We start from the raw sequence: 57,671 nt of genomic DNA, 5'->3' as shown, positions 1-57,671 counted from the left end.
AAAAACTTATTCCAATTCGCTAATTCCTGAAATACTTGTCGGTATTTTGGTGAATCAAAACGCTCAGTGCCATTAATCAACCCTAATCGTCCATCTTCGCCCTTCCAGTAATTAGGGCCTATATTTTGAAAGCCCATCGTACTGGCTTCCCATTTATCATTCGTGCCTATTGCTAAAGGCACATACTGACCACTGTTTTTAATCATATTCAACACATGATTAAACTCAGCCGTTGTTTTAGGTACACTTAAATCGAGTTTTTTAAATGCATCTTTATTGTAGAAAAAACCATGGATTACAGAGGCCATAGGCAAACAGAAGGTCTGTGCACCTGAATCAGTTTGCCAAGGGCTTAATGCAAAGCTCGGGAAGTTCTCCATCCCAGCCATTTCTGTAATATCGCTAAGGTGCCCCTGCGTAAACAGCTTTAACGAACCATCAAATGGACGACAGGCAATCAAGTCGCCAGCATTACCATTGGCAAGATTGGTATTCAAATCATCAAGAAATGAGGTCAACCCTTCTGGTGAGCGATAGGTGATTTTAATATTCGGGTAATGCTTATTAAATGCTGGAATTATTTTATCTTTCCAAATCGCATCATCTTGTCGCCAAGAATCAACCAATACAGTACCTTTTAATGAGGAATCATACTGTTGTGCAGTTACCGATAGTGGTGAAAGACCAGCTAACGCGATACCACTAATAACAAAACTGCGACATAAGGTTGATTGAACCTTTGTATAAAAAGGGGAAGCCATTCTCTGTTTCATATTTATACCTTAAATCGTTCAATCAATTGACGTTGTTCTGCAGCTAGTTTAGATAGCGACTCACTACTGTTTGCAGACTCACGCGCTTCTGACTCTGCGTTGTAAGCAACACTCGCAATCCCATTAATATGCTCAGCAACATCTTGACTCACTGAAATTTGCTCTTCGGTTGCATGAGCAACTTGCTCTGCCATTTCAAGAATAACGCGCATACGATCAGCTATCGTTTGTAGTGTTTCATCTGTCAAACGTGTTTGTTCAACACATTGCTCCGTTTGTTTATGACTTCTCGCCATGACCTTAGTTACCATTTCAGCGCTGTGCTGAAGGTTATCGATCATCTCATTTATTTCTTCTGTTGATTGTTGAGTTCGATTTGCTAAAGCACGGACTTCATCAGCAACGACAGCAAAACCACGCCCTTGCTCACCCGCACGTGCTGCCTCAATCGCCGCGTTAAGTGCCAATAAATTCGTTTGCTCAGCAATGCCGCGGATAACATCTAAGATACTACCTATATTCACCGTAAAGCTTTCTAATTTGCGTGTGATATCAACCGCTTCAGTAATATCAATCGATAGTTGCTCTGTGATGTTTCGACTATTAAATACTAAGTCTCGCCCTTGTTGCGCAGCCTGATTTACTTCATTGACTTCATTCACAGTCAGATCTGATGAACGTGAAATTTCTTTCGCACTGACTTCTAATTCAGAAATAGCAGCGGCTACTTGATCTGTACGTTGTTTTTGATCTTCAACACGGCTCATCGCCTGTTCACTTGTAGCAGCGGTTTTATTTGCCTCTGTTACTAGTTGTAAAGAGCCATCGTTAATTTTGGTGAGAATATCAGCCATACTTTCAGACAGTTGGTCGATTGAGCGAGACAGCGCACCAAATTCACACTGAGATTGGTAATTAGTACGTTGAGTCATATCACCCGCTGTCATCTTACGTAATACCGCATTAATACGTGCTAATGGCGTGTGGATACTTTTTGCCGTAGTAAAGGCAATAATTAAAGCAATAACACCTGAAACCAAACAGGCAATAATAATACTGTACGTCGCTTGGTTGGCTGCAGCATCAGCAGCATTTCGACTATTATATGCATTGCTACTCGCATACTGCATATAATCATTAAGTGCTGTTTGAGTAATAACAACTTGCTGATTAGACTGTTGATTCAAAGCTGACAGTTGACTTTCTAGCTGGTTATTTTCAGCCATAACCGCCAGTAATCCTGTTTTACCCAATGCTAAATCATGGACGCGTTGTAAATTACGCGCATAACGCGCTTTCACATCTTCAGGTACATTAATGCGCTCTAAACCTTGTTTTGCTAATTCAATATCTTTAGCAAGCACTTGGCTTAGTTTTTCAAAGTTAGTATTTTTATTAGCACGACGGACATTTTTTAAGTCACGACTAATACCACTGGTAATAAGTTCAGCTCGATTGCTTAAAGAGCGTTTTACACTCGCACGTTGAAGTAATAAATTCGCAGACCATTGATAAGTATCTTCTAATCGAAGAAACGACAAATTAAGCTCTGTCAATCGGTCATTAACAGCAATCCATTGATTATGCGCATTAATTGTTTTTTGTGATAATTCAAAAAATTTATCAGCTGCAGCAAGTGCCGTTGATAGCTTTAGTCTCGCTTCCTCATCAACAGCATATTGCAATGCTTGTTGTTTTGCAGTGTTAAATTCACGTTGAGCCTGTAATACCGCCTCTTTTCGCTCATTTAATAAGTTCGATGATTGAGTCGTACGGTAATCAACAACTGATAGCTGATTTTCACGTAAGCTCGCGAGTAATTGACTTGCCGATGTAACCATAGGTGTCGACACCTCAGTGACATCAGTAAGGCGATCATGGATTCGACTGGTATTGATATAACTAATACTTCCAACTACGGCAATAAGAATAAACATTATTATAAAGCCGACAATGGTGCGCTGTACTATTGATAATGACATAACATGCTTCTATTTATGATTAAATCACGCCGCAGCTGATTAAATAAGATAAGTATGAATATACTTATTTCGCGGTTCTAAATAAAAAGTTAACAACAGAATCAATATCAAGATCACACTTTATTATTTAAATAGTGATAAAGGTATTTATTATTTTTAATAAAATCCCGTTTAAATTCCAATTTGGTATTAAATGACAGTATTTTTAAATTTAAAAATAACTAATGCGATGTACCTCATATAAATACTTTTAATTTTTAGTTATCTCACTTAATTAAACTTGGCGTATATGCAACAATGTATTTTTATAATTCAAAGATTGATGATAAGAGATAATTTCATGAAACTGTCTATCTATTATTCAGAATCAACCGATCCAAGCTTCAATCAAGCGATTGAAGAAACATTACTGAAACAAGCGAATGGCAACAATATTATTGCTTTTTTATGGCAAAATCAGCGCTCTGTTAATATAGGAAAAGACCAAAATCCTTGGCGTGTATGTAAGCCGAAGCTACTTCGTCGTGAAAATATTAACATTGTCAGGCGTCATACAATTGGCGGTGCTATCTATCAAGATTTAACACACACAAATATTGCGTTAATCGGCCCTACTCATTATTTAACACAATGCTTAATTGAAAAAATATTAATAGGTACATTTGAGCCATTGAAAATAGATATCGCAGTCTCTGACAATCTTGAATGCTTAGTTGAAAATAGAAAAATTTCTAATACTGCGCTATCAGTCTCTGAAGAATATTTATTTTTTCATACTACTTTAAGAGTAAATACCTCTCTTGCTGATATATCAAAGTACATGAACAGTCGTTATTCTATTCTCAATCATCAAAACCTTGAACGATCTTATACCTCTATTAACCAACATATTCGTCCATTAGAACATAATGAATTATGTCATTACATTAGTGACAGTATTCAAAAAACACTAAAGCTTGATGTCGAAAATACGGTTATTGTAAATAACCAGCATCCCGATTGGTTCGAATTTAGTACAAATTTTTATCGTCTGAAAAGTTGGGATTGGAATTACGGTCAATCACCTAGTTTTATTGAATCATTAGAAACTGAATTTTCATGGGGACACGTAGAACTGAAATTGAATGTTGATGCTGGAGTGATCACCAAAGTCTACTATGATGCGCCTACCCAATACCACAATATGATGAATGACCTAAGTCAAGCGGCAATTGGTTATCCATTTAATGCCAAATCTGTTATATCCATTGTCTGTGGCTTATTGCTCACGCATTCAGAAGATTATGATGAGTTGATGGCACTTTCTGAATGGCTACAACAAGAAATTGCATAAGAGTAAAGATGCTAACTTTTAAGGAAAAATTTAGTTTTATGTCTATATATTGAACTAAATCAATTGGACATCAATTACACTATTTTTATCATTAACAACTTCTTGACTTTAGCAGAGGCGGCACCAAATCTAGCCTATCTGCTTTTCCCACAGACTTATACACAGCTTCTGTGGATAATAGGGACTATTTGTTTCTCCTTACGATACGTATTCCATGGGTATTTTTATAACAAGAGTGACTTATACAAATAAAAATTAAACAATAAGAATCATAAGGTTAAATAAAAAAAATGAAATTATTAACTCTAAATAGTTATTAATTTCACTTTATTTATGACATAAAAATACTGTGAATAAATCGTTTTAATTACTCATAATTCAACACAACTTTTGATAAATTTATGCTAAGTAATTTCATCAATATCATTCATAAAAAACCACCAGCTTGTACTGATGGTTTGTGTAAATTAATAGTGAGTCATTTAGCTCTTTTTACGCCTTAAGTAAGTCATCATTCCAAGTAACGTAAGCGATAAAGCACCGATATGGCCGCCACTTCCACCATCATCTTCAGTGATATTACAGTTATTAGCAGAGATACTGTCATTACAGTTCATTTCTGCGTCTGCCTTTTCTTTGGCTAAAAATTCAGGCAATGTGATTACTTGTTCTGGTACAACAGCAACAGACTCATTGATCCAGTCATAATAAGTTCCCACACGGGTATAAAACGTTGGTCGTGTAAGTGATCCACATTGAGGCTCACCTGCTGAACCGCCGCTCACAATACCAATTTGTACCCAGTTGCTATTATTATCTTGGGTTAATAGTGGTCCGCCACTATCGCCAAAACAAGCATCAGGACCGAGCAAATCAGGGCCTTCAAGTTTACGCGCTGGCAATGTACAAAGTTTAGTTGTATTTGATGGGCTATCAATAAAAATACCGGCAGGATCTTGAGACTCAAAACGTTCATAACATTTATCAATTGGGAAACTTGCTAACATTGTTTCTAGCAAGGTATCTGAAGTATCACCTTCATAAGCTAAGCTATTTTCTTCCGCCGTCTCTTCATCTTCTGACGTTGATATTGCTTCTGTTACCCCCCAGCCTTGGACTTTGACATTTTCAGGAAGATTTTTCTCGTTCCACTCTGCCTTTAATTTATCATCAAGCTCCACGGCTAAGCTGGTTGACGCTAGCGTAACTTTACCAACACCATCAAAATCACGGTTTACACGTATAAGCGCGACATCATTATCTAATGCAGTATTAATAATCTCGGTTTCAAGATCAACGCCGTTATCTGTTGAAACTTGAAGTAAAATAAGAGGGTTATAATCAGGATGAACAACAACATGAGTCGCTGAATAAATATCTTTAATATTTGCTGATGCATTATCAACAAGGCCTGTGGTAACGGTTATATCGGATGGTGCTACCACTGCCAAGCCTGATGCTCCAGCTCCTCCGCCACCAACAACGCAGTGAGCTGCAGTGACTAACCAGCGATCATTTAAAACGGTGGCACCACAAAAATGTGATTCATTTGCTTTATTCATACGCAGCGACGCCATGAAATTATCTTCAGTTGCAACCGCGACTTCATCACCACCAATAATATAAGGAACGAGTTTTTGCTGTTCTGTTTGAGCGTAGACAGAACTACTTACCCCTAAAGCAATGCAGACACTCAAAGAATGAGCTAATTTGTTCACCATCATTAAATCCTTTTAAAATACAGCTAATTTAATGATACCGAATACTCTTCATTGCTTGCTTAGAAAGATAAACGAGTTGCGACAGGCTTCTTTTTTCTATGTAACTTGTTCTAACAAACATAGAAAATATTAAATCAAGTCCACAGCAACTCGTTTCAATAGTTATTAGCTACGCTTTCTTCGTAACCAGCCCATTGCCAGTAATGACATCATTAAACCTGCACCAACAGAACCGCCACCACCACCGTTATCGCTATTATCTTTAAGTATTGGTGTTTTCTCTGCAATTACGTTATTAATCCAGTCATCGTAAGCACCTACACGGGTATAGACATCAGGTGAATCAGTTCCACATGGCGGTAGACCAAAACTGGTAATTCCTAATTGAACAGTTTCTCCTGCAGTACTTTGATAATAAAGAGGCCCCCCACTATCTCCAAAACATACCCCCATAAGATCATCCTTCTCAAATGTGCACATCTTTAATGTATCTGCAGGGCTAGAGAACCAATTTTCTCCCGGTGATTGCAAATAACATTGGCTCATTGGTAAATAACTGAGATTTACTTCCATCAAAACATCAGATCCACCTTCATTATTCGTTGCTGTACGCCCCCACCCTTGAGCCAGTAACTTACCATCTTCTTCACTTAACGCAGTTTCAATTTCAAAGGCTTCTTGCTCTGTAGGTAAAGAAACAATCTTCGCCGTGTCTATGTTTCTAGATACAGCTATTAAAGCAATATCGTAAGCAAATTTAGTGTTATTTTTACTATCAAGGCTACCATCCTCATTTTTTAAAGGTTCAGGTAAATAATCTGGATGCACAATAACTTCAACAGCCTGATAAGTATTGTCCGGCTCAAAATCAGAACGCCCTGTTACACCTGCATAAATTTTAATATTTTCTGTAGGTATCGTTTGCAATGAGGCATTTTGCGGGCCCGTTCTTATACAGTGTGCAGCAGTTAATACCCACCGTTCTGCAATTAAAGATCCAGTACAGCCTACTTGTCCAGATTCAATATACACAGTTGATAATTCTTCAGGGTTTGTTTGAACCTCATTACCACCAATAATATACGCACTAATATCACTTTCTGACGCCGTTGCAGAAAGAGGAAAAGACAGTATTCCCGCAATAGCTAGCCCAAACGTTGTCATTTTATTCATACAAGCCTTCTTAATTATTTTCCTTTTAATTAGGCTTATAAAGTAACAAATTATGACCAAACGAGCAGAAGTAAGAAGTAAAAAAGTGACACCATTCATAACCTGAAATAATAATATCTATTACTTAAAGCAGCAATTTTAGCAATCATGCCCATTAAATAAATACGACATCGTAAACATAACTTTGGCTTTGGTTAAAAAGGTTAAAATCTGATTACTTTTTAGTTGTCTCTTGGATAATTTCCTATGATATTTTTCTTCCTTTGGACACTAAACAGTCTGATGTACTATATATTTCGTGATCTCACGCTTGTTTTCTTCCCTTATGATTATTTGATGTGCATAATGTGCCCACAATCACTCTATGGACAATTCCCATGACTATCGAACAAGCTTTAAAAGATCGTAGCGAATCAAAATGTGAACTATGTTCTTCTGAAAATAACCTAGCTGTATACGCAGTTCCAGCGTCTGAAGATAAGAGCGCAGGCTGTAGTGTATACCTTTGTGATACTTGCCGTGGTCAGCTTGAAGCTCCAGAGACAACAGATGAAAACCACTGGCGTTGCCTAAACGACTCTATGTGGAGTCAGGTTCCAGCTGTACAAGTAATGGCTTACCGTCAACTTAAGCGTCTATCTTCAAAAACTGACTGGGCAATGGACCTAGTTGACATGATGTACCTAGAAGATGATGTTAAAGAATGGGCAGATAAAGGCCTTGTTGAAGAAGAACAAGCTTCTGTTCCAACACTTGATGCAAACGGCGCCAAGCTACAAGCTGGTGACAACGTAACAATCATCAAAGACCTTCCAGTTAAAGGTTCTAGCATGGTAATTAAGCGTGGTACTCCGGTACGTAACATCAGCCTAACTGATAACCCTCTTCATATCCAAGGTCGTGCAGACGGCGTTCAAATGGTTATCATTGCGGCATACACTAAGAAATAATTTTTAGTTTCGCTGAACATAGATAAAAGAAAGCCCTTAGCATTCTCATCGTTAAGGGCTTTTTATTATCTCGTTATTTATATCCAACAAAGATCTTTTATTTAGATTTCTTGATAACAACCGTATTGGCTAATTTATCATGCCACCCTTGTTTTCGTTTATCCCAGCCAACGGCAAGTAAGCCTATTCCTAAAGGGATTGCTGATAAATAACGAATAATAAATTGCTTAACCGTCGGTTTATCCCCTGTTGTCGCATCAACAATGATCGATTTTATTGCCATTTTCCCTGGTGTCGCTGATTTGTATAACCAAAAAAGCATCACGCCAATAAATGGCAGACCATAATTAACGAGTAAGCTCGCAGGATCAAAAGTAGCGCTCGACCCAGTCGAGAAGAAATCACCGTATAAACTGTACAATAATGGTGCCGTGACTAATGAAACAACCAATGTATCAACAATCGTCGCGACTACACGTTGCCAAAAGCCCACATAAATTACGTTATTAGTAATGCAATCAGTCATACTTTCCAAACTTTCGATTAACAATAAAGTTAATCATGCGTTTACCTAATGATGAATACGGTGAATATAATAGCTTCAATGCTGAAAAAGACGCTTGATACATTACAGGGCGCATCTTCGATAAACGTTCAAAGCCTTCTTTTCCATGATAATGACCTATCCCACTATGGCCGGAACCACCAAAGGGTAAATCATCTTGCGCCACATGTAACATTACATCATTAATTGTGACGCCACCTGAACGCGTCTGCTGAATAACCTTTTGTTGTATATCTTTATTGTTAGAAAAGAGATATAGAGCCAGTGGCCTATCACCTTTATTTATTGATGATATAACCTGCTCTATCGACTGATAGCCAAGGATGGGTAAAATAGGACCAAAAATCTCACGCTGCATGACTTGCATACTCTCATCCACTCCAATAACAAGGTGGAGTGGGAATTTACGCGAGTTCATATCAGGAGATGAATTGGGGATCAAGTTATAAATATCAGCCCCTTTCGCTTTTGCATCTTCTAAAGTCGTTACTAATCGTTCAAAGGACTGACTATCAATAATTGATGTGTAATCTTGGTGGTTAATATCGACAAAGCGCTTAGCTATAATCTTTTTTGCTTTTGTTACAACTTCTGGTAACAAAGCCTCAGGAACATACAGGTAATCTGGCGCTACACATGTTTGACCACTATTATACGTTTTTCCGCCTAAAATTCGCTCTAATGCCTTATTGAGATCATAATCATCAGCAATAATGGCTGGCGATTTCCCTCCAAGCTCCAAGGTCACTGGTACAAGGTTTTTCGCCGCATTTGCCATTACAGCTTTGCCCGTTGCACTTGAGCCCGTAAAGACTAAATGATCAAACGGTAATGCTGAAAATGCTTTACCTGTGTTGCCTTCTTCTGCAATAAAGCGAACCTTTTCTAACGAAAATGTATCTGTAAATAACTGTTGTAGCAATCGACAGAGCTCTGGGGAGTTTTCAGACATCTTCACCATCACTGAATTACCCGCAGCAATCGCGGCAACCAAAGGCGCAATAGCTAAAAATAAGGGATAGTTCCATGGCACTATAATACCAACAACGCCAACAGGTTGAGGTATCACTCTATTTTTAGCAGGTTGAAACCATATCGAGGTATGACGTTTTTGTACTCTCATCCAACGAGACAGATTTTTTTGTGTATATTTAATACATTCAATGCTGGTAAATATTTCAAGCAATGCTGTTTCTGAAGCCGAACGCTGACCAAAGTCCTGTGCAATCGCATGACAAATAGCATGTTGATTCTGCGTAATTAATAATGAGATCTTATCTAAATCGGTTAATCTTTCTTGTAAATCAGGCATTGGACATTGTAAAAATGCCTGTTTTTGTTGTGTTATATATTGATCTAACTGCTCATTCATCCGTATTACTCTCATCACAGAATCAAATTAAAACAAGGCTAAAATGTTATATGTATTGTAAGCATATCGTAAACACAGATCTTTATACTCTAATTCGTTAGCTTATGGTAATGAATCAATACAATACGTTACATAGATATACGCACCATGCTCTATTTTAGGCTACCCTCAATAACAGAAGGGACGAGTAGAAGGTTTTAGATATGTCACTACCTATTTTATATACACTAAGACAATGCCCTTACGCCATTAGAGCAAGATTGAGCCTGACACTTGCTGAACTTGATTTCGAACAACGTGATATTGATTTAAGGCGAAAGCCTGCCGAAATGTTAGACATAACACAGAAAGGAACGGTACCTTTACTAGTATTAGAAAATGGTGACTATATTGATGAAAGTTTAGAAATCATGATCTGGTCTTTGAACAAAAATGATCCTCATAATTTACTGTTAACTCATGCCCCCCACTTCTTTGCTGAGATGCTTAGCCTTATAGCAAGAAATGATCATAAGTACATATTAGCTTTAGATCACTATAAATCCGATGCTCGCCATTATAATCCAGAAGTAACAATCTATCGTAAACTTTGTGAATCATTTCTATCTGATCTCGAAAGCCGTCTGTCTAATCACAAGTATTTAATGACAGATACATTGAGCTTAGCTGATTACGCCATATTGCCTTTTATACGACAATTTTCGCATGTTGAACGTCAATGGTTTAGACAAGCCGATTATCCAAATATAAAGCAATGGTTAAGCAGTCTTTATCAAGAGCCTATCTTTTCACAAGCAATGAAAAAGTATCCATTATGGGATAATAGTAGAAGCACAGTTACCAATTAATACAATGACTTCACCATGACAAATTAGTGAATTAGTGGTGAATTTTACGAAGCGAATGTCAGCGCTGTGTTAATAACCATACTAACAATAATAGCTTAATAGTTATGAAATATTCCTTATTCAAATTAGCTTAAGGTTAATCAATAACCTGAGTTTTAATAAGGAATTATTATGGTAAACGATAGTCGTCGCTCATTTATAAAAAAGTCTGCCGTTGTTGGCGCAGGGGCTGCAGCAATAAGTACAACCCCAAATGTGTTTGCAAGTATTGAAAAGGCACTTTCAATCCCTGCGAACCGCAAGCACGGTAGTATCAAAGATGTTGAGCATGTCGTTATTTTAATGCAAGAAAACCGCTCCTTTGATCATTACTTTGGCACAATGACAGGTGTTCGAGGCTTTGCAGACCGCTTCCCGTTAAGGCAACCTAATGGGGATTTTGTTTGGAATCAGCATAACTCTAATCCAGACGAAGAAAGTACATTTAAAAAGACATTATTACCTTGGTATTTTAATACCAGCAAAAATATTGGCTACGAATTTTTTGCAGGTACTCCCCATCTTTTTAATAATGCACAATATGCAAATGCACACGGTAAAATGGACCAATGGCTACCGAATAAAACCGATAGAACAATGGGTTATTTTACAGAAAAAGAAGTCCCTTTTCAGTTTGCTCTCGCGAATGCGTTTACCTTATGTGAAGCTTATTATTGCTCAACACAAACAGGTACTAATCCTAACCGTGTCGTCCACTGGTCTGGTACAAATGATCCTCACGCAAAGAAAAATGGGCCTGTTATTAATAATAATCATGAAAACTTTGATAGCCCAGATGAAATCGAAAACGGTTATAAATGGACAACCTATCCTGAGAGGCTTCAACAAGCGGGTATATCGTGGCGTTTAGTGCAGAATATTAACAATAACTACACAGACAACCCCCTTGCTGGTTTTAAAACCTTTAGAGATGCGCATTATAATAATCCATCAGCGCCTTTCTACTTAAATGGTATAGGAACAGAAACTCAAGCTTCTATCGAAACATTCAAAGCACTTTATAACAGTGATGAAGGCTTACCTAAAGTTACTTGGATTGTAACTGAGGATGAATTCTCCGAGCATCCGGGTTGCTCGACGCCAACATTAGGCGCAGCCTATACATCTGAAGTCTTGGATATACTCACTTCAGATCCTAGCGTTTGGGCTAAAACCGTATTCATTGTTAATTTCGATGAGAATGATGGCTTATTTGACCATATGCCACCACCGTCGGTTCCTCACAAAACACCTGATAACAAGGTGTACGGTAAGTCAAATATCAATACCCATAATGAATATTATTATGATACCGATTATTCAAAAACGGAGGAAAATGTCGATAATTTTGTAAATAACGCTTCACATGGATTAGGACCACGAGTGCCTTGTTACGTAATATCGCCATGGAGTATTGGCGGGAATATTAACTCACAGGTGTTTGATCATACTTCTGTGTTGCGCTTCTTAGAAAAAGTAACAGGCGTTGAAGAGCCAAATATCTCGACCTGGCGTCGTGAAATTTGTGGCGACCTCACCTCTTGTTTTGATTTTGAAAAGCGGAGTCACACAATTGATTTTCCACAGGGTAAATCAGAATTTGAAGCCCTTCAGTTAAAAGCGGCAGCAGAAAAAGAGCATCAGAAACATCTGCCTAAACCTGGTCATGAACATGAATATGGATACGATGAGTCAGGAAAAAGAACCAAACCACAAATGAGTTTAATTGGTTTACCCGTGGTTACACAAAATGGTTCTCGCCCATCTTGCCAGCTTCCATATGCGCCTAAAGTAGATATTAAATTTAAATCTGATGCCGTAATGTTTGAGTTCGCTAACCAAGGCAAACAAGGCATCGTATATCAAACCTATAACTACCTTGCCCATAATGAGCCCCAGCAAGACAAATTTCTCGCTCCAGAAAATAGCCCATATGATATGACCATGCCACGTCAATACAGTGTAGCGTCAAAAGGAGCCAATAAGCTTGAACCTGCAGTTTCAGATAAATGGACAATTGGTGATCATAGAGACTTTGATTTAATGACCTTTGGTCCCAATGGCTTCATTCGTCGAGTAAAAGGTTTTACATCTGAGCATAGAGAGATGCCAATTGTTTCAATCGTTCACAGAGAGTCAAGAGCAGGTCATGCTACCCCTCACCTATCGTTTAAAATTGAAAATCGCTCTAAACAAACTCAAATCATTACAATAACAGATAATATTTACGGCAAAGATCCTGTGGAAGTTAAGATAAAGGCGGGGAAAGTAGAACATATCGCTTATAAAACCTGTAAACACTGTTGGTATGATTTATCAATAACAGCAGATAATTGTAAATATTTCTCATTACAAGCAGCAGGACGTATTGAGATGAATCACAAACACAACTTTCAAGCTGTTACAGATCCTGAGATGGGTAACTTTTCTTGCGATAGTGAGCTAAATAGCTTACGGAGTTAATATTTGAAATAGAAACCAGACAAGTTATTGTCTTCATTACCTTGTCTGGTTTTTCTAATTACTGATTACGGCTTAAGAAATATTCATCCTGTAAGATATACATTCGCTTAATATCACAGTACTTACCATTAATGAAAATTTCTTTCACTAGATGGCCTTCCTCTACAAAACCACATTCTTCATACAAGTGGATCGCTTTTTCATTCGCAACCGATACATGCAAATATACTTTATGTAGATTAAGAATCGTAAACGCATAGTTTAGCGCACGATTAATTAAAGTACGCGCATAACCATTACCCTGAAATTCAGGCGCAATAATAATCTGAAATTCCGCTGTACGGTGGATATTGTTAATTTCAACCAGTTCAACAAGACCAATTGACTCTTCATCTTCATTTTCAACAATAAAGCGACGCTCAGTACTATCATGAATGTGTTTACGATATAGCTCTTCAAGCTCTGCAAACGATTCATAAGGCTCTTCAAACCAGTACGCCATAATCGTGCGGTTGTTATTTAATTGATGAATAAAGCGAAGATCAGTTTTCTCTAGTGCACGCAGACGAATAGCATTGCTCATTTATCTATACCCTTGATAGTAATGAAGCAGTAAATACAGAAGACTTACTACTAATACAGAAAAAATACCACTTTACATCACAAAAAAAAAAGAAAACTTGTAACAAGATATTCGACGAAGCATGCCAATGCTTAGTAAGCTAAAACGGTGTCACTATTTCTGTTATTAAATCTAGGAAGCAGCTTACTTTCGATGCGACATGTTTACGTGTTGGATAGAGCGCATAAACATCAATTTCAGGGAAAATGTAATCATCAAATAATAGCGTTAATTCACCTGATTGTAGTTGTGCCTCTATATAAAATTCAGGTACACGGATAATACCCAATCCATTATCAACCAGTGCTAGTGACATTTCCGTACTATTACTCAATACGCGTTGTTGTACTTCGACTAGTGTTTTGTTTCCTGCTTTATCTCGGTATTCCCAGACATTGAATTTTTTCAAATTAGTATAACAAAAGCAGCTATGAGCGGATAATTCCGAAGGATGTTGTGGGTAACCATAGACTTTTAAGTATTGTTTTGATGCCACTGTGCAAATTCTGCTGCTATAAATACGCTTACAAATCAAACTCGAGTCATCTAATTTAGCAGTAGCGCGGATAACTAAATCATAACCGTCGGCAATCACATCAATAGGCTTATCACTCATATCTAGATCGAGCGTAACTTCAGGGTATCGAGATAAATATGTTGTGAAAACATCGGCTAAATACTGTTTACCAAACCAGACAGGGCAACTAACTTTTAACGTTCCTTTTGGCTCAACGGTACTTTGTGTTATTTCCGCAACGGCTTGCTCTGCATCACTAATCAGTTGTACACACTCTTGATAATAAGTCTTCCCTTCAGGAGTTAAAGCAATGCTCCTTGTGGTGCGATTAAGGAGTCGAACCCCTAAGCGACTTTCAAGTTTGGCGATTTCTTTACTTACATAAGAATTAGAGTGTCCAGTAGCTTCGGCAGCGGCACCAAAACCGCCGCACTTCACTACTTGAACAAACACAGTGATACCATCAAATAATCGATTATTAGCCATATGGAATCTATCTAATCACTTTTAGCCTATTAATTACACCTGAACTCTAATATACACTCTGTACAAAGGTTAACAACGGCATGTTGTTAAAAGACTTGTGGATATGGGGATTTAAAAATGAAACTACTTGCTTTTGCGGCATCGAACAGCCAACACTCTATCAACCGTGCATTAGTGACATATGCGGCATCACAAGCTAATACCGATGACGTTGAAATTTTAGATCTTAATGATTTTGAGATGGCGATTTACAGTATCGATCGTGAAAATAACTCAGGCATTCCAGAACAAGCACAAATCTTTTTCGATAAGATTGGCCAAGCGGATGCTATTTTAATTTCATTTGCAGAATATAATGGTTCATATACATCGGCTTATAAGAATGTTTTCGATTGGACCTCACGTATAGATCAAAAGGTATTCCAAAATAAACCAGTGATCATGCTAGCTACTTCTCCGGGTCCTGGTGGCGCTGCGAGTGTATTAAATAGTGCTGTTACGTCTGCACCATATTTTGCCGCCAAGGTGGTAGGATCATTATCTATACCTAGTTTCTATGAAAACTTTGATTTAGAAAAAAACACATTAATTAACGATGATTTAAACCAGCAATTAACAGAACTAATTAATAAATTAGAACGTTAACAGCCTACAAAAATAAAATTAAGTTGATGGTTTTTCATAATCAAATCACTTTACATACGAGAATGGCAACAGTCGCACAACTCACGAATACTCACTCTAATTAGCTTCATGATAAATTATAAGGTTGCTGTATCTAAATATTAAATATAGCAATCTTCTTTTCACTGCCATTATTCAGTTTTCACCATCACACTTGACGCTTTACTCACAAAACTGAACAGCCCTCCTCCTAAATCCTGTTATAGTTTAGATAAACGATTAAAAAGTAGGCAGATTACACGTAAAATATATCTACCGAACAATACATCATAAAAAATAGATCCTTATTAGTATGTCGTAACTTGCTATTTTCTTTATAAAAACATGCTTTTTCGATAATATTGTTCACATTTAAACGTTTAAAACGTGAAATTCGTATAATCTTGTATCATGCTTAAAGAGCAGTAGCGTTAAAGGAGTACGCTTATGAGCACAAGGTTATGCGAAACTGCCAGCCTAGAACTCGAAGTTCAAAGTGCTGTGCAGCAAATCCTAACCACTATGGCATTAAATCCGTCATCTAATAGCCATAGTGCAAAAAAAAATGCGTGTATCTTTCAAAATAAGATCACTTACACGCTCTATCTACTTCTGCAATCATTTCAAGGAGCGTCTCTTAATACCATCAGCAAACAATGCCATTATGGATTTAGTGCCAACTTTCAGAATTTTGATCAAATAAGTCAGGAATTGACTGAGGTTATTCGTCAATCACAACAAGACTTTGCTATTAAAGCGGCGAACAGGCGTGGAACACTGACCCACATCACTCAGAAAGAAACAACTGATTTGGTTAAAAATACATTTAATACTGAATGTGAAATGGTCATGTCTGCTTTATCTATTCAACAAATCACATCACTCATTAACGCATTTACAACACAAGAGGATATAACAAAAAGTCTCGACCTTGTATTTAGTCGAGTTATTGTGAATCAAGATATTGATAAAGGCTTTCAACTATCAAAGCAAGCGACATATAAACTTGTCGAACAAATTTCACACTCGATTACTGGAGAACTATGTCGACTTATTTTAACGCAACATATAAGTCAACTACACCAAGAGGATTTTGAGTTATACTTACAGACGGTCAGAACGCTTGCTGAGCATTTTATCAGCCAATCTTATTTACTCAATGCCCCTTTTCTAATAGATAAGACCGATTTCGATAATTTAGAATAGCTTCAAGTAGCAGGATTATTCCTGCTACTTATCAATGATAAGTATCTTGAACATTACTTAATCACACGTATGATCGAAAAATCCTATTACTCTTATATAAAAGCAATCCTTTCTTATGCCTACATTGTTACGTTTTATAGAAATACACTGGAAAGTTATTACTTTACTAACGCTAATGTTAATTACAGTTTTATCACTATTACCTCAACCCAGCTTACCCCAAGTACCAGGAACAGATAAAACACATCACTTTATCGCTTATAGCGCATTAATTTTTGCTATTGGCCTAAAAATGCCTAAATATTGGTTTTGGTTATTTGTCGGGTGTATTACATGGAGCGGAGTAATTGAATTAATCCAGCCTTATGTTAATCGCTATGGCGAATGGCTAGATTTAGCTGCAAATACCGGAGGATTAATCACAGGCTTTATTCTTTCTCGTATTTGTTACAAGCTATTTTTATCAAAGTAACCATAAGTTTTCACATTAATGATGGCAGTTAATTATCATATATATCTTCCACATAGAACAGAATGAGGTCTGTAAAGTTAACGTCAAACATGCTGGCAATATTTTATTTATTCACATGTTTTTAAACTACTTCTTTCCGATAACGAACAGAGGTAATAAAAATAATGGCATACAATATTGGCAGAGCGGTTTATTACCCTGCCCTAAATCTTTTCAAGATAATCAGAAAATCATGAGTTTCATGATGTGAAAGTTCTAAATTTCCTTATCAAAGACACCTAAGATTAAAGGTGCGATTACCGAACGAAATATAAAAATAGAACACAATGCATATAACGCAATAACCACAAAAAAGGTGGCAGATATAACCACTTACTCGTCTTCGAGTATAATGGAATCGTTCAGCGCACTGCCGATAACAACGTCAACTTTAGTGTTAATAGTTCTGTATTAAACGACATATCAAAAACAACGCATAAAAATGCCCTGTCTGATACTTATCAAGTAATATTAATCAAGGAAAAGGGAAACAGCTTTATTACAATGCAAATATTGGCGTTTTGAGGTAAAAAAGCAGAACAAATTAGTTATTTACACTCATCTAACTTATATACGTGACACCGCACACATAAATGGGCAAAAAAACAACAGTTAGATGTGCAAAATTTATAAGTTTATATGATTTGTACTAAATATAAGATTGCTATTTTTAAAATAAACGCACTAGTAATAAAATAAATTGAATTTAAATCAATAGATTAAGTTAATATTACAGAATACTCTGTAGCAGGTGCAATCTATACCAACACTCAATTATCTTGTATTACAAATAAAATCCTAGCACTATTCACGATCTATTTTGATAATTGGAAATGTGTAACGACTACGTACCTTAAATTGAATAAGACAAATTTTACACGTCCATAGTCTTTACAACATTTTAAAAAATGTATTTTGAATCAACAACAAAACAATTAAAACGCTATACTAAAACAGTTTGGGGAAAAACAATGAATCCTGAAGATAAACAATTTGCCGTTATTGGTCTTGGCAGATTTGGTATGTCACTTTGTCAAGAACTTAGCGAGCGTGGCGCTCAAGTACTTGCTATCGATCTTGATGAAACCTGTGTGCGTAAAGCGGCAGATGTCGCAACTCAAGCTGTTGTTGCTGATTGTTCAAATGAAGCCACCATTTCTGAGCTAAAATTGGACGATTATGATCTTGTTATGGTATCAATTGGTGAAGATGTTAATGCCAGTATTCTTACTACTCTTCTTTTAAAAGAGGCGGGAGTGAAAACAGTTTGGGTTAAAGCAAAGGATACACCTCATAGCAAAATCTTATCTAAAATTGGCGCAGATAAGATCATCCGTCCAGAACGTGATATGGGGATTCGTATAGCTCGCAATATGTTAGATAAACGTATTTTTGAGTTCTCTGAACTAGGAAGTGGTATTTCACTCGCAGAAGTGGTCGTTACAGCAAAAAATATGGGACGTAAAATATATGAACACCCATGTGGTGCTCATAAAGAAACCCAAGTATTAGCACTTAAACGTGGCCCTGAAGTACGTAAAGCTCCTGATCCAAGCACTGAATTACAAGTAGGCGATATTTTAATTATCACAGGACCTGAAAAAATATTAACTGAGACTTTAAGAAAGCTATGAGTTTCATTCCAAACAGGGGCATGTATGTCCCTATCAAAACTGACAACCATAAAAAAAGATGGTCTGAACCTAAGATCATCATTTTTAGTTTTTTAGCCATTTTAATGCCAGCAGCAATCCTGCTCACGTTACCTGCATTTTCAGTTTCAGGGCTTAGTTTTGTCGATGCTCTATTTACTGCAACTTCTGCGATCAGTGTAACGGGCTTAGGTGTAGTAGATACAGGCTCGCATTTTTCCATTAGTGGTAAAGTGTTATTAATGCTACTCATGCAAATTGGCGGTTTAGGACAAATGACATTGTCTGCCGTTTTACTTTACATGTTTGGTTTGCGGTTAAGCTTACGTCAACAAGCATTAACGAAAGAACAATTAGGACAAGATAAATTCACAAATATTCGCCGCCTTGTAAAACACATCATTATCTTTGTGCTTATTTGTGAATTGATCGGTATATTTTTTCTGTCGCTACGCTGGGTACCTGAGATGGGTTGGGAGCAAGGTCTATTCTTTGCAGTATTTCATTCGATTTCAGCCTTTAACAATGCGGGTTTTTCTTTATTTTCAGATGGCTTAACACGCTATGTTGATGATCCTCTTGTTATTATTACGATTTCATCATTATTCATATTAGGCGGTTTAGGTTTTACTGTTATTTCTGATATCAAAAGAAATGCACACCGTGGGTTCCATTTTTTATCTTTGCATTCAAAAATAATGATAATAGCAACACCCATACTATTATTTGTTGGTACCGTAATGATTTGGCTTTTAGAACACCATAATAGCCACACTCTTGGGTCACTTAATGAATCAGGGCAATGGTTAGCAGCCTTTTTCCAATCAGCTACAGCACGTACAGCCGGTTTCAACAGTGTTGATATTGGTAAGTTTACTGAACCAACTATGTTGGTCATGATGCTATTAATGCTTATTGGTGCTGGTTCAACATCTACAGGTGGCGGTATTAAGGTATCAACCTTTGTCGTAGCTATTTTGGCAACATGGTCGTTCTTAAAGCAACGTGATCGTGTAGTGCTATTTAAGCGCACAATTTCAAACCAAACGGTGACAAAATCATTAGCCATCATTGTGGTTAGTGGCATTGTACTTACCATTGCAATGTTTGCCTTAATGATCACGGAAAAAGCCCCATTCTATGAGGTAATGTTTGAAACCATTTCAGCATTTGCGACCGTAGGCGTTACTGCTGGTTTAACAGCAACCTTATCTGAACCCGGTAAATACATCATGATAGTCGTCATGATCATCGGTCGTTTAGGCCCACTAACCTTGGCATACATGTTAGCTCGTCCTAAACCAACCTTGCTGAAATATCCTGAAGATAACGTCGCAGCAGGTTAAAATAAGAAAAACATAAAAAGGCTTGTCACTATGTATCGTGACAAGCCTTTTTTATTGCTTAATCGATTCATTCACTACAATAAATCAATGTTGAATCGTAACACTATCCAATTGTTCTTTAAGATCTTGATCGTATTCATCTAACCAGGCGTAACGTTCACGATACATTTTACGCTTTGGTCGTTTGATATCTTCCATTGCGCGACGCTCTGTATGTAATGGTAATGAATAAAAAGCATCATTGTATTCTTCACCATTATGTTCTTGCCATAATTGATCATAGTTAAGGTTGATCGTTGATGCTTTTTTACCATAGCGCTTAGCAGTGTATACATGTGCACTATTTTTAACCGCATATATATGCTCAATATTCATATCATTAGCAAATAAACGTAAGGTTTCAACCATAAAAGACTTTGGTCGTAAGCCATAAAAAGCTTTCGTAAATAAACGACTAAATCCATTATCGTTAGAACCACCTTGCATACAACCAACATAAATATCATTATCAATAACGGTAAATGCAATAGCGTAATAACGGTGATCATTGCTATCTGTCAGTATTAACGCTAATTCCCCTTCGCGGCGATAAGTGTGGTCAAAACTTAGTTTAACTTGATAGGACTTTTCTTCAATATCAAAGCTATAAAGCTCTAATTCATCAGTATAAATAGTATGTCGAGCTGAATCTGAAAAATGGCTTTCCATCCAGTTATAATGTTTTTTTAAAACCTCAACAATTTGATTTTTAGAAAAACACGTAGCCAAATAGGGTTTTGTAAAGCGCATTAAAAATTCAGGTTGCTGATCAATGACTTCTTTTCGTTGATCATTTAAAAAGAAATGAGCGAGTTCATTATATTGGCGTGAATATACCATCGCTCTAATCGCGTATTTAGCGATAGATAATGTTTTACCGTGATTTTTATGACTGTAAGCGAGCTTTGCAGACTTTAATATACTCATAAGATATCTCTAATCTTGTTTTTCGCAATTGTATACGAAATAAGTATAAAGAATAAGTAATAGAATTATATTTAATAAATTTAATTATCTTCACTAAACAGAAGATGAAAGGTAATATTCATTCATTGAAATAATGAACAGAGAAATCTCATGGAAAAATTAATGCCATACCTTGCTAAATTCGCCTTTACTGTCTCTATGATTATGTTTGTAGTCGGCGGAGGCATGGCACTATATGCGATGTTTTATGGTTAATTAACGTTATAAACGCATACCACCATCAATTTCAAGAATACGCCCAGTGAAGTAGTCATTCTCAATAATATACTTCACTGTATGGGCAATCTCTTCAGGGTTACCAACACGCTCAAAAGGTGCTGATGCCTTCATTTTTTCAAGCACTTCGGGCTTCAATTGGTCAGTTAAAGGAGTATCAATCAAACCGGGAGCAATTGCAGCAACACGAATACCGTATTTTGCTAACTCTTTCGACCAGCCCACAGCCATCGTTGCAACTGCCGCTTTTGACGCCGCGTAGTTAGTTTGGCCTAATGTTCCTGCTCTAGCGACACTTGAAATGTTAATAATAACGCCTTGAGATTCTGTCTTGATCATCTTTTCAGCGGCTTCTCGTCCACACAAAAATGAACCAGTAACATTAACATCCATCACCGTTTGAAATTGGTCTAGCGGCATTTTCGTTAATACGTCATTACTTTCACTAACCAGGAAGCCATCATCAAGAATACCAGCATTGTTAATTAAGACATTAATATGACCGAAATCTTCAATAATATGTGCAAATGCTTGAACAACTTCCTCTTCGCTTGTTACGTCAGCCTCATAGATCATTGCTTTACTGTTTAACATATGACACTGATCTTGCGTTTGACGTAACCCAGCTGAGTTGATATCAATTAAAGCCAATTCAGCGCCCATTTGAGCTAGAGTTACAGCCATCATTTGGCCTAGACCTTGACTAGCACCGGTAATGACAACAACGCTATTCTCAATATTCATTAATTGCTCCTGAATTAAAACAAAAGTTTAACTCTGTTACTTTAACGTATATTTATCCATCACAATATTTCTATTCATAAAATCTAAGTTATTATAAATAATTAGCTAATATTGACCTGATTAATTGGATTCTCATGCTCAGACCAGATAGGTGTAAATATTTGCTCAATTACCTTGTTATCAACATCATTTACAGATGAATAAATCCAGTTAGGCATATAATCTTTATCAATTAAATGCGCTCGGACACCTTCTTTGAACTCACCTAACAAACCACAATTTACTGAAAGACCCAGTTCCATTTTTATACAGTCAAGTAAAGATACATCTTTGTAGCTTTGTATTTGTTTAAAACAAATGTGTGCGGTAATAGGGCTACCTGCATTCATGGCCTTTTTTGCTGTCTCTATCCAGCGGCCCAAACCATCAATGGCATTAATTTGGTCGTAAATAGTGGGTAATGATTGAGCAAAACAAGCCGCCTGAATTTGTGCAAAGTATGGCATCAATTGATTTGCAGGTAACACAGAGTGCGCTTTTTCAGCACCGTTATTTAATATGACCGAGATTGCTTCTGATACCAATGACTGACTTTGCGTATCAGCCAATATTGTTGACCATGGGTAATGCTTTAATTGTTTAACAACATTATCATAAGCACTATTTGCAACAATATGATCAACCATTGCTAAATCACGAGCATCACAAACGTTGACATGTGCACCAGTTAAGCCCAAAAACATACCGATCCCATCAGGAAGCTGGTTTAAAAACCATGTCGCACCAACATCAGGATATAAGCCAATAGTTATTTCCGGCATCGCTAATACTGTATTCGGTAAAGCAACGCGATGGCTTGCGCCAATATATAATCCTAATCCTCCCCCCATAATATACCCATGTCCCCACGCAATAACGGGCTTGTTATAGTGATGGATGAGTAAATTACAACTATATTCAACGGAGAAATATTCCGTTAAAAATGGCTTAGCTACGTGACTTTCAATTTGATCTAACGCTATCTTTGGTGGCTTTTGTTGATGCTTTAAAGCAGGATCATTTTCCATTGCATAATACATACTGCGCACATCCCCACCTGCACAAAAAGCGCGATCACCCACCGATTTAATCATTACAGCAACAATGCTTTCATCTTCACGCCAAAGCTGTAAATACTGGTAAATCGTTTTATGCATATTTAACGTAAGTGCATTAAGCGATGATGGATTATCCAGCTCTAGTACACCAATACTATGTCCATCGGTACAATGGATATAGGAAACATTCACCATTCCTGTCATCACTTACTCCTTTAACTTATTTCCAATCTTCAATGTCATACTATTTAACATCAACTTCAATCGCAATTGCCAATGCTTCTCCTCCACCAACACATACAGCAGCAACACCTTTTAGCGTTTTCGTGCCACTCAACATTTGCGCTTGTTGTCGTAATGCATGGGTTAATGTCACCACGACTCTTGTTCCTGTCGCGCCTATTGGGTGACCTAATGCACAAGCTCCACCGTTAACATTCACTTTTTCAGCATCAATACCTAGCTGCTCTATCGCGGCAATTGTCACCACAGCAAAAGCTTCGTTAATTTCCCACAAGTCCACATCATCAGTAGACCAATTAAGATCATCTAATAATTGGTTAATGGCATGAATAGGTGCAATGGTAAATTCATCGGGGGATCGACTATGACTGGCATAACCTTTAATTGATGCCAGTGGATATAAGCCTTGTCGTCGAACTTGTTCAGCTTCCATTAACACTAAAGCTGCGGCACCGTCACCAATAGCACTTGATGAAGCGGCAGTGATCGTACCTTGTTCACCATGTTGCGAAAATAGAGGAGGAAGGTTTGGTATTTTCTTAATATTCACTTCATTCGGGTGCTGATCTTTTTCAACCGTCACTAATGCTTTTTGACTCTGAGCGGTAATAGGGACGATTTCAGCGTGAAATGCCTGACGACTATCCGCTTTGCGGGCTTTATTAATTGACCTTACAGCCCATTCATCCATGATTTCTCGTGAAATATTATATTTTGTTGCCGTTTGTTGACCATAAACGCCCATTAAGTGCCCATCAAATGCATCTTGCAATCCATCTAGATATAAATGATCAAGTACCGCTTTATGGCCTATTCGCATACCGTTTCGACTGTCTGTGAGTAAATAAGGTGCATTGGTCATACTTTCCATGCCTCCAGCGACAGCCGTTCGAATCGCTCCAGCTTTAATCATATCGCAAGCCAATAAGATTGATTTTAACCCTGAGCCACAAACTTTGTTTATCGTAGTACAGGAAACCGATACAGGAATTTTTGCCATCAAAGCTGCTTGTCTTGCAGGGGCTTGCCCAACACCTGCCGTTAATACACAGCCCATAAAGACTTCATCAATCAATTGTGCAATGTGCTCATACTCTATCTCATTATTATGTTCTAAAGTCGTATCTGTTGGCTGAACACGTTTAACATCTCGTAATGCTGCTTCAATAACAATACTACCAAGCTGAGTGGCGGAAAAATGCCGTAAATCGCCTTGAAAACTCCCAATTGGCGTTCTTTTAGCAGCAACGATCAGAATATCCTTACTCATACCAATCACCTCTTTACGTCAATTTAGAAAACATTGCCTGCAGGAATATTAGGGGATTTCTTGACGCTTTTGTAAGCATAGCACTAACATTTACGTAAACGTTAAGAAACATTTGCTGGGATTTTAATACTCAAAATCACTGCTCTGCTTAACCGATAGGTGAAAAGTTTTTACCTATCTAACGTTGCAGGAGACTCAATGTGATGACTTTCAAAATCAGCGAGCTTGCAAACGAATTTAAAATAACACCACGCAGTATTCGCTTTTATGAAGATATAGGTTTGCTTTCACCTAAACGAGATGGCGTTAATCGTGTCTATGGACGACGAGATAAAATTCGACTCGGTTTAATACTTCGCGGTAAGCGTTTAGGCTTTTCTTTACAAGAAATCGGGGAACTCTTCAGTTTATACGATGACAACAAAAGCCATGCTCAGCTTCTTTCCATGATCAACATCATCGACCAAAAACAACGACAACTGACCCATCAACGCGCCGATATTGATATCACTCTTATTGAACTTGAACGCGCAAAAAAACGCTGTATGCACACCCTAATAAAAACAGAATCATACAAAGACAAGTAATCTGAACAGGTTCCGCAAAGGAGGCTTTACTATGCATAGCCAATACTCACCACTCAACTTTGATTTAGGTGATACTGCCAATATGCTGCGCGAACAGGTTAACTTATATGCTGCTGAACATATTGCTCCTATCGCTAACGAAATAGATCAAGACAATCAATTTCCCCATTACCTCTGGCAATCATTAGGCGAAATGGGCTTACTTGGCGTCACCATTGCTGAACAATACGGTGGGGCTGCTATGGGCTATTTAGAACATGTTATCGTGATGGAAGAGATCAGTCGTGCTTCTGCTTCAATCGGATTGAGCTACGGTGCTCATTCTAACTTGTGTGCAAACCAAATATTCAGAAATGGTAATAATGCTCAGAAGCAACAATACCTACCAGCATTAATCACAGGAGAACACATTGGTGCACTGGCAATGAGCGAAGTGAATGCTGGGTCTGATGTTATGAGCATGCAGTTAAAAGCAGAAGATCACGGTGATCATTTTTTACTCAACGGTAATAAAATGTGGATCACTAATGGACCAGAAGCCAATACGCTTGTGGTCTATGCCCGCACCTCAGCCAACGCAATCACTGCTTTTATTATTGAATCACAATTTGATGGTTTCTCTACTGCGCAAAAGCTCAACAAATTAGGTATGCGTGGTTCAAATACGTGCGAGTTAGTTTTTATTAACTGCAAAGTACCGAAACAAAACGTACTGGGTGACGTCGACCACGGCGCAAAAGTCTTAATGAGTGGATTAGACTTCGAGCGCGTAGTACTTGCTGCCGGCCCACTCGGTATCGCGCAATCATGTTTGGATGTCGTGATCCCTTACATCCATGAACGAAAACAATTTGGCAAAGCGATTGGTGAATTTGAGCTGATCCAAGCCAAAATTGCAGACATGTATACCCAACTCAATGCTGCTCGCAGCTATGTTTACACCGTTGCAAAAGCCTGTGACCGCGGTGAAGTCACCCGTAAAGATGCAGCTGGCGTAATTTTGCTTAGTGCTGAACTAGCCACAAAAATGGCGTTAGAAACCATTCAAATACTCGGTGGTAATGGCTACATCAATGATTACCCTGCCGGACGTTTATTACGAGATGCCAAACTTTATGAAATTGGTGCAGGAACTTCAGAGATAAGACGCATGCTAATTGGACGTGAATTATTCTCAGAATCAGCTCGCTAAGGAGTAAGCCATGGCTCAACTTACCTCAAAAGTAGATACAACCAGCCAATGGTTCAAAAACAATAATGATGAGATGCAATTGTTGGTTGACAACTTAAACACCCAGCTAGAGATAATCCATCAAGGTGGTGGAGAATCGGCATTAGCACATCAAAAAAAACAAGGTAAACAACCAGTAAGACAAAGAATTCATCAGTTACTTGATAAACACAGTCCATGGTTAGAAATAGCCCCTTTTGCCGCACTAAATGTCTATAGCGAAGCCGTGCCTTGTGCGGGCATTATTGCTGGCATCGGCTACATCCACCAGCATGCGTGTATGATCATTGCCAACGATCCTTCAGTTAAGGGTGGAACATATTTCCCACTAACGGTAAAGAAACACCTGAGAGCCCAAGAAATCGCTGAAAAGTGTCATCTTCCCTGTATTTATATTGTTGATTCTGGCGGCGCTAACCTACCCCACCAAGCCGAAGTCTTTGCCGATAAAGATCATTTTGGTCGCATCTTTTTCAATCAAGCTCAAATGTCAGCGAAAGGGATCCCTCAAATTGCCGTAGTTATGGGGTTGTGCACTGCAGGTGGCGCATACATTCCAGCCATGTCTGACGTGTCTATCATGGTAAAAGATCAAGCAACAATCTATTTAGCTGGTCCCCCTTTAGTAAAAGCAGCAACAGGTGAAGAAGTAACAGCACAAGAATTAGGTGGAGCCGATGTTCATTGTAAAAAATCAGGTCTTGCTGATTATTATGCTAATGATGAAGCACATGCATTGAGTCTTGCACGTGATGCTATTGCTAGCTGCAATATACCAAGTGCTAGTATTCATCATGATTCGACTGCTTCTCCACCTAAATACAGCATGGATGACATCTACGGCATTGTGGGTACCAATATCCGTATTCCATTTGATATTAAAGAGCTCATAGCCCGTTTAGTCGACAACTCTGAATTTGACGAATTTAAAGCTATGTATGGCAATACCCTCGTGTGTGGCTTTGGATCCATTGAAGGTCACACTGTTGGTATTGTTGCTAATAATGGCATTCTATTTTCAGAATCGGCACAAAAAGGCGCTCACTTTATTGAGCTATGTTGTAAGCGGAAAATCCCTCTGTTGTTTTTACAAAACATCACCGGATTTATGGTTGGTAAACGGGTTGAAGCAGAAGGTATTGCAAAACACGGCGCAAAAATGGTGATGGCTGTTGCCTGTGCCAATGTGCCCAAATTTACCGTTATCATCGGAGGCTCTTACGGCGCAGGGAATTATGGTATGTGTGGGAGAGCTTATGATCCAACTCTGTTATGGATGTGGCCTAATGCGCGCATATCCGTCATGGGAGGTGAGCAAGCCGCTGAAGTCTTATCACAAATCACTCAGGCTATCCGCCAACGAGGAAATAAACCTTGGACAGAGCAAGACGAACAACAAATCAAACAGCCGATTTTAGCGCTCTATGACAAACAAGGTCATCCCTACTACGCCAGTGCAAGGCTGTGGGATGACGGCATTATTGATCCTAAATCTACACGTGATGTATTAGCTCAGGCGCTTTCAATTACTCAGCATGTCCCTATAAAAGAAACCCGATTTGGTATTTTCCGCATGTAACTTTTTAGGTCATATTATGAAAACACAACCAAATATCTTAGTGTCGGTTTCACCTAATAATATCGCGACCATTACTTTAAACCGTGTCGATAAATCGAATGCTTTTAATGCTGAAATCATCGGTGATCTGCTCACCGCCCTTAATCAACTTAAAATAAACAAAGAGATACGCGGCCTACTACTTGAAGCCAATGGTAAACATTTTTCATCGGGTGCTGATCTGCATTGGATGAAAAACATGGCTTTAGAAACAGAGCAAAATAATCAACAAGATGCAGCTCAACTTGCTGAACTTCTCAATCAACTCAACCACTTTCCAGCTCCCACCATTGCCATCGTTCAAGGTGCTGCTTTTGGGGGGGCATTAGGGTTAATTTGCTGCTGTGATATTGCTATTGCAAGTATCAACGCTAAATTCTGTTTAAGTGAAGTAAGGTTAGGGTTAGTGCCAGCGACAATTGCCCCGTATGTTTGTCGTGCAATTGGGATCCGCCAAGCAAAACGTTTTATGTTAACCGCAGAGTTAATCACGGTAGAACAAGCACTCGAACTTGGTTTAATTCATCTTATTTGTGATGATATACAACAAGAAAAACAGGTAATAATTCAGCAAATCTTAACCAATAGCCCAGCAGCGCTTGCAACAGTCAAAACCTTATGTCGTCAATGTGAAGTCGAAATCATTGATCAACGTTTAATTCGTTATACCAGTGAATTAATCGCCCGAGTTCGATGTTCACCACAAGCACAAGAAGGCATACAAGCTTTTTTCGATAAAGTCCCACCAAGTTGGAGTAAAGCCAATGACATTAACGAATAAGCTTCAATTATCGCTACCCGATGCTATTACCGTTTTTGAGGTTGGGCCCCGTGATGGATTACAAAACGAACCTCATCTTTCAACATTAGGTGATAAAGCAACAGCGCTTAAAATAGCGCTGATTAATGAATTGAGTCAGACAGGCTTAACGCATATCGAATCAGGTGCGTTTGTTTCGCCAAAAATGATCCCAGCGATGGCTGATTCGGATAGTGTATTTTCGCACATTCAACGCCATCCCAATATTTTCTACTCAGCTCTGACTCCTAATTTACAAGGCCTAGAAGCGGCCATTAACGTTAATGCCAATGAAGTCGCTATCTTTACTTCTTGCTCTGAAACCTTCACGCAAAACAATATACACGCCAGTATTGATGAAAGCCTTCGACGATTTGAATCTGTTATTGCGATAGCCCATCAACACTTAATACCTGTACGTGCGTATTTATCCTGTGTGATAGATTGTCCGTACGAAGGAAAAACACCACCACAACAAGTCGCAGAAATTGCAAAAGCTCTCATCGACATGGGCTGCTATCAAGTGTCACTGGGAGACACAATAGGAACAGGAACGCCATTACGCGTTGCTACCCTGTTGGAATGTGTAAATCAGCAACTTCAATCAAAAGCCATCGCCGTCCATTTCCATGATAGTTATGGGCAAGCAATCGCGAATATTTATCAAGCAATGCAAATGGGTATTACGACAATAGACAGTAGTATTGCGGGATTAGGTGGTTGCCCATATGCACCAGGAGCAAGTGGTAATGTAGCAACAGAAGATGTTCTTTATTTATGCCAAGGACTTAACATCAAAACCGGCATAGATTTAGAAAAATTCACACTGGTTAGTCAAACATTTTGCCAACAATTGGGGATACGACCACAGTCAAAAGTTGCTTTAGCTATGGCGCATCGCCCATAAACTTTATTCAGCGTCTCTACGAACTCGTTCTTCAGATTCAAGCTCGTTCACAGCGTCCCACAACTGTTGTTCACGGATACGTTGACGCTCTAAATTAGCATTAATACCATCGACAATCTGTTTATCTAATGGGCCTAAATAGTGATCAGCACAATCATGAAAGATACTCCGAAATTCTTCCATCGTTGGTAGTCGGTTATTATGCTCTTCAAAGTTATCAAAAATATCATGAACTTTTACTGACATATCCCGTTTAATGCTTTCTATCTCTGAACTATCCATACATCCCTCGAGCGCACTTAGTTTCATATAATTCAATAACAGAAATATCTAAAACTGTCATTAAGTTCTAGAACATACCATTAATATTTACACTACATGTCACAAAAGCTTTGTGATAATAAGCCACAATATTCAAAAGCGATTGATAAATACTGTGTATCAATAATATCCTAGCTATGAGGACGTAAGCATAAAAATCATTTTCAGTATAGTGTGATTACACATCATTCAGATGATGATTTAGTGATGAAAATATAACAACTGAGATAATTAGCTTTGTTAGCATAAAATCATAACAATTTAAGTGTCTCTATTCTCAGTAAAAATAACATCTGTATTTTGATGTTTATTTAGAACTATAGTGACGAATTCGAAAAGGAAGTTTGAACAAATTGAAACCATTAGTCTCATTTAAAACTCGCTATAAACAGCTTTGTTTACCGTTTTTTTTATTCTCAATAATACCCAGTATTAGCCAAGCTGAACCCGTTAGCGACACGAGTACTGATCCCAACAATCAATCAAGCATGGCAGATTGGGTTGATGACTCACACCAATCACTTACCAACACCGTCCATGATATTGGCGAGTACCTTGACGAAAGTTTAGCGAAAGACGATGACGAAAGTGCACTTACCAACCGAAGCTATTTACGTATTCGTAATCGTTTAGCCTACTCTTACCGTGGCAAACTTGATAATGACTTCAAAGTTTATTTCAAACTTGACCTGCCCCATGTAAAAAGAGACTGGAAACTAATCATTGATTCCGAGCCCGGCGACTTCGATAGTCTTGAAAACAAGCAACGTGGTATTGCCACAGGCAACAAAACCACATCAGGCGATACTGTGGGTGCATTTCGTCTTCAAGATGCCCACTTTGGCAACTGGAATTCAGATTTTGATATTGGTATTAAATTAAAGCTTCCACTTGATCCTTTCACAAAAATGCGACTTACACGCGTTGATCCTATTAGTGAAAACTGGACAACCCGACTTGAACAACAAGTCTTTTATTATCACTCAAAAGGGTTAGGTTATCTGAGTGAGCTCAGTGGCTATTACGCGATAAACCCTGAGCATTCGAAAATATTCAAAACCACAACCAGCGCGCAGTACTTGAAAGAAGACGATAAATGGGAACTTCTCCAGCAATTTGAATTATTCCATCGTTATGATGATAAGAATTTATTCGAATATTCAACAGGGATCAGTGCTGATACTGGAGAAAATAAAGAAATCACAAACTATTGGATATCTGCAACATGGAATAAACGTATTTACAAACACTGGCTATATCTAGGTGTTCGTCCGCAGCTAGAATTCCCTCGTGAATACAACTATCACGCTAACCCTGGGGTCATGATTGAGCTTGAAATGTTCTTCTCTAAAAACAGAAAAATTGATCGTTTAGGCCGTTATATTCCTAAACCAACTCACCCATAGGCACAAAAGTAATTATGGTATGGCTATAACGATGATGCGAAATACCGCCTCATCGTTACCATCAAACCATGAACAACGACACAAAATCTGATCACTGCACTTCACTCTCATCAATAACTGGAATAATTTAACAACTAGGCAACAATTTCGCTTAGGAGTACATTATGTTTCATTTAAAGAAAGTGATCTTCTCTGTATTGTTCCATTTCTATCAGTTTTTCAGACTTAGTTTTCCGCTATGGCTAATGATTTCATCACTTGGTGTCAGTCTTGGCTTAATATTACTTCTTTCTGGTGATAATCATTTTCAACAAGGGATTAGTACCATAACCAGTTTCAGTCTCATCACTATCTATCTGATAATACTAAAATACTTCTATTCAAAATTATTAAATTGGAGTGATACTCGCTCTTCTAAAGAGATAGTTGTATCGCTTAAGCAATAATGCATTTAGTTCATCGCTTAAAATACTCACAATTTCAACCACTATGGCATTGGTTACGGTTTGATTAAGGGTATTGCTATAATATACTCATAACGAATTATAATGGTTTTGCTTGTCGCTTTTGTAATCACAGCAAGATTGAATATATAACTGAGTATATTATGAATAAATATTTACCCTTTATTGGCTTAACTTTATTGATTTCAGGTTGTGCGACACAGACTGTACCGCAATCAGAACCACAAGTGATCACAAAAATCGTAAAACAAAATACGGCGCCAGTAGAAAAAAAAGGATATGACGATGGTTGTAAAAATGCGATGGAAGCGCAGTTTTTACCATCCAAAGAAATAGTAAATAGCTACGATACCGTAAATAGAGCAGCTTACCTAAAAGGCTGGGAAAAAGGTTATAAACAGTGTGTTATTGGTTTAGGTCCAGTCAGAATCAATAGTTCTATGCCAGCGGGTCAAACAAAATAATATTGACAATCAGGGGCTATATTTAATTAGCCCCTATCTTAGCTGTGTTAAATCAATCACGACATAACATTTGCTTGTTCTTCTATTCGCTGAACTAAGCCTACTGGCAGTTTTAATGCTTGGGCTAATGCGTCAAGATAAGCACGCTCTAAGAAATGATCGACATCAATAGCCAATAATGTAACTAAATAAACTTCAGAAGCTTGCTCTAAGCCACTAACTTGCGCCGCAATGACTTGGGGATCTAACGGTGCATTTAGCCAACGAACAATCACAGTTTCAACATCATGGCTGATCCCATTTTCAATCATCCATTGTGCTATCGCTGTTTTTTCTTGCTCGTCAATATGACCATCAGCTTTTGCTGCAAAAATCATAGCTTGAACTAACAAGTCTTGGTTTGTTCTTAATTGGGTATTTGGGGAAATCGCTTGCTGTGAGTCCATTGCCGTATTAGAAGCATGTGATGACTCTTGCGACCATTTCTTATAAGCCTGATAAGCGACCGTGCCAATCACAGCAGTACCACCAACTAAGGCAGCTTTACCACCATATTTTTTGGCTAATTTACGACTTTTCTTATTGCCTAATAATGCACCAACAACCCCACCGGCTGTCGCTCCTTTTAATAAATCAGAGGTACTTGAACTAGATGTGGTTTTTCCCTTATCCATATAATTACTAGCTTGATTTATTAGCTGATCGAATAAACCTTTCATCGTCATTCTCCATAAAAAGGGCATATATTAATACTATGGAAAAACAGATTAATTAAATAGCTTTAAAGCGTAAATCAATGTAAATTAGCCACTTTATTCACATAGACAATTGAATAATAACAACCAATAGATACCATTAATAATATTATTATGTATCTATTAAGCATAAAAAAACGCTCTAAAATAAGAGCGTTAATATAAATTCAATCTGGTTCAATAAATAGATTAAACGGTATAAAGAACTTTAATCACATGCCAACCAAACTTAGTCTTTACAGGTTCTGGAATTAATCCGCGTAAGTTATTATTTTTCTTTTTTAACGCTTCACTGGTACTGATTGCTTTACCAGAAAAGACCGCTTTATCAAACTGCGGCACCATTGCACCTTTACGGAACTCACCAAGATCTCCCCCTTTTTTACCCGACGGGCACGTTGAGTGTTTCTTAGCAAGATCTTGAAACTTTGCACCCTTTTTAAGCTGTTCTAGAATATCATCAGCCAATTCTTTGTGTTTCACTAAAATATGAAGTGCGTGTGCGCTAGAAGCCATCGTGGGTTACCTATTTCATTACTTTTTATTGCGCAATTTTGCGATAAATGCCGTAAACTAGCAAGCTATTCACTAAATTTGAATAAAATTTAAAAACACCATTCATGCAATACTTATTCTACTATAACGGGATCATAATTTTCGAATAAAAGCTTAAAAATTTAACGACTTATGAGCATTACACACGTTATCATAGTCGTCTCATTCACTTTCCATTCATGGTTGTTACGTTACAATTATAAATATGAAAATACGTCATAGATATTTATATATAGTCGGGCTTCTCGGATCGTTGACTTTCTGTGCATTAGCAACGCCGATAACCCACGATGAAGAGCATCACGATGATGTAATGACAGCTGTCGAGAAAGGATTAATCAAGCCTTATTCAGCCCTTCAACATAAAGTCTCTCAACAGTTATCAGCACGTATAATTAAAGTAGAGCTCAACGAAGACAATGGTGAGTGGATCTATGAACTAAAGCTTATTGATAATCAAAACAATATAATAAAAGTTGAATATCAAGCTCAATCTTTACAAATGTTAAATATCAAAGGACGACATTTAGAAAATGTCATCAGGGCTCCAAAATGAAAATTCTTGTCGTAGAAGACGAAGTAACTTTAGGCGAACAAATTATCGCTGGTTTAGAACAAAGCGGTTGGGTGGCAGAGCTTTCTTGTGATGGTATTGATGCCCTCTATCGTGCAACATCAGAACCTTGGGATGCTATTGTTTTAGATTTGGGTCTTCCTAAACTTGATGGTATTACCGTATTAAAAGGTATTCGTGAAGAAAATGTAAACTGCCCTGTCGTTATTTTAAGTGCACGTAATGAACTCACACAACGTGTCGATGGCTTAAATGCAGGCGCTGATGATTATCTAACCAAACCCTTTCAGATGGTGGAATTAGTCGCTCGTGTTAGAGCGCAACTTCGCCGTTCTACAGGTAATGCCTCTCCTGTTATTCAAGCTGGTAATTTAAGCCTTGATACACGTACTTCCAAGGTGACTTGGGAAGGCCAACTCATTGATCTTACAGCACTTGAATTCAAAGTGTTATCTTATCTTATGCATAACACTGATAAGGTTATTTCACGTACAGAATTAGTGGAACATATCTATAAGCAAGATTTTGATCGTGATTCCAACACAATTGAAGTCTTCATTGGTCGTATACGTCGAAAGATTGGCAATGATGTAATAAAAACAGTTCGCGGTCTTGGATATCGGATTAATGCGAATTAATATGCGGAAAAAAGGCCAGCCAAGTATTCGTAATCGCCTATTAAGCGCTTCTGCAATATGGCTATTAGCGATCACACTCACGGCTGGTTATCTTGTGCCAAGCTTTATTAAAAGCTACCTTATTGACCAAGAAAAAACCCAGCTTTATTTATACCTTGATCAAATTACAGCGCTTGTCGATATTGATGCGCATGGTCGTGTATTTCTTGATGGTCGATTATCAAACCCGCGATTTAACTCCCCTTATAGCGGTTTGTATTGGTCACTCAAACTCAACAAACAACATCTACGTTCACGCTCGTTATGGGACACCACCATTTCAGGGAATAGTGAAGAGGGTTTTGAAGGTCCTAATAAACAATCCTTAATCGTGGTTAAACGTAAATTCCTACTGCCTGATAGTGATTATCCAGTAGAACTATCCGTTGCCGTCAATCAGGATCGATTACTCAAGACCTTGCAACAACTAACGCGAGGTTTATGGTTAATTTTAACCATTATGGCAATTGGTATTCTCACACTTACCACGCTACAAGTCAGCTGGTCACTGTGGCCTCTACGTAAATTGCGTCGAAATTTAAAGCTAGTGCGAGAAGGACATTCTACAGAACTAACTGGATTATATCCTGTTGAAATACAACCGGTTATTGATGATTTAAATGCCTTACTCTTCCACTATCAAGAGCTACTATTACGTGCACGTAATCATTCAGGGAATTTATCTCACGCACTTAAAACACCCATCGCTATTTTGAATAATGAAGTCGCGTTACTCGATGAACCAACAAAAGCCAAGCTAGTACCCGCTCTCCAGCAGTTACAACAGCACATCGATTATCATTTAGGTCGTGCTCGTATGGCTGGCGCTGTGAATATCCTAGCGGCAAAAACCGCCGTTTCTAGTCGAGTGGATGCGATCTCCTTAGCCATGGATAAAGTCTACGCAAATCGAGAGCTGATCTTAGTTAACGAGCTTGATAGCAGTGTGATGGTTGCAGTAGAAAGCCGTGATCTTGATGAAATGATCGGTAACTTAATCGAAAACAGCTATAAATGGGCTAACTCTTTGATTCGCGTCTACCAAGAGTCGAACCAATCAGGTCAAATTACCCTTGTCATTGAAGATGACGGCATTGGTATTGCAGAAGAAAAATGCAAGCAAGTACTTCACCGTGGAGTGCGGTTAGATGAAAATACCCCTGGAACAGGGCTTGGATTAAACATCGTGAATGAACTAGCGCATAGCTATCGTGGTGATTTAATTTTAAGCAAAAGCCAGCGCGGCGGTTTGAAAGCAAGCCTCATTTTACCTAAACCTAGAAACTGAAAAAACCCTGCTAGTTACTAGCAGGGTTAAACACACTCATATCGCAAAATCACAAATTGCCCCACCAAACCATTCAACAAGATTGATGATAGTTATAAATCACGCATTAAGATTTCATAATCTTCTTGCGCCGATTCAATAAGGTGTTCGAGCTCTTTCGCGTCTTGGTTTCTAAGATCTAGTTGCCAATTGACTTTTGATTCAACTCGGCAGACTAATAATGTTTTTGTTCCGGTCCTGCTAAACCATAATTGCGAGAATTCAGCCTCTTGCTCTGCATTATCCTCAAGAATATTAACGCGTAACTTACCCGTTGGGATTACGCTAATATGAGCATGCCGCTGAACTTTACCAAGTAAGGTAAAATCACGTTGTTCCACTAACATCACATCATCCTCCTAGTGTGGCCGTACTCAGAGTCTCTTCAATAATTGCATAATAAACAACCAACTATTAAAGTGTAGATGCTTTACAAAATATGTTTTATGGGAATGCCATATTAATATAACTATCAAATATTCTGTTTTAAACATAGTGTCATCATATGCTTAATAACAAGGATCTACGACTATAGAAACCAAATAGTACACAGTGATATAGTGAATAAAACAGAATAGGAAGTTGATAATAAATGATAGATTTTCGTTCAGATACGGTAACTCGCCCTTCTCCCGCAATGCGTCAAGCGATGTCCCAAGCACTTGTGGGTGACGATGTTTATAGCGACGATCCAACCGTTAATGATTTAGAGCTTTTTGCAGCGAAACGCCATGGATTTGAAGCCGCGCTTTTTTGTAGTTCTGGCACTCAAGCTAATTTACTGGCATTAATGGCACACTGTGAACGTGGAGATGAATATTTATGTGGTCAACAGGCACATAATTATAAATTCGAAGGTGGCGGTGCAGCCGTTTTAGGTTCGATCCAACCTCAACCAATAGAAAATGCCGATGATGGCACACTTCCTTTCGAAAAATTGATAGCAGCAATTAAACCAGACGATCCTCATTTTGCCCGCACAACACTTTTAAGCCTCGAGAACACCATCAATGGTAAAGTGTTACCGCTCTCCTACCTTCAACAAGCGCGTGAATTTGTTGAACAACATAACCTAAAACTTCACCTTGATGGCGCGCGTGTTTATAACGCAGCCACCGCACTCAATGTCGATATTACAGAAATTGTTCAATATTTTGATTCTTTCACCATTTGTTTATCAAAAGGTTTAGGTGCGCCAATTGGGTCACTATTACTGGGTGATAAAGCACTAATAGCCAGAGCCCGTCGCTGGCGTAAGGTTCTTGGTGGCGGCATGCGCCAAGCAGGAATCATTGCCGCTGCGGGTAAAATTGCACTGACTGAAAACACAGGTCGTTTAGTCGATGACCATTCCAATGCTAAATACTTAGCGGAACAATTAAATACAGTGAATGGTTTTGAAGTAAACACGAGTCACGTACAAACAAATATCTTATTTGCAAAAGTCGATAGTAAGATAGATCAAACCCAATTGGCGACCACATTAAAAGCACAAAACATTTTGATCTCAACTGGAAACCCATTGCGATTTGTCACTCATTTAGACATTACAAAAGACGATATTGATATTTTTATCTCTGCATTAAAAGCCGCTGTTTGATCTTTCACCTCCCCCCCACACAACATTACAATGTGATCTTGTGTGGGCTTTTCTTTTTTATCTCTGTTATTGCTGCCATATGGAATCTTTTCACAAATAATAATTACCCTTGTGGTATATATTTTTGCGACACTCAACTTTTACATGATTTTTTGATACCTGCCTCACTTTCTTTAACTTGAACCTTTGCAACCCTCTTCTTGCTCCTTTAATTTGTTTAAATATTAATGATAATCACTTTCATTATCATGTAGTTTTATTTTTGCAGGGAGAGCATCATGGAACAAGCGTTTCATTCAGACCCAATACTGAAAGTACGTGATCTCGAAGTCACCTACATTACAGACAATGGCGACTTTAAAGCCGTAAAATCAGTAAATTTTGATATAGGTAAAAGTGAAATATTCGGCTTAGCGGGTGAGTCGGGATGTGGTAAAAGTACTATCGCTTTTGCTATTAATCGCTTACACAAGCCGCCAGCACTTATCACAAAAGGCAGTATTGAATACAACGGTACAAACCTTATCACATTAACTGAACAACAAATGGGCGTTGTTCGCTGGAAAGACATTGCAATGGTATTCCAAAGTGCAATGAACTCATTAAATCCCGTACTCCCTATTCAAGAGCAATTTGCTGATGTAATGCGCCACCACCTTGGCTACAACAATGAACAAGCAAAAGAACGTGCCGAAAAGCTGTTAGATCTGGTTAATATCCCTCGCGAGCGTTTATCTGAATATCCGCACCAATTTAGTGGTGGTATGCGTCAAAGGCTCGTTATTGCGATAGCGCTATGCCTCAACCCAAAACTCATTGTTATGGACGAACCAACCACGGCGCTTGATGTTGTTGTTCAACGTGAGATTTTGCAGCAAATATATCAACTACGTAAAGAATTCGATTTCTCTGTGTTATTTATTACTCACGATCTTGCGCTTATGAGTCAACTTTGTGATCGCATTGCCGTGATGCGATACGGTGAAATTGTTGAAGTCAATCAAGCACGTGAAATACGTAACAATCCTCAACACCCATACACCCAAAAGTTATGGGCATCATTCCCTAACATTCATGAAGACGCCCCACACGTTTCTATCTCAGCAGAGGAAATATCGTAATGGAACAACCAATTATTGAATTAAATAATGTGGTGAAAGAGTTCACTGCTGGCGGTGGTTTTGGTTCGACTGAAATCTTTCGTGCTCTCGATAATATCAGCTTTAAGCTCTATAAGGGGCGCACTTTAGCGCTCGTTGGCGAATCCGGCTGTGGTAAAAGTACCTGTGCAAAGCTCATTACTAAAGTTCACGGCGTAACGGAAGGTGAAATTTTATTTAAAGGCGATAATGTCGATACTATTCGTAAACGTAAAGATGTATTGAATTATCGCGGTAAAGTCCAAATGGTATTCCAAGACCCTTTTGGATCGTTAAATCCCACTCATACTATTCGCCATCACCTTACTCGCCCACTGTTAATTCATAAACAAGTGAAGGGTAAAGACGCAATAGAGCAGCGTTTAAATGAACTAATGGAATTGGTTGAGTTACCGATTGAAGATCTTGATAAATACCCCCATCAGCTCAGTGGTGGTCAACGTCAACGTGTGAACCTAGCGCGCGCAATTGGTGTGGGTGCTGAAATCATCCTCGCCGATGAACCCACCTCAATGCTTGATGTTTCTATTCGATTAGGTGTGTTGAACCTAATGAAAGAGATGAAAGATAAAATTGGTATTGGCTTTTTATACATTACGCATGACTTAGCTACTGCACATTATATCGCAGAAGAAACCGCTGTAATGTACCGTGGCCGTATTGTTGAATGGGGAGACACTCGCTCTATTTTACGTAGCCCACAGCATCCTTATACTAAATTATTAATCTCTGCAGTGCCCGATCCTGATCTACCCTTTAATAAACTCGTGGATTCAGAACCTGATTATTCACAGAGCGCCGATAAGATCCGTGCAATAAGTTTGAAGTCTGTTTCAGGACATCGCCAAGTTGCTGACAATCACTTTGTAGCAAACTGGGATGAATCAGAAGTCAACGCACTTAAAGAGGAAAAAATCGCATGATGACACTTCACTGCTGGTTAGAATCAGTTAAAGGGTGGTACCAACCCAACCATAACCATGATTTTTCAGAGTTGGTTACTCTCATTCAGCAAACGCCTAGCAGCATGATGGATGAATTAGACAATGAGACTGGCAGTGAAGCTCTAGCCTACTGGCTAGATGCGTGTTTTCGCTTAACTAAATATTATCAACATCAAGGCTATAACGAGCAGGCATTTGGTTACATTCAACTTTCTTATGCCAAACTTCAAGCCGTGGTATGTGATGCCAGTTATAGCGCAGAACTAAAGCGTTGGAGCTTAAAAAAGCTAGATCGAATCATTGTTGCTATGGTGGAGTTTTGCCAACATCAAACCGATCCTCAATGGCAGCAAGAAAGTGTCCAACTCATTAACCTACATGTCGCTTTTATGGAATCACAGCAGCATTTGAATTTAAAATATTCGGCAAAAAATTAAATCCCATCCGGAACCTAAAAACGAGTATATATTCACTTTCCACCTAGAAAAGTGAATATTGCTCTTTTTTTCTTTATCTATCAAAACATTACAGTCAACAATACTTTTTAACCACAAATATTTAAACAAAAAATTATCGTAAAACGATAATTTTTTATTGCTTATCTCTAGTTTAGTCTCTATCCTTGCCTCATCAACTTAAGAGGTAATACATGTCTAATATCCAAAAGCAAAGTAAAAGAGCTCGTTTACTGTTTCAACTATTTTTCGTTTTAACACCTATATTAGTTTGCTATTTTTGGCTAACCATTGATACGCCATATGCCTATTTAACGAACACTGGAATAGTACAAACATCGTATGATGATTTACACAACATTACTCAAGTGCCATTAACACTCACAACAAGACTCATCGCAACGTTAGCTAGCCTCATTTATTGCTCAATTATCATGTATGCTTTAACAAAGTTAATTAAACTCTTCCGTAATTATGAAAATAACAATATCTTTACCTTAGAAAATGCAACTATTTATCAAAAACTTGGCTATAGCATATTTTATTGGGTCGGTGGCTCAATATTCTATCAACCAATTATGACACTCATACTTAGCTTCAATAATCCACCAGGACAGAGAATGATCGCTATTAGTTTTTTGGGTATAGATTTTATCACCATTATTATGGGACTAATCGTATTGATAATTTCATGGGTAATGAAAGAAGCTTATATTCTTGCGGATGAACAAAACTTAACCATTTAAGAGCCGACGATGACAATACGTATTAACTTAGATGTCATGATGGCTAAACGCAAAATGCGATTAAAAGCATTGGCTCAAGCTATGGAGATGACAGAGGCAAACTTATCTATTCTTAAAAACGGTAAAGCGAAGGCAGTACGCTTTTCAACCTTAGATAAGTTATGTGAATTACTTGAATGCCAACCTGGTGATATTCTCGAATTTGAAGAAAATCACAACGATAATTAATCTAAATACAGTAGGCGTTATTTAACGCCTACTTCTGATTTTCACTTCAAAACTTAATGACATGACTTAGTGTCTTGGTTTTACCCACACCGATTTAAAATCAAACCAACCTAATTGATTAGACGACATCCCTTCTAATTCACCGTTACCATCAACACCTAACCACGTATGGAATAAGGGTAATACTTGACCACAATTGACCAATAAATTCTGGATCTCTTCTAATGGAAATTCAGGGGTAATATTCATCCGCCAATTATCAATAAGAGTATCAAGCTGCGTGAATGCTTGAGGTGGCATAGCGCGTTCAATTTGCTCAAAGTTATATAACCATGGCAATATCGCATCGGCTCGATCACTCCCAAGACTCATGCCATTTAACCAGAGATCTATTTTGTCGGCTTGTTTGCCTTGCATTATCTCTTCAAAAGCAATTTCAATCACTTTAAGCGTAATACCGTCTTTCGCTAATATTTCAGCTATCAATTCAGCAATATAAGGATAAATAGGATGCTCTTGTTGATAGGCCAGTGTCACAGAGCGTTTCGTCGTTGGCACAATAATATCGTGTGAGTAATCTGTTGTACAAACCCATCCTGGTAATAAGCCATAAGCATTAATCACCTTAAAGTTAGAGACTTTGTTAAGATCTAAATGACGCATAATACTCAAGCTGTTTAGACGAGATTGAAAATAATCTAACCAAACCTTTTGTTGTGCTAAGCCTTTATTTTTATTTAATAATAAATAATTACAGCCTTGATCTAAGCTTAACTTATTAGATACGGTTGCACTTTGTGTCTGCGCTAACTCTAGTGATGGCTTTAAATAACAAGCAGAAAAACCCGTTAAAATCCAAATTTCCACTACGTCTGTTAAGGCACGAAAACCAAAATACATATCAAATGCTTCAAGTTTTAAACGCTGCTTATCATTAATCGTGACTTTATAAGGCCCCGTACCAACCGGAAATGTGGTTGCATCAGAGCGACGATGATAACTTGCAGGCTGAATAACAGCACTGATATTCGCGAGCAAAGCAGGAAGGTGAAGATCATCCCGTTTTAAATACACATCTATCGTATTAGCAAAGGGAGAAATAACATCATCAATATGCTTAAACAACGCTTGCTGTTTCACTTCCTTAAACGTTTGAATAATATCATCACTTTCAAGTAACCGCCCATCATGAAAACGGATTGCAGGACGAATATGAAAACGCCAATGCCTTACCGAAATCATTTCCCACGCATGAGCAATGTCAGGTTCAACTTCCCCTTTTTCCTCATTAAATTGGGTTAAGCCACTGAAAATTTGTCTAACAAGGTGTTGTTCAGAGCGGCGAAGTGGCTTGAAAGGATTAAGATTACCAAAGCTTCGGTAATAAGGTAGTCGCACAATTTGCCTGCCATGAACATGCGAAATACCCAGTTGTTCATGGATCAATTGCACCAGTTTTTCAGCATTATTATCTAGCACAGACAAGGCTGTTTCTAGTTTGCCATCCGTCACTAACTTACGCGCTTGCATAAATTGTAACTCACTGTCAGTGCTATTAAATATTAAGCGTGATTGCTTTCCGCGCCCAACGGCAGGTTGCCAATCGATCCAGCCTTTATCGACCATCTTATTGATGACCATGCGAACATTACGACGCGTACAAAATAAAACTTCTGAAATATCATGAAGATTAGTCTCAGTATTCCTACCTGAGAAATGGTTGTACAGACGCTGGAATTGCAATTTTAATCGTTGACCGCTCATAAAGAGGAAACCTTTTTTCCTATATTGTTCTCTTTTAACTTCCTCATTTTAGCGTAAAAATACAACAGTCGATATGAAAACAGGTTTTGCTCTGCTTACAGTGTGATACCTATTGAAATATTGATGAGTCTACAAAGCCATTTGTAGCTTAATGAACATTAACTTAGGCTCTTTCCCCCAAAAGAGTTTATTTACCCTGAGTGCTCATTAATTTAAGTCCGACCTAATACAGAACGTGTTAGGTTGGACTTTCTCTGTATTCTTTTATTGTCATTAGATTGATAAATACCGTGTTTATGCTGGTGATAAGTTAACTAAAAAAAGAATACGATGAATAAACTAAAACGCTATCAATATGAACAATATGCGATTTTATGTCAGCTGGCTTACCCTGATGATTTTGATCATACCCAATATGGTTTTTTACCTGAAGGCAGAGAAGAAATTGTCGATCGCTGGGGACGCACTATTATTCGTATTTTATGGGGCGAGAGTAAAGAAGTCGTCTTAGTCTTTAAAGGGTCGCAAAACATATGGGATTGGCTACTCAACCTTGCATGTTTCCCGAAAAAAATCGAATCACAACCTAAGCCATATTACGTTCATTGGGGTTATCATTATCTAATACATCAAAAAAGCATAAAACGTAACTATGCTTTTCATCAATGCCATCCAGATTTAAGCGATAGCCAAAAGCTCGATATCTTTCAAGCATCATATTTAACCTCACACCGCAATCAATCGAACTACAACGAAATCATTAAACAGATCCAAGCCGTAATAAAACCCTTAATTGAATCCGGTAAGCACATTAGCTTAACTGGTCACTCGTCTGGTGGTGCAATGGCGGTACTCAGTGCTGACTACTTACACCAATATTATCCAAATGCAATAAAGCGTGTAGTCACTTTTGGGCAGCCAGCAACAGGATTTTGGAGTTTTAAAAAACACTACCCATTGCATCAACAAACCTACCGTATCTGTTGTGATCTAGATATTGTCACCTTTCTGCCCGCGATTCCTTTTATGCATTGGCACGTTGGGCAAATGCTCTGGTTGCACAACGGTAAAATATATCAAAACATTCCCACCATCATACGATTATCACGATCAATAATAAGTTGGATCATGCGCCCTTTTAGTTATCACTTCATGCAAAAGTATATTCGTAATAAAGACTTTTTTGATAAGCGCTGATCCAACGTCAAGTTACTGAATAAAATTATAGATACGACGTGCTAAGTATTTTGCCGTATTTATATCTTTAGCATCAGGTTTACCGTCCTCAGAGGTAGCAACAACACCAGCCTGACATCCTAAGCGGTTTACTCCCAATGCGTTGAAATTTGAAGGGCTATCTATTCCCATCCAAATCATGCCATGTTGCGATGCTAATATTTGGAAATACCGTAGCGTTTCAGTTTGATCGCCATTCGGTGAGCCACCAGAAGTTATTCCTGCTGCTATTTTTCCTGATAATCTCTGATCGCACCATTGATCACTTGTCGCATCAGCAAAAGCTTTAAATTGTGCCGCGACAGATCCCATATAAGTTGGAGAGGCAAAAATAATCGCTTGGCAGTGCTGAAGTTTTTCCATTATTTCATGATTAACAAATCGCCCTTCTATAATTTCTGTTCCCGTTATCTTATGCATAATAATCTCTACAGGATCTGATACTAACTCGTCACAACAAGCCTCGACTAAAGCTTCTGTGATGCCTGTATTCGAGAAATAAACAATACCTATCGCTTTCATTAAAACGTCCTTATTCAGTTCATAAATCTCAACATAGGATAAAACCTCAAGTAAACCTGAGGTCAAACATTAATGAGATTTTTTAAATCAATACATATGAATTATCATATGTGTCATAATTACCGTGTATAACTATTTAGAAATGGAAAAGACGATAAGGATATACCGCATGACACATCCAACATGGGAATTACCAATAAGCAATAAATCAGCAGGATTGGTACTAACCCCTTGTCCAGGAACAAAAGGCACGCCATTAGTTGACAGCATTGATCAACTGAAAGCACAAGGTGTCACAATTGTTGTCACAGCATTAAGCATCAAAGAAATGGAAGCAAAGAAAGTGGGTCTGTTACCACTGGTTGTTCAGCAAGTCGGGCTTCAATGGTTCAATACCCCAATAAAAGATGATTGTGCCCCAGATGAAAGCTTTCAACCGCATTGGGATGCAATCTCCCCTGCATTACACCAAGCATTAGATAACGGGGAAAAAGTCGCGCTACATTGTATGGGTGGCTCAGGCCGGACTGGTTTACTTGCAGCCCACTTATTATTAGAAAAAAACTGGCAATTAGAAGACATCATTAGCCAAGTTCAAGCATTAAGACCCAATGCTTTCACTAAAGAAGTGCAAGCTGAATATATTCGTGATATTGCTCTTATTAATAAGTAAAGACACCTTTTAATGGCACAGTAACGGAAGCAGAGATCATCTCTGTTTTCGTTTACTCGTTGTTTAACGTATCAGTTTCTCTTTTTACCGTTGTGTCGCATTAATCAAAGACGCAAGATCAGAATTATTCCTGATTTTTATCTGTCTCAGCTTCTCTCACACAATCACACTATAATTACATCACTATTAGCAAATATAAGCCTAGCCACTATTAATACTTCATATAGCTTAATAACGTTACCGCTTTCAAACTAGCGAAAAGGAATACATGGTGAGATCGATATTATTAGCAACATTACTCTTGTTTTCTCTCCCGTCATGGAGTGCTAGTTACTGTCTAAAAACAACCTTAGGTGACTATGTATGCCCGCCGCCTTTTGGTCATATCTACGCAGATAAACTCGGCAACCCACTATGTGGTAAAGGGCAATGCATCAAAGACCGACAAGATAACTACCAGTGTTCCAAACAAGATGGTGGCTTTGCGATAAAAAACGACCTTGGTGATATTTTATGTACCGGAGGCTGCGAACCCGCCTCAGAAAAAAATTGCCAAATACCTAAACCTTAACGCTACTCTCTCCAAAGAGAATTGAAAAAGAAACAGATACAAAAATGGCTACCGCTCTTTCAAGTCGGTAGCCATTTTTATTAGCAATCTTTGTTACTAGAACACGTTAAGCAGATGCGAGTTTATTCGCGCGAGCTTTACGCTTTAACAAACGGAATTCATGCTTTGCTAAGTGGCTATCCATTGAAGAACGTAGCAACTTGTAAAGTAAGATAGAACCGTCAATTTCTTCTTTACGGTTAGTTAAGCTTTCAATGTTTAAGCCCAGTGGTAAGTCATACTCCACTACCGCATCCAAGATCTGATTTAAGCTGTTACAGCACATCTTAATCGACTCATGCAGTGGGTTTTCCGCATTCAAAATACGCAAACTTGTTGCTTCAGGAACGCTTACACCTAGCCACTCAATAAACTCTAACGTTTTTGCACTACCACAAGGTGAGAAGGTTAAGATAATACGCTGCGGTTTTAAGCCTTGCTCTTTACACTCAATCGCGTAACGAGTCAGAATATCAATCGTCGCCTGAGTATCGTAAATCGCTTGAGAAATAAAGAAGTTACAACCTTGCTTATACTTTTCAATTAAACGTTCATGCTCATTACCTTTCTTAGCATGACGCTCAGCAATCATAATGCCGCCGGTAAAAAAGTCATTACGGTTTTCAGCCAGCGTTTGATATGCCGTAGATAATGGCAGTGAAACATCATTTTTCGCCGATGGGCTACCCACTAATACCATGTCACGTACACGGTATTCATCCCACGCTTCATTTAGCCACTCATCAAACGCTTCCGTTTCTGACTGCACCACACTCTTGTAAGTGATCACAGGACGGTCGGTTTTCTTATTCAAAAGTGATGAGTAATGACGAGGATCATGGGTCGATTTAAAAGGGAACGGACGCGGCTTATTGGTACGTGATGCTTCATCTTGAATATCGTAAACAATCAAACCATCAATCGCGAGATCACGAATACGATCAACTAAACGATCAGCAATGCCTTCAACATCTTCAATCGGTGTACTGGTTTTTGGTGGGGTTGTACCAATAAAATAAACACCGCGTGTGATGTCGTTATAACGGACACGCAGTTCAGATTCAGGGGTGGGTTGATATTGATCCGACATAAATGCTCACTTCCATGTTGTCACAGTGTATTACCCAATAGATAACACCTGCTTAATTTTTATAAAGCCGTAGCAATGTCTTTTGCCACGGTTTATCTCATCCTTGTGTGTTGCCTTACCTTACCGTTCTCTTTTAAGGTGAAAATTTATGTTATTTATCAAATTAGCAACACAATATATGCTTTAGTTTTACCTAAACCCAATAGATAAATCAAAGAAAAGTCACTGTTTTTAACTTACTGGGTTAAATTAGCGACATTCTTTGTCTATCCATGAAAGATAATCACCAAAACCATTTGTTATCGGTAGTTGAATGATTTCAGGGGTTTCATAATCATGAAGCGCAACAATCGTGGCTTTAACCTCTTCAAACAATGATGTTTTGGTTTTAATGAACACCTGCTGCTCTTGATCGCAATTCACTTCACCTTGCCAATGATAATAAGACTGAATAGGCATCACCTGTACACACGCAGCTAAACGTTGGCTAATCAGCTCATTGATAATAGTTTTCCCTACCTTGGGATCTGAAAACGTTGTTAAAACAACACAATATTGACCAGTCATGCTTATTTCACCCTTATTAATATTTTCATCTTAAAAGCTCAAATTATTCAGAATAAGAATTTACAGGCAAAGTCCCATTCTTTGTATCAATGACAGAAGCATCATATAACGCTGACACAACGCTTACATTCGCTCCCTATTATCGCGCCGTTTCTCCCCTACCAAGAAACTATCTTTTATTCGTTAAGGAACTCGAATAGTGCGCAAATTTAAAATTCTATCATTAAGCCTAGCTGTCTCTATTGCCCTTGTTGGCTGTAATGATGACCACCACCATGATGACAACAATAAAGTGATTGATGGACAAACACTGACCCACACTCCAGAAGTCGTGAGTAAAGGTGATCAGCAAGTAAACAAACAAACCATCACATTGGCTGCAACGTCTGACTTACACGGTCGCCTTCGCGGCTATGACTATGCCATTGATACTGAAGACAAACACGCAGGTTTAACCCGTATTGCTACTATCTTAGAGCAACAACGCCTTTTAGATCCTAACCTTATTCTGTTAGATATCGGTGATACGGTACAAGGCAATTCAGCACAGCTATTTAATGATATGGAAACGCATCCAATGATCGAAGCGTTACAATATCTTAATTACGACTTATGGGTGCCCGGTAACCACGAATTTAACTTTGATCGCTCATTCCTTGACCGTAACTTAGAAAACTTTGATGGCGCGGTAATTTCTAGCAACATCAAATGGGAATCAAATAACGCAAACTATCTGCGTGGCTTCCAGATTTATAACGTTAACGGCTGTAAAGTAGCGGTTATTGGTTTAACCCCTTCTTATGTCCCTAACTGGGAAGCATCAGCACCCGAGCATTTCAAAGGCTTAAAGTTTGAAGACGAGCTAAATGCAACACGTGCTGTCGTTGATGATGTTATTGCTCGCCACCAGCCAGATATTATTGTTGGTGCGCTGCACTTAGGTCGAACCGATCAAGGTGTGGGCGTATACAACATTGCCGCAGAGCTGGCTGACAAGTTTGATGTGATCATGGCAGGACACGAACACGCAACTTACATTGAAACCGTGAAAAAAGGCGATCCTACCGGTAACGACATCAGTGTGAAAAGTGGCCTAGTTGAAGACAAAGCAAAATCAGGTAAATACGACGACAGTAATCGCCAAGGTTCAGTAAAAATCATTGAACCGGGTAAATGGGGTTCAGATTTAGCCATGGCGAAAATTGACGTTGAAAAAGATGCGTCAGGTAAATGGAAAATCGTTGATACCACCCTTTCTAACCTTGATACCAAAGAGATCGCAGAAAATCAGAACATGGTTGATGAATACCAAGATATTCATGATCGTTCTGTAGAAGATGCTCGTGAAACTTTGGGTAAAGTAGACGGTGACTTTGTTAACGGTGGCGGTGCTGATGAAGCAACAAACGATGACTACTTTGTTGATGACTTAGGTACGCGACTATACAGCACCATTCACAAAGCAAAAGTACAAGACAGCGCACTGATTGACTTAATTCAGTTCATTGAGCGTGAAAAATCAGGGGCGACAATTTCTGCTGCTGCGTTATTTAGCGACACTTCTAACCTACGTGATGGTCAAGACTACCAACGTAAAGACTCCGCAAACCTGTACAAATACGATAACGCACTCATTGGCGTAAACATCACAGGTGCACACCTTAAAGAGTACATGGAGTGGTCATACAACTACTTCAATACTTACAAAGAAGGTGATTTAACCGTTTCATTTAATCCAGAAGTTCAAGCGTATAACTACGACTTATTCGATGGTGCCATTGAATACACCGTTGATCTTACAAAGCCTGCAGGTGAACGTGTTGACATCACCCTAGTTGACGGCAAAGCGTTTGATCCAAATGCAACATACAAACTAGCATTAAACTCATACCGCTTTGGTACCCAAGGGGTCACTAATGGTTGGTTCACGAAAGATGATGTGTTCTACGATTCAAGTGATGCAACGGTTCCAGCAATCCGAGATATGATCACCGCTTACGTAACAGAGCATAACGGTATTAGCATCAACGATGAGCACCTAAACACCACGAATAACTGGCAAATTAAGCAGTTAGCACCGAACGGTGAAATCACAAAGAACCGTGCTAATAGCGATATCTGGGAACAGTTTACTCATCAACAACTGTGTATTCATATCAACCCAGATAACGTGAAATACCCAAGTATTAGTCATGCGCTAAACATGAACGATCCAACCAGTTATTTCGAAAACAAAGCCTATAAAGCAGACGGCAGTGCAACGAAAGAAGCACTCAACCTTGGCTGTAGCTGGACGGTTGATCCAAATAACAAAATTTAATCGTTTATAGCTTTCAACACCCTAAGCGGTAGAGACCCTCTACCGCTTTTTATCTATGACTATCTCTGTAGGCCACATGTTTCAAAAATACGTTTTCCCGATCATGATTTTTGCGCTCTCAACAGCTATTTTTCTTTACTCCCCTTTGTTGAGCCAATCTTTCCATCCAAATAAAACACAATCTCAGCATTTCGTCTCCGCAAAAGTGGAAAACATCATCGATGAAAATGTCTTTGAAGATGATTTAGCGCCTGGGATATATCGCGGTACACAACACCTAAAAATCAAAGTACTTGAAGGTGAGCATGCCAATGAAACCGTTGAAATCAATAACCCATTAAGTCGTCAACATAACGTGTTATTGGATAAAGGATCAGAATTCATATTGATGATCCGCGAAACCATTCACGGCAGCCATTTTTGGGCGTTTAACCACCAGCGTACTACTCCCATCTACACCATGGCACTGGTCTTTATTGGGCTTATTTTATTGTTTGGTGGACGCGCAGGCTTAAACGCTGTGATTTCACTGTATTTCACTGCCGCACTGATCATTGGCGTATTAATTCCAGCCATATTTGACGGAATAAACCCAGCCTTGGTCACTATCGAATTAATGGCAATAAAAATTGTCGTTAATTTCATCCTAGTTTCTGGTTATAACAAGAAAAGTCTGTGTGCGATATTAGGCACCTTAGTTGGCGTTATCATGGCGGGTATTTTTGCTCAAACCTTTGGCGAATGGGCACACCTATCAGGTATTTACTTAGATAAAGGTGAGGATGTCATTTACCTTGCCACAGAAAATCCTATTCAAGTGCGTTGGCTGATGTTTGTTACCATTATGATTGCCGCGCTAGGCGCCGTGATGGACGTTGCCATTTCAATTGCTTCATCGTATCAAGAGCTACAACAAGCCAATCCTAAACTCACTCCCAAGCAATTGATGCTTGCCAGCATGAACATAGGCAAAGACATCATGGGAACCATGACAAACACGTTAATTTTAGCGTTTGCAGGTAGCTCGCTCACCACCATCATGATGGTCTGGGGTCTTTCAATGCCTGTTGAACAGTTTATGAATACCCCAGTGATCGCGTTAAGCATTATTCACGGTTTAGCAGGCAGTATCGGTATTGTGCTTACCATTCCATTTACAGCCTTTATTGCTAGTAAAATCTTTAACCATCAAACTAATGAAAAACCAGAAATCAACGCTAACGTTAACAATGCTTTAGATAAGTAAAAAACTCAGTGTCTTTTTCGTAGTGATTTTTTTCATATAAGTTCTGCGCTTTTAAATTATCGATAGCAGTACTTAACATAATGAAAGAGGCCTGAGTTTCTTTCGCTAACTGATCAGCGCGATCAAGCAGCAACTGCGCAACACCATGTTGGCGAGCAGGTTCGGTTACAAACAGATCATAAAGTAACCAAGTGCGATTCATTTCAAGCGAGCAAAACAGCGGATATAATTGAGTAAAACCAACATATTGCCCTTGTTCATCAACCACAAAGTAGATAACCGACTCTTTATTTCCTAAGCGTTGTTGCAGGTATTGAAGTGGGTTTTTCTCGCTATAATCTACTTCATAAAACGTCAGATATGCCTCATACAAAGGCGTAACGTGAGTTAAATCATCAAGGGTGGCTTCTTTAACAGTAAACATGACATACACCTTTTTTGGCTTAGATTGTTCTACCATTAATACCAATCATAGCCGCCAACTAACAAACAAACTGAGATTGAATTTTTAATACCCGCCACTCATCGATTACTTATAATCAGCTCATCCAGCAACAATAAGTCATCTGGCGTAAAACGGGATTTAAATGAAAAGGCATAAGGCGTTTCGCCATGTTCACGCAAATGCTCAAGTCGCGACACAGCGTGTTGTGGCGTGGGGATCTCATCATCTTCAACCCACCATAAAACATAATTAGCTTCCGTTAAGCCATGGAACCATTCACTTTTACGGCGCATAAAATCTTTATGATGCGTGCGGAACATAAAGTTTTTAAGATCATCCACCGAGTGCCAAATCGACATATTGACGATGATAGAAGGATCATCAAATAGCTGAATATTCGTCGCATCACCAGATTCATCTTTTAAGCGCCATACAAAGCCATCACAGCTTTCAGCTATCGCATTCACCTTATCTAAGTTATCAACAAAGTCTTTAATCTCAGGTGCATCTAATGGGTATTTTGCCTTTGCGATATTGAATTGTGCCAGCTTCATGATTCGTCATTCTCCTTTTTCAAAAAAGTCGGATAATAAACTACGCTCATATTTGATAATGCGATCTATTGCTTTGCAAATTTATTCCTTCCATACGGTTCATAAGCAGCGAGGCTCTTAGAACTACAAAAGCTAAGGCAGTGTTATTCGACCCTCAGATGGAAGAAAATAGCCGTGATGTTTTCCGCTGATCTTTTCCAATAAAGGCAACCACTTGCGTCGATGAAATTCAAATACACCTCTTTATCCGGTCAATAACGTATCTGACATAACAAGTGACATACCTTTATCCCTCTAATTACACATTACACCGCTTCTTTCAGATCGACACTGGCATGTAACTGCCCGACCGCTTTTAACCAACGCTTAATGTGTGGGTAGTCGCGTAAATCATAACCACCGTCATCAGCTACATGGGTGTAAGCATATAATGCAAAATCCGCTATCGTGACATTGTCACCTACCAAGAAGTTTGATTTCGACAATTGCTGCTCCATCACATCGAGGGCTTTATAGCCTTTTGCATGTAACGCTTCATACTGTTCAACTCTGTCTGCTGGCATACCCAAATAAACTTGAATGTAACGTGCTACCGCAATATAAGGTTCATGCGAATACTGCTCGAAGAACAACCATTGATAGACTTTAGCTTTGAGAAAACTGTCTTGGGGTAAATATTCAGAGCCTTCTGCGAAATAACTCAAAATCGCATTCGACTCATACAGCACTCGGCCATCATCCAACACCACAACAGGGATTTTTCCATTAGGATTCAACGCTAAAAATTCAGGCGTATGGGTTTCGTTCTCCAAAATATTAATATGCTGCCACTGATGCTCAATCCCTAGCAGTGACAAAATCAACTTCACTTTCAAACAATTTCCCGACTGTAAATCGCCATAAACAACCATAACCACTCCTTGTATTGTCTGGGTTTGAACTGAAAGCACTTTTCCGCCCTCATTGATAAAGTTAACTGTAATCAGCAAAGCACGATTCGACTATCGTAAAATACGAATACCAACTATCAATAATATTGAAGTATTTACCGCTTGTTATGGAAGTGATTTAACGCTATGTTTTTATTGCTAAATAGAGGGATATCATATGGATATTGATGCATTAAGAAGCTTTTTAGCTTTCGTAGAAACTGGCAGTTTCACCCGCGTAGCCAAGCAAAGCTTTCGATCTCAATCTGCCATAAGCATGCAGATGAAAAAGCTTGAAGATGAACTCAATACTCAGCTATTTACTAAAGATGGTCGAATGCTGGTATTAACAGAAGATGGGCAACGCTTAGCAACGCATGCCACCCAAATTATCGCAACCCACGATGAAGCCTTGCTAGAACTTAAAAACAAGTTACCGCAACAAACCATCCACCTTGGTTGTCCTGATGATTATGCGGAGTCTATCTTGCCCTACATTGTGGCTTTACTCCGTGAAGAACACCCACACATTAGCCTGCAAATCACCTGTGCGCCAAGCGTATATTTAAAAGGTTTACTTGACAGTAATCGACTTGATCTTGCTATTGTTACCCGTTCACCTACCTCACAAGAAGGCTATTTTCTCCAAACCGACAAAGGTATATGGGTTGGCTCGCCACATCACGACATTGTTAACCTGCAACCCTTACCAATTGTATTATTCCAACGCGACTGTAAATTCCACGATGCCGCCATTGAAGGCTTCATAAAACGTAACCGCCATTATCAGCTCGTCAGTTGTTGCAGCAGTGCAACAGCAAACAAAGGCTTAGTAAGACAAGGCTTGGCAATTTCTGCGATGGCGAAATGCAGCATGCCGAATGATCTGATCGAGCTAACCGCCCCGCACCTGCCTAGCTTACCTGTGGTTGATATAGTGTTATCACTGCCGAGTAAGCCACACCTTTTACTTTCACCTGAAAGTATCAACCGCATGATTGATCGCTACCAGTGTGAACAATTTGCGACAGAAAAGTGCTAAATACCGAGTGCCTATTACATAAGAAACGATGATCTTTAATTGAATAACAGTATTACTTTCAAGACAATCAAATCAAAAAGCTTTAGCTAATCTCAAAAGTACGATTACTTAGATACTGACTTTTTTGTTGGGATCTTTCATACATAAACAATAGGAATATGCTATGAAAAAATGGAGTCTTTTAGCTTTGGCATCGGCTTTATTGCTGGGGTGTGGTTCTAATGATGCTGAAGATGCGATTGTAGAAACCGTTGGGCTAAATATCGATAGCTTATCGAGCCAACAAAAACAAAATTATGCCCAGATCTCAACTGACATTAATACATTGATTATTTATATTGGTGGCCAATGTTTGACGGCTGAATCAAACAAAAATCCTAGCCTGACGCTGACAGGCTTTACCTGTAACATCGCCGATCATAAAGACGCAGTAAGCCAAACTCAGTTTTCTAGCATTTCGTTGATCAGTGGCGTGCTTGATATTACCCGTTCTAGCGAAACCGACTTCAAAATTCAAACCAAAGATAACGTCAAGTTTCATGCTGCTAGCATTAGCGATGGCACATTAAATTATCGCCTTGTTGATGATAACGCGATTCACTTTATTGTAAATGAAACAGGATCAGATAGCGCATCGTTCAGAGGCTTCTTCCGTGACGATAAAACCGTAGATGTCACCTATTGGACGGCAGAATCTTTAGGTACCACCCCATTTGATTATGATGAAGATACCAATAGCCAACATAGCTGGCTGGCAAACGGCACAGCGAAAATTACAGGGAAAGACGATAAAACCTTTAACTGGGGAACCAGTGCCACTGGTGAGGTAGAGCTACCGCTAACAGAATAATATTGAGCGGCTAAGCCGAAAACTCAAACGCCCTGTTTGACAACAAAGAGAGTTAAACAAGCGCACTAAGCGACTTCTTGAAACAAAAGCCAGTATATAAATCAAAGTGTTGTCATCACTAAGATGGCAACGTTTTTTCATTTACGCAATTCTCTAAGTCGACTAATAACAAACAGATAATCAACCAAACTAATGACTCCACCATTAGAATAATGCAAACTATTATCATTACTGTTATTTGAGATGGATTTTTACGTAATGAATATTGCAATTTGGGGTGCTTCAACTGGATTAGGCGCAGCAATGGTAGATTACTTTTATGCTCAAGGTATGAACGTTATCGCCATTGCACGTAACCCGAATAACAATACCAAGCTTGCCGAGCACAACATACCGTCCCTTTGTTGTGATGCAACAGATAAACAACAAGTTGAAGCGGCGGTAGCAGCACTGCCCGACAACACCTTTAATATCTCGACAATGGGCAGTTTTCGCTCTGATACGCCTGTCGATTACATTGGCCACCGCTATTTAACAAATGCATTAGAACAAAGCACTTCACAACACTTATTGTTAATTACTTCACTGGGTTGTGGTGATAGTTGGCAATACCTTTCAGACCGTGCAAAAGCAGGGTTTGGCAGCGCAGTGCGTGAAAAAACACTCGCTGAAGCTTGGCTACAAAGCAGCAGTTTGAATTACACGATTCTACGACCTGGCGGACTGAAAGATGGTGAGCCAACCCAGCTAGGTGAGTTATCACAACATAAAGAAGTGCATGGCGCGATCACTCGGGGAGAAGTCGCCCGATTAAGCCATGAATTGCTGTTAAGAAATGATGCTAATGGTCAGATTTTCCAGTGTGTTGATCCAAGCATCGCCCCTTATTAACCACCACGTTATTAGCAAATAAGAACTAGAAAGAATAGATAAAAAAAGCCCGATTTAAAAAATCGGGCTTTTTTATAACATTATAGAAAGACGTTGCAGCCCCTTTCATGCTTACACTACCAACCCTCATTTAGCTCTTTCGTGCGCTGGATAGTTTCTGTAATTAGGCAGTCGTGTAAATCCTCTAACCCACCAGAGCCACTTTCACTATGATAAAACATGCCACACTTAGCATCTCTGTATTGAATCCATAATCGTTGGGTTTTTCTTAGATCTTCTTTACGAAAATCTTGGATTCTCGCCATGTATTGCTTATAAGCCGTATTGAGCAATTTATCCCTTTTCGATAATTCCTCGTTCATACATTTAACAACGGCTGGGCTATAGGCTCCTAACGTATCAATGCACTGATCAAACTCTTTACTGTAATCGGCAAACGCAGATTTAAAGAAGGTTGGCAAAATGAAAGCCGCAACCATTGGGTAATAAAACCGTTTTTTCATCATACATCCTTGTTCATCCCCATCACTAACCACAATCTTAACTAACTGAATATTAGTTAGTAAATGGATTTATCCAAAACAATACAAGCTACATATCTGGTATCACAATCACGACAATCGTGACAAAACAGCCAGTGACTAGTGAATGACTCGGCATTTGTCGTGATGTAGTGCTTACTTGTAGTATGGAAAATTATCGTTATTACCCGTTCGAGTCACGATAAGGTTTAAAACCTACTTCATTTGAATAGAAAAGATAATAAAAAGCGATGCCGTATAAATTACAGCGTCGCTTTTATTTGAGCCTTATACCTTACCTCGTTTTCTATGTTTTACGGCGGTATAAATTAAGCTCACCAATGCCAATAATTGAAACAGCCAAAACAGAGGAATAAAACCAAACGATTCGATTAACACGCCATTGTCATCGACATAAGAGCCTTTATAGGTGTAAACAGCCAGACATCCCCACCCGATAACGCTCAAAAGGATAGTGACTCTGTATCTATTTATTAATTTCATCTGAGGCTACCTTTAATATTCACTCAAGCGAAACCCACTTTGGATTGTGCATACCTTATTTAATCCACTTTAAAAAGTGTGCTAACTCAGTACCGAAATAATCATGTGTGAACACACTGTTCATGGAGATTGTCTAACTCATTTTTGTCGAGTAGACGACACTTGTTACCAAGTGCCGTCCCTCTAAGAACCGTACGTGCAACTTTCACTGCATACGGCTCAAGCCTCCACTAAGGCACCGATTGGCACCCAGCAACTTACAAAGCAGCGA

58 protein-coding genes (1 of these 58 running past the window's edge) are annotated in these 57,671 nt (G+C 38.6%); 33 read left to right on the top strand and 25 right to left on the bottom strand.

The annotated features are described in order from the left end of the window. Both C9J42_RS08480 and C9J42_RS08475 read right to left on the bottom strand, forming a co-directional pair. Positions 1–773 carry the 5' portion of an ABC transporter substrate-binding protein gene (locus C9J42_RS08480; RefSeq protein ID WP_107206956.1) on the bottom strand. It extends 574 nt beyond the left edge of the window, so 773 of the gene's 1,347 nt are visible here — the first part of the coding sequence; the start codon lies at positions 771–773; its stop codon lies off the left edge, out of view. 2 nt (positions 774–775) lie between these two features. Continuing rightward, positions 776–2,755 (bottom strand): methyl-accepting chemotaxis protein, encoded by a 1,980-nt coding sequence (locus C9J42_RS08475; protein WP_107206955.1) that lies wholly within the window; start codon positions 2,753–2,755, stop codon positions 776–778. Positions 2,756–3,095: 340 nt separating this feature from the next. Between C9J42_RS08475 and C9J42_RS08470 the strand changes: the two genes are divergently transcribed. Then, positions 3,096–4,088, top strand: a complete 993-nt coding sequence (locus tag C9J42_RS08470) for a lipoate protein ligase C-terminal domain-containing protein (RefSeq protein WP_107206954.1) — start codon at positions 3,096–3,098, stop codon at positions 4,086–4,088. 482 nt (positions 4,089–4,570) lie between these two features. On the opposite strand, the gene C9J42_RS08465 is transcribed toward C9J42_RS08470, so the two are convergent. Both C9J42_RS08465 and C9J42_RS08460 read right to left on the bottom strand, forming a co-directional pair. Further along, a complete protein-coding gene (locus C9J42_RS08465; protein WP_233218492.1) occupies positions 4,571–5,812 on the bottom strand; it encodes a trypsin-like serine protease in 1,242 nt (413 codons plus the stop codon). A 162-nt stretch (positions 5,813–5,974) separates the two neighbouring features. After that, entirely contained in the window at positions 5,975–6,982 is a 1,008-nt protein-coding gene (locus tag C9J42_RS08460) for a trypsin-like serine protease (protein WP_107287904.1), read from the bottom strand. Between the two features lie 377 nt (positions 6,983–7,359). On the opposite strand from C9J42_RS08460, the gene C9J42_RS08455 reads away from it, so the two are divergent. Beyond that, positions 7,360–7,932: an alkylphosphonate utilization protein gene (locus tag C9J42_RS08455; RefSeq protein ID WP_107206951.1), complete on the top strand. Its 573-nt coding sequence runs from the start codon at positions 7,360–7,362 to the stop codon at positions 7,930–7,932. Between the two features lie 97 nt (positions 7,933–8,029). Here C9J42_RS08455 and C9J42_RS08450 read toward each other — a convergent pair whose 3' ends face one another. Together C9J42_RS08450 and C9J42_RS08445 are read right to left on the bottom strand one after the other, a co-directional pair. After that, entirely contained in the window at positions 8,030–8,458 is a 429-nt protein-coding gene (locus C9J42_RS08450; RefSeq protein WP_107206950.1) for an RDD family protein, read from the bottom strand. Further along, entirely contained in the window at positions 8,451–9,869 is a 1,419-nt protein-coding gene (locus C9J42_RS08445) for a coniferyl aldehyde dehydrogenase (RefSeq protein WP_107206949.1), read from the bottom strand. Before C9J42_RS08445 ends, C9J42_RS08450 begins: the two co-directional genes overlap by 8 nt. A gap of 203 nt (positions 9,870–10,072) precedes the next feature. Between C9J42_RS08445 and C9J42_RS08440 the strand changes: the two genes are divergently transcribed. Both C9J42_RS08440 and C9J42_RS08435 read left to right on the top strand, forming a co-directional pair. After that, on the top strand, positions 10,073–10,717 hold the full coding sequence (locus C9J42_RS08440) for a glutathione S-transferase (RefSeq protein WP_107287905.1): 645 nt from the start codon (positions 10,073–10,075) through the stop codon (positions 10,715–10,717). Positions 10,718–10,888: 171 nt separating this feature from the next. Beyond that, positions 10,889–13,219 carry a phosphocholine-specific phospholipase C gene (locus C9J42_RS08435; protein WP_107261388.1) on the top strand — a complete coding sequence of 777 codons (2,331 nt, stop codon included), beginning with the start codon at positions 10,889–10,891 and terminating at the stop codon, positions 13,217–13,219. A gap of 58 nt (positions 13,220–13,277) precedes the next feature. Here the strand turns inward: C9J42_RS08435 and speG are convergent, their stop codons facing one another. Further along, positions 13,278–13,802 (bottom strand): spermidine N1-acetyltransferase, encoded by a 525-nt coding sequence (gene speG / locus C9J42_RS08430; RefSeq protein ID WP_107206946.1) that lies wholly within the window; start codon positions 13,800–13,802, stop codon positions 13,278–13,280. Between the two features lie 139 nt (positions 13,803–13,941). Further along, positions 13,942–14,844, bottom strand: coding sequence for a LysR family transcriptional regulator (locus C9J42_RS08425; RefSeq protein ID WP_107206945.1), 903 nt, complete (start codon positions 14,842–14,844; stop codon positions 13,942–13,944). 117 nt (positions 14,845–14,961) lie between these two features. Here C9J42_RS08425 and C9J42_RS08420 point away from each other — a divergent pair, with 117 nt between their 5' ends. The 5 genes from C9J42_RS08420 to C9J42_RS08400 all read left to right on the top strand — a co-directional run bounded on the left by C9J42_RS08420 (position 14,962) and on the right by C9J42_RS08400 (position 20,222). Then, a complete protein-coding gene (locus C9J42_RS08420; RefSeq protein WP_107287906.1) occupies positions 14,962–15,489 on the top strand; it encodes an NADPH-dependent FMN reductase in 528 nt (175 codons plus the stop codon). A 465-nt stretch (positions 15,490–15,954) separates the two neighbouring features. Continuing rightward, entirely contained in the window at positions 15,955–16,713 is a 759-nt protein-coding gene (locus tag C9J42_RS08415) for a hypothetical protein (protein ID WP_107206943.1), read from the top strand. A 115-nt stretch (positions 16,714–16,828) separates the two neighbouring features. Further along, positions 16,829–17,185, top strand: a complete 357-nt coding sequence (locus tag C9J42_RS08410) for a hypothetical protein (protein WP_107206942.1) — start codon at positions 16,829–16,831, stop codon at positions 17,183–17,185. Positions 17,186–18,195: 1,010 nt separating this feature from the next. Then, positions 18,196–18,858 (top strand): TrkA family potassium uptake protein, encoded by a 663-nt coding sequence (locus C9J42_RS08405; protein ID WP_158259293.1) that lies wholly within the window; start codon positions 18,196–18,198, stop codon positions 18,856–18,858. Positions 18,859–18,878: 20 nt separating this feature from the next. Then, a complete protein-coding gene (locus tag C9J42_RS08400) occupies positions 18,879–20,222 on the top strand; it encodes a TrkH family potassium uptake protein (RefSeq protein WP_233217642.1) in 1,344 nt (447 codons plus the stop codon). A gap of 84 nt (positions 20,223–20,306) precedes the next feature. On the opposite strand, the gene C9J42_RS08395 is transcribed toward C9J42_RS08400, so the two are convergent. The 4 genes from C9J42_RS08395 to C9J42_RS08375 form a co-directional block, all read right to left on the bottom strand. Beyond that, complete coding sequence (locus tag C9J42_RS08395) at positions 20,307–21,188, bottom strand: VirK/YbjX family protein (RefSeq protein ID WP_107206939.1); 882 nt, start codon at positions 21,186–21,188, stop codon at positions 20,307–20,309. 261 nt (positions 21,189–21,449) lie between these two features. Continuing rightward, positions 21,450–22,208, bottom strand: a complete 759-nt coding sequence (locus tag C9J42_RS08385; RefSeq protein WP_107287907.1) for an SDR family oxidoreductase — start codon at positions 22,206–22,208, stop codon at positions 21,450–21,452. Positions 22,209–22,309: 101 nt separating this feature from the next. Continuing rightward, positions 22,310–23,509 carry an enoyl-CoA hydratase/isomerase family protein gene (locus tag C9J42_RS08380; protein ID WP_107301896.1) on the bottom strand — a complete coding sequence of 400 codons (1,200 nt, stop codon included), beginning with the start codon at positions 23,507–23,509 and terminating at the stop codon, positions 22,310–22,312. A 40-nt stretch (positions 23,510–23,549) separates the two neighbouring features. After that, the gene (locus C9J42_RS08375; protein ID WP_107301895.1) at positions 23,550–24,818 is read right to left on the bottom strand and encodes a thiolase family protein; all 1,269 of its coding nucleotides are present in this window, start codon (positions 24,816–24,818) and stop codon (positions 23,550–23,552) included. Between the two features lie 203 nt (positions 24,819–25,021). Between C9J42_RS08375 and C9J42_RS08370 the strand changes: the two genes are divergently transcribed. From C9J42_RS08370 to C9J42_RS08350, 5 genes are read left to right on the top strand one after another with little or no spacing between them, the layout of a single operon-like run. Next, a complete protein-coding gene (locus tag C9J42_RS08370) occupies positions 25,022–25,405 on the top strand; it encodes a MerR family DNA-binding transcriptional regulator (RefSeq protein ID WP_199188099.1) in 384 nt (127 codons plus the stop codon). Between the two features lie 31 nt (positions 25,406–25,436). Beyond that, the gene (locus tag C9J42_RS08365) at positions 25,437–26,597 is read left to right on the top strand and encodes an isovaleryl-CoA dehydrogenase (protein ID WP_107206933.1); all 1,161 of its coding nucleotides are present in this window, start codon (positions 25,437–25,439) and stop codon (positions 26,595–26,597) included. A 10-nt stretch (positions 26,598–26,607) separates the two neighbouring features. After that, complete coding sequence (locus C9J42_RS08360; protein WP_107301894.1) at positions 26,608–28,215, top strand: carboxyl transferase domain-containing protein; 1,608 nt, start codon at positions 26,608–26,610, stop codon at positions 28,213–28,215. Between the two features lie 16 nt (positions 28,216–28,231). Further along, a complete protein-coding gene (locus C9J42_RS08355) occupies positions 28,232–29,035 on the top strand; it encodes an enoyl-CoA hydratase-related protein (RefSeq protein ID WP_199189321.1) in 804 nt (267 codons plus the stop codon). Then, positions 29,019–29,960, top strand: a complete 942-nt coding sequence (locus C9J42_RS08350) for a hydroxymethylglutaryl-CoA lyase (protein WP_107206930.1) — start codon at positions 29,019–29,021, stop codon at positions 29,958–29,960. Before C9J42_RS08355 ends, C9J42_RS08350 begins: the two co-directional genes overlap by 17 nt. A 3-nt stretch (positions 29,961–29,963) precedes the next feature. Here the strand turns inward: C9J42_RS08350 and C9J42_RS08345 are convergent, their stop codons facing one another. Further along, positions 29,964–30,242: a hypothetical protein gene (locus C9J42_RS08345; RefSeq protein ID WP_107206929.1), complete on the bottom strand. Its 279-nt coding sequence runs from the start codon at positions 30,240–30,242 to the stop codon at positions 29,964–29,966. Positions 30,243–30,634: 392 nt separating this feature from the next. Here C9J42_RS08345 and C9J42_RS08340 point away from each other — a divergent pair, with 392 nt between their 5' ends. Both C9J42_RS08340 and C9J42_RS08330 read left to right on the top strand, forming a co-directional pair. After that, entirely contained in the window at positions 30,635–31,687 is a 1,053-nt protein-coding gene (locus C9J42_RS08340) for a hypothetical protein (RefSeq protein ID WP_107206928.1), read from the top strand. A 607-nt stretch (positions 31,688–32,294) separates the two neighbouring features. Further along, positions 32,295–32,615, top strand: coding sequence for a hypothetical protein (locus tag C9J42_RS08330; RefSeq protein WP_107301892.1), 321 nt, complete (start codon positions 32,295–32,297; stop codon positions 32,613–32,615). 56 nt (positions 32,616–32,671) lie between these two features. On the opposite strand, the gene C9J42_RS08325 is transcribed toward C9J42_RS08330, so the two are convergent. Together C9J42_RS08325 and C9J42_RS08320 are read right to left on the bottom strand one after the other, a co-directional pair. Then, complete coding sequence (locus C9J42_RS08325) at positions 32,672–33,334, bottom strand: tellurite resistance TerB family protein (protein WP_107247291.1); 663 nt, start codon at positions 33,332–33,334, stop codon at positions 32,672–32,674. 225 nt (positions 33,335–33,559) lie between these two features. Beyond that, positions 33,560–33,886 carry a peptidylprolyl isomerase gene (locus tag C9J42_RS08320; protein WP_107206924.1) on the bottom strand — a complete coding sequence of 109 codons (327 nt, stop codon included), beginning with the start codon at positions 33,884–33,886 and terminating at the stop codon, positions 33,560–33,562. Between the two features lie 352 nt (positions 33,887–34,238). Between C9J42_RS08320 and C9J42_RS08315 the strand changes: the two genes are divergently transcribed. Genes C9J42_RS08315 through C9J42_RS08305 form a run of 3 tightly spaced genes read left to right on the top strand, consistent with a single transcriptional unit; the run spans position 34,239 to position 36,464 of the window. Further along, complete coding sequence (locus C9J42_RS08315; protein ID WP_233217632.1) at positions 34,239–34,481, top strand: PepSY domain-containing protein; 243 nt, start codon at positions 34,239–34,241, stop codon at positions 34,479–34,481. Continuing rightward, positions 34,478–35,137, top strand: coding sequence for a response regulator transcription factor (locus C9J42_RS08310; protein ID WP_107206922.1), 660 nt, complete (start codon positions 34,478–34,480; stop codon positions 35,135–35,137). Before C9J42_RS08315 ends, C9J42_RS08310 begins: the two co-directional genes overlap by 4 nt. Then, the gene (locus C9J42_RS08305; RefSeq protein WP_107206921.1) at positions 35,127–36,464 is read left to right on the top strand and encodes a sensor histidine kinase; all 1,338 of its coding nucleotides are present in this window, start codon (positions 35,127–35,129) and stop codon (positions 36,462–36,464) included. The genes C9J42_RS08310 and C9J42_RS08305 overlap by 11 nt, the downstream gene beginning before the upstream one ends. 92 nt (positions 36,465–36,556) lie before the next feature. On the opposite strand, the gene C9J42_RS08300 is transcribed toward C9J42_RS08305, so the two are convergent. Further along, positions 36,557–36,850, bottom strand: a complete 294-nt coding sequence (locus tag C9J42_RS08300) for a hypothetical protein (RefSeq protein ID WP_107247290.1) — start codon at positions 36,848–36,850, stop codon at positions 36,557–36,559. 245 nt (positions 36,851–37,095) lie between these two features. Between C9J42_RS08300 and ltaE the strand changes: the two genes are divergently transcribed. From ltaE to C9J42_RS08270, 6 genes are all read left to right on the top strand, one after another. Continuing rightward, positions 37,096–38,103 (top strand): low-specificity L-threonine aldolase, encoded by a 1,008-nt coding sequence (ltaE, locus tag C9J42_RS08295; protein WP_107301891.1) that lies wholly within the window; start codon positions 37,096–37,098, stop codon positions 38,101–38,103. A gap of 278 nt (positions 38,104–38,381) precedes the next feature. Next, the gene (locus C9J42_RS08290; RefSeq protein WP_107287914.1) at positions 38,382–39,224 is read left to right on the top strand and encodes an ABC transporter ATP-binding protein; all 843 of its coding nucleotides are present in this window, start codon (positions 38,382–38,384) and stop codon (positions 39,222–39,224) included. Continuing rightward, positions 39,224–40,186, top strand: coding sequence for an ABC transporter ATP-binding protein (locus C9J42_RS08285; RefSeq protein ID WP_107247288.1), 963 nt, complete (start codon positions 39,224–39,226; stop codon positions 40,184–40,186). Before C9J42_RS08290 ends, C9J42_RS08285 begins: the two co-directional genes overlap by 1 nt. Beyond that, entirely contained in the window at positions 40,183–40,644 is a 462-nt protein-coding gene (locus C9J42_RS08280; protein ID WP_107206916.1) for a hypothetical protein, read from the top strand. The genes C9J42_RS08285 and C9J42_RS08280 overlap by 4 nt, the downstream gene beginning before the upstream one ends. 212 nt (positions 40,645–40,856) lie before the next feature. Next, on the top strand, positions 40,857–41,408 hold the full coding sequence (locus C9J42_RS08275) for a DUF2975 domain-containing protein (RefSeq protein WP_107206915.1): 552 nt from the start codon (positions 40,857–40,859) through the stop codon (positions 41,406–41,408). 9 nt (positions 41,409–41,417) lie between these two features. After that, complete coding sequence (locus C9J42_RS08270) at positions 41,418–41,636, top strand: helix-turn-helix transcriptional regulator (protein WP_005364730.1); 219 nt, start codon at positions 41,418–41,420, stop codon at positions 41,634–41,636. A 66-nt stretch (positions 41,637–41,702) separates the two neighbouring features. Here C9J42_RS08270 and sgrR read toward each other — a convergent pair whose 3' ends face one another. Then, complete coding sequence (sgrR, locus tag C9J42_RS08265) at positions 41,703–43,400, bottom strand: HTH-type transcriptional regulator SgrR (RefSeq protein ID WP_107301890.1); 1,698 nt, start codon at positions 43,398–43,400, stop codon at positions 41,703–41,705. Positions 43,401–43,730: 330 nt separating this feature from the next. On the opposite strand from sgrR, the gene C9J42_RS08260 reads away from it, so the two are divergent. After that, positions 43,731–44,597, top strand: coding sequence for a DUF2974 domain-containing protein (locus C9J42_RS08260; protein WP_107206913.1), 867 nt, complete (start codon positions 43,731–43,733; stop codon positions 44,595–44,597). Between the two features lie 12 nt (positions 44,598–44,609). Here C9J42_RS08260 and C9J42_RS08255 read toward each other — a convergent pair whose 3' ends face one another. Further along, on the bottom strand, positions 44,610–45,158 hold the full coding sequence (locus C9J42_RS08255) for a flavodoxin family protein (RefSeq protein ID WP_107206912.1): 549 nt from the start codon (positions 45,156–45,158) through the stop codon (positions 44,610–44,612). 169 nt (positions 45,159–45,327) lie between these two features. Between C9J42_RS08255 and C9J42_RS08250 the strand changes: the two genes are divergently transcribed. After that, on the top strand, positions 45,328–45,831 hold the full coding sequence (locus C9J42_RS08250) for a cyclin-dependent kinase inhibitor 3 family protein (RefSeq protein WP_107206911.1): 504 nt from the start codon (positions 45,328–45,330) through the stop codon (positions 45,829–45,831). 268 nt (positions 45,832–46,099) lie between these two features. After that, positions 46,100–46,402 carry a hypothetical protein gene (locus tag C9J42_RS08245; RefSeq protein WP_233217807.1) on the top strand — a complete coding sequence of 101 codons (303 nt, stop codon included), beginning with the start codon at positions 46,100–46,102 and terminating at the stop codon, positions 46,400–46,402. 106 nt (positions 46,403–46,508) lie between these two features. On the opposite strand, the gene C9J42_RS08240 is transcribed toward C9J42_RS08245, so the two are convergent. Further along, positions 46,509–47,531, bottom strand: coding sequence for a methylenetetrahydrofolate reductase (locus tag C9J42_RS08240; RefSeq protein ID WP_107206910.1), 1,023 nt, complete (start codon positions 47,529–47,531; stop codon positions 46,509–46,511). A gap of 249 nt (positions 47,532–47,780) precedes the next feature. Continuing rightward, complete coding sequence (gene cutA / locus C9J42_RS08235) at positions 47,781–48,098, bottom strand: divalent-cation tolerance protein CutA (RefSeq protein ID WP_107301889.1); 318 nt, start codon at positions 48,096–48,098, stop codon at positions 47,781–47,783. A 199-nt stretch (positions 48,099–48,297) separates the two neighbouring features. On the opposite strand from cutA, the gene C9J42_RS08230 reads away from it, so the two are divergent. Further along, complete coding sequence (locus C9J42_RS08230) at positions 48,298–50,418, top strand: bifunctional UDP-sugar hydrolase/5'-nucleotidase (RefSeq protein ID WP_107301888.1); 2,121 nt, start codon at positions 48,298–48,300, stop codon at positions 50,416–50,418. A gap of 76 nt (positions 50,419–50,494) precedes the next feature. Further along, complete coding sequence (locus C9J42_RS08225; RefSeq protein WP_107247306.1) at positions 50,495–51,664, top strand: YibE/F family protein; 1,170 nt, start codon at positions 50,495–50,497, stop codon at positions 51,662–51,664. Here the strand turns inward: C9J42_RS08225 and C9J42_RS08220 are convergent. From C9J42_RS08220 to C9J42_RS08210, 3 genes are all read right to left on the bottom strand, one after another. After that, positions 51,642–52,088, bottom strand: coding sequence for a GNAT family N-acetyltransferase (locus tag C9J42_RS08220; RefSeq protein WP_107291315.1), 447 nt, complete (start codon positions 52,086–52,088; stop codon positions 51,642–51,644). The genes C9J42_RS08225 and C9J42_RS08220 overlap by 23 nt on opposite strands. Positions 52,089–52,186: 98 nt before the next feature. Further along, a complete protein-coding gene (locus C9J42_RS08215) occupies positions 52,187–52,663 on the bottom strand; it encodes a DUF3291 domain-containing protein (protein ID WP_107261360.1) in 477 nt (158 codons plus the stop codon). 305 nt (positions 52,664–52,968) lie between these two features. Further along, on the bottom strand, positions 52,969–53,574 hold the full coding sequence (locus tag C9J42_RS08210; RefSeq protein ID WP_107206904.1) for a glutathione S-transferase family protein: 606 nt from the start codon (positions 53,572–53,574) through the stop codon (positions 52,969–52,971). A 196-nt stretch (positions 53,575–53,770) separates the two neighbouring features. Here C9J42_RS08210 and C9J42_RS08205 point away from each other — a divergent pair, with 196 nt between their 5' ends. The 3 genes from C9J42_RS08205 (at position 53,771) to C9J42_RS08195 (ending at position 56,375) form a co-directional block, all read left to right on the top strand. Next, positions 53,771–54,634: a LysR family transcriptional regulator gene (locus tag C9J42_RS08205; protein WP_107206903.1), complete on the top strand. Its 864-nt coding sequence runs from the start codon at positions 53,771–53,773 to the stop codon at positions 54,632–54,634. Positions 54,635–54,797: 163 nt separating this feature from the next. Further along, positions 54,798–55,484: a hypothetical protein gene (locus tag C9J42_RS08200; RefSeq protein ID WP_107206902.1), complete on the top strand. Its 687-nt coding sequence runs from the start codon at positions 54,798–54,800 to the stop codon at positions 55,482–55,484. A 258-nt stretch (positions 55,485–55,742) separates the two neighbouring features. After that, positions 55,743–56,375 carry an SDR family NAD(P)-dependent oxidoreductase gene (locus tag C9J42_RS08195; RefSeq protein ID WP_107301887.1) on the top strand — a complete coding sequence of 211 codons (633 nt, stop codon included), beginning with the start codon at positions 55,743–55,745 and terminating at the stop codon, positions 56,373–56,375. A 116-nt stretch (positions 56,376–56,491) separates the two neighbouring features. Here the strand turns inward: C9J42_RS08195 and C9J42_RS08190 are convergent, their stop codons facing one another. Both C9J42_RS08190 and C9J42_RS08185 read right to left on the bottom strand, forming a co-directional pair. Further along, complete coding sequence (locus tag C9J42_RS08190) at positions 56,492–56,878, bottom strand: lysozyme inhibitor LprI family protein (protein ID WP_107247280.1); 387 nt, start codon at positions 56,876–56,878, stop codon at positions 56,492–56,494. Between the two features lie 306 nt (positions 56,879–57,184). Further along, entirely contained in the window at positions 57,185–57,400 is a 216-nt protein-coding gene (locus C9J42_RS08185) for a DUF3955 domain-containing protein (RefSeq protein WP_107301886.1), read from the bottom strand. Positions 57,401–57,671 lie beyond the last annotated feature (271 nt).

The organism is Photobacterium sp. GB-56 (genome assembly GCF_003026105.1).
Lineage (GTDB): Bacteria > Pseudomonadota > Gammaproteobacteria > Enterobacterales > Vibrionaceae > Photobacterium.
Note: the sequence above shows the minus strand (reverse complement) of the source record. Positions and strands in the feature narration are given on the sequence as shown.

Bases quoted from the DNA above. Each gene is read 5' to 3' on its own strand.
- C9J42_RS08200 (WP_107206902.1), top strand. From the start codon at position 54,798: ATGAAAAAATGGAGTCTTTTAGCTTTGGCATCGGCTTTATTGCTGGGG.
- C9J42_RS08360 (WP_107301894.1), top strand. From the start codon at position 26,608: ATGGCTCAACTTACCTCAAAAGTAGATACAACCAGCCAATGGTTCAAA.
- C9J42_RS08385 (WP_107287907.1), bottom strand. From the start codon at position 22,208: ATGAATATTGAGAATAGCGTTGTTGTCATTACCGGTGCTAGTCAAGGT.
- C9J42_RS08330 (WP_107301892.1), top strand. From the start codon at position 32,295: ATGAATAAATATTTACCCTTTATTGGCTTAACTTTATTGATTTCAGGT.
- cutA (WP_107301889.1), bottom strand. From the start codon at position 48,098: ATGACTGGTCAATATTGTGTTGTTTTAACAACGTTTTCAGATCCCAAG.
- C9J42_RS08185 (WP_107301886.1), bottom strand. From the start codon at position 57,400: ATGAAATTAATAAATAGATACAGAGTCACTATCCTTTTGAGCGTTATC.
- C9J42_RS08215 (WP_107261360.1), bottom strand. From the start codon at position 52,663: ATGAAGCTGGCACAATTCAATATCGCAAAGGCAAAATACCCATTAGAT.
- C9J42_RS08420 (WP_107287906.1), top strand. From the start codon at position 14,962: ATGAAACTACTTGCTTTTGCGGCATCGAACAGCCAACACTCTATCAAC.
- C9J42_RS08365 (WP_107206933.1), top strand. From the start codon at position 25,437: ATGCATAGCCAATACTCACCACTCAACTTTGATTTAGGTGATACTGCC.
- C9J42_RS08190 (WP_107247280.1), bottom strand. From the start codon at position 56,878: ATGAAAAAACGGTTTTATTACCCAATGGTTGCGGCTTTCATTTTGCCA.
- C9J42_RS08255 (WP_107206912.1), bottom strand. From the start codon at position 45,158: ATGAAAGCGATAGGTATTGTTTATTTCTCGAATACAGGCATCACAGAA.
- C9J42_RS08355 (WP_199189321.1), top strand. From the start codon at position 28,232: ATGAAAACACAACCAAATATCTTAGTGTCGGTTTCACCTAATAATATC.
- C9J42_RS08285 (WP_107247288.1), top strand. From the start codon at position 39,224: ATGGAACAACCAATTATTGAATTAAATAATGTGGTGAAAGAGTTCACT.
- C9J42_RS08305 (WP_107206921.1), top strand. From the start codon at position 35,127: ATGCGAATTAATATGCGGAAAAAAGGCCAGCCAAGTATTCGTAATCGC.
- ltaE (WP_107301891.1), top strand. From the start codon at position 37,096: ATGATAGATTTTCGTTCAGATACGGTAACTCGCCCTTCTCCCGCAATG.
- speG (WP_107206946.1), bottom strand. From the start codon at position 13,802: ATGAGCAATGCTATTCGTCTGCGTGCACTAGAGAAAACTGATCTTCGC.
- C9J42_RS08290 (WP_107287914.1), top strand. From the start codon at position 38,382: ATGGAACAAGCGTTTCATTCAGACCCAATACTGAAAGTACGTGATCTC.
- C9J42_RS08325 (WP_107247291.1), bottom strand. From the start codon at position 33,334: ATGAAAGGTTTATTCGATCAGCTAATAAATCAAGCTAGTAATTATATG.
- C9J42_RS08380 (WP_107301896.1), bottom strand. From the start codon at position 23,509: ATGACAGGAATGGTGAATGTTTCCTATATCCATTGTACCGATGGACAT.
- C9J42_RS08225 (WP_107247306.1), top strand. From the start codon at position 50,495: ATGTTTCAAAAATACGTTTTCCCGATCATGATTTTTGCGCTCTCAACA.
- C9J42_RS08210 (WP_107206904.1), bottom strand. From the start codon at position 53,574: ATGGTTGTTTATGGCGATTTACAGTCGGGAAATTGTTTGAAAGTGAAG.
- C9J42_RS08445 (WP_107206949.1), bottom strand. From the start codon at position 9,869: ATGAATGAGCAGTTAGATCAATATATAACACAACAAAAACAGGCATTT.
- C9J42_RS08220 (WP_107291315.1), bottom strand. From the start codon at position 52,088: ATGTTTACTGTTAAAGAAGCCACCCTTGATGATTTAACTCACGTTACG.
- C9J42_RS08475 (WP_107206955.1), bottom strand. From the start codon at position 2,755: ATGTCATTATCAATAGTACAGCGCACCATTGTCGGCTTTATAATAATG.
- C9J42_RS08205 (WP_107206903.1), top strand. From the start codon at position 53,771: ATGGATATTGATGCATTAAGAAGCTTTTTAGCTTTCGTAGAAACTGGC.
- C9J42_RS08245 (WP_233217807.1), top strand. From the start codon at position 46,100: ATGGTGAGATCGATATTATTAGCAACATTACTCTTGTTTTCTCTCCCG.
- C9J42_RS08250 (WP_107206911.1), top strand. From the start codon at position 45,328: ATGACACATCCAACATGGGAATTACCAATAAGCAATAAATCAGCAGGA.
- C9J42_RS08375 (WP_107301895.1), bottom strand. From the start codon at position 24,818: ATGAGTAAGGATATTCTGATCGTTGCTGCTAAAAGAACGCCAATTGGG.
- C9J42_RS08455 (WP_107206951.1), top strand. From the start codon at position 7,360: ATGACTATCGAACAAGCTTTAAAAGATCGTAGCGAATCAAAATGTGAA.
- sgrR (WP_107301890.1), bottom strand. From the start codon at position 43,400: ATGAGCGGTCAACGATTAAAATTGCAATTCCAGCGTCTGTACAACCAT.
- C9J42_RS08195 (WP_107301887.1), top strand. From the start codon at position 55,743: ATGAATATTGCAATTTGGGGTGCTTCAACTGGATTAGGCGCAGCAATG.
- C9J42_RS08240 (WP_107206910.1), bottom strand. From the start codon at position 47,531: ATGTCGGATCAATATCAACCCACCCCTGAATCTGAACTGCGTGTCCGT.
- C9J42_RS08425 (WP_107206945.1), bottom strand. From the start codon at position 14,844: ATGGCTAATAATCGATTATTTGATGGTATCACTGTGTTTGTTCAAGTA.
- C9J42_RS08275 (WP_107206915.1), top strand. From the start codon at position 40,857: ATGTCTAATATCCAAAAGCAAAGTAAAAGAGCTCGTTTACTGTTTCAA.
- C9J42_RS08345 (WP_107206929.1), bottom strand. From the start codon at position 30,242: ATGGATAGTTCAGAGATAGAAAGCATTAAACGGGATATGTCAGTAAAA.
- C9J42_RS08300 (WP_107247290.1), bottom strand. From the start codon at position 36,850: ATGTTAGTGGAACAACGTGATTTTACCTTACTTGGTAAAGTTCAGCGG.
- C9J42_RS08465 (WP_233218492.1), bottom strand. From the start codon at position 5,812: ATGATGGTGAACAAATTAGCTCATTCTTTGAGTGTCTGCATTGCTTTA.
- C9J42_RS08260 (WP_107206913.1), top strand. From the start codon at position 43,731: ATGAATAAACTAAAACGCTATCAATATGAACAATATGCGATTTTATGT.
- C9J42_RS08435 (WP_107261388.1), top strand. From the start codon at position 10,889: ATGGTAAACGATAGTCGTCGCTCATTTATAAAAAAGTCTGCCGTTGTT.
- C9J42_RS08405 (WP_158259293.1), top strand. From the start codon at position 18,196: ATGAATCCTGAAGATAAACAATTTGCCGTTATTGGTCTTGGCAGATTT.
- C9J42_RS08400 (WP_233217642.1), top strand. From the start codon at position 18,879: ATGTATGTCCCTATCAAAACTGACAACCATAAAAAAAGATGGTCTGAA.
- C9J42_RS08395 (WP_107206939.1), bottom strand. From the start codon at position 21,188: ATGAGTATATTAAAGTCTGCAAAGCTCGCTTACAGTCATAAAAATCAC.
- C9J42_RS08460 (WP_107287904.1), bottom strand. From the start codon at position 6,982: ATGAATAAAATGACAACGTTTGGGCTAGCTATTGCGGGAATACTGTCT.
- C9J42_RS08270 (WP_005364730.1), top strand. From the start codon at position 41,418: ATGACAATACGTATTAACTTAGATGTCATGATGGCTAAACGCAAAATG.
- C9J42_RS08440 (WP_107287905.1), top strand. From the start codon at position 10,073: ATGTCACTACCTATTTTATATACACTAAGACAATGCCCTTACGCCATT.
- C9J42_RS08450 (WP_107206950.1), bottom strand. From the start codon at position 8,458: ATGACTGATTGCATTACTAATAACGTAATTTATGTGGGCTTTTGGCAA.
- C9J42_RS08310 (WP_107206922.1), top strand. From the start codon at position 34,478: ATGAAAATTCTTGTCGTAGAAGACGAAGTAACTTTAGGCGAACAAATT.
- C9J42_RS08415 (WP_107206943.1), top strand. From the start codon at position 15,955: ATGAGCACAAGGTTATGCGAAACTGCCAGCCTAGAACTCGAAGTTCAA.
- C9J42_RS08350 (WP_107206930.1), top strand. From the start codon at position 29,019: ATGACATTAACGAATAAGCTTCAATTATCGCTACCCGATGCTATTACC.
- C9J42_RS08410 (WP_107206942.1), top strand. From the start codon at position 16,829: ATGCCTACATTGTTACGTTTTATAGAAATACACTGGAAAGTTATTACT.
- C9J42_RS08470 (WP_107206954.1), top strand. From the start codon at position 3,096: ATGAAACTGTCTATCTATTATTCAGAATCAACCGATCCAAGCTTCAAT.
- C9J42_RS08315 (WP_233217632.1), top strand. From the start codon at position 34,239: ATGACAGCTGTCGAGAAAGGATTAATCAAGCCTTATTCAGCCCTTCAA.
- C9J42_RS08370 (WP_199188099.1), top strand. From the start codon at position 25,022: ATGACTTTCAAAATCAGCGAGCTTGCAAACGAATTTAAAATAACACCA.
- C9J42_RS08320 (WP_107206924.1), bottom strand. From the start codon at position 33,886: ATGGCTTCTAGCGCACACGCACTTCATATTTTAGTGAAACACAAAGAA.
- C9J42_RS08280 (WP_107206916.1), top strand. From the start codon at position 40,183: ATGATGACACTTCACTGCTGGTTAGAATCAGTTAAAGGGTGGTACCAA.